A 56,423-nucleotide genomic window follows, 5' to 3' on the forward strand; every position below is an offset into this window, starting at 1 on the left:
GAGTACTACAAGGGCGTCAACACCACCCTCGCCGGCCTCGTCTCCACCGTCGCCAACCCGGACCGGGCGCTGAAGAACGCCTGGGACGCTGCCAAGGGCGACCCGTCGGAGTTCCTCGGCCGCCTCGTCCCGGAACTCCTGGGAACCAAGGGTGCGGGCGTCGTACGCGGAGGTCTGCGCGCCGGGCTGAACGGTGCCAAACACCTGCCCGACGGCGGAGGAAAGCCGGACGGCACCCGCGGGGACCACGAAAGCAACCCGGACAGCAACGCCAAGCGCTGCAGCGAGACGGTGTGCAAGAAGGACCCCGTCGACATTGCGACCGGCCGGATGCTGCTGCCGCAGACGGACATCACGCTTCCGGGCTCCATGCCCTTGGTCTTCCAGCGCACCTTCGACTCCTCCCGGCGCTCCGGCCGCTGGTTCGGGCCCACCTGGTCCTCCACGGTCGACCAGCGACTGGAAATCGACTCGGAAGGCGTCATCTTCAGCTGCGACGAAGGCAGCCTCCTCGCCTATCCCCACCCCGCACCAGGGGTCCCGGTCATGCCCACCCACGGCCGCCGCTGGCCGCTGGACCGGGTCGACGACGGCTACACCATCACAGACCCCGACACAGGACGGGTCTGGCACTTCACCGACCACAGTGACGACCTGGCCCTGCTCGCCCAGATCGACGACCGAAACGGCCTCTGGATCGCCTTCGAGTACGACGACACAGGCGCCCCCACCTCAATCGTCCACCACGGCGGCTACAACCTGAAGCTCACCACCAGCGAAGGCCGGGTGACGGCCCTCCACCTTGCGGGAGCCGCACCGGAAGGATCCGACCAGGAGATCCTCCGCTACGGCTACACCGACGGCCACCTGACCGAGGTCACCAACTCCTCCAGCTGCGCCCTGCGTTTCGGCTGTGACGAGCACGGTCGCATTACGTCGTGGACGGACACCAACGGCAGCCGTTTCGACTACGTCTACGACGACCAGGACCGCTGCACGTACCAGGCAGGCACCAACGGCCACCTCGAATCCCGCTTCACCTGGGACGACACCGACCCGGACACCGGCCTGCGCATGACATCCCTCACGGACGGCCTGGGCAACACCGAACGCTTCCTGATCAACGACCGGTCTCAGGTGGTTGCCGAGATCAACGCCCTGGGCGCGGTCACCCGCTACGAGTACGACCGATACAACCGCCTGCTGTCCCGCACGAACCCACTGGGCCACGTCAGCCGCTCCACCTACGACGAGCACGGCCGCGTGACGGTACTGGAGCGCCCGGACGGACGGCAGGCGCGAGCGGAATACGACGACAACGGGATGCCGATACGCATCATCGGCACCGACGGCAACGTCACGCGCCAGACCTTCGACGAGCGTGGCAACCGCACGTCGGTGACTGACCCCTCCGGCGCGACGACGGAGTTCGCGTACGACGCGGTCGGCCGGCTCACCTCGGTGACGGACCCGCTCGGCGCCACCACCCGGCTGGTCCTCGACCGCCGGGGACTTCTCGTCGAGGTTACCGATCCCCTGGGAGCCACGACCCGTTACGCATATGACTCCTTCGGCCGCATGGTTCGGGTCACTGACGCTCTCGGCGCGGAGACCGTGATGGAGTGGACGGTCGAGGGCCGGCTGTCCCGCCGGACGGCACCCGACGGCATGGTGGAGTCCTGGGCTTACGACGGCGAGGGCAACTGCCTCAGTCATACGGATGTGATGGGCGGCACGACCCGCTTCACGTACACCGATTTCGACTTGCTGACCTCCCGCACCAGCCCGGACGGCGTCCGCTACGAGTTCTCCCACGACACGAACCTGCAGCTGACCCGGGTGACGAACCCGCAGGGCCTCACGTGGGACTATGCCTACGACGCGGCCGGCCGACTGGTCACGGAGACGGACTTCGACGGCCGGGCGCTGAGCTACGACTACGACGTTTCCGGCCGTATGGTCTCCCGGGCGAACGGCCTGGGCCAGCGCATCCACTTCACACACAATGTCCTCGGCCAGGTGATCCGCAAGGAGGTCGAAGGCAACGAGGTCACCACATTCGAGTACGACATCTTCGACGAACTCGCGGCGGCTGCCGGCCCAGACGCCGAACTGGAACGCCTGCGAGATCGCTATGGTCGCCTGAAGTACGAGAAGGTCAACGGTCGAACGCTGACCTTCTCGTACGACGAACTCGGCCGCAGGGTGGGGAGGACGACGCCTGGCGGTGCGGTCAGTGAATGGTCGTACGACGCAGCGGGCCGCAGGAGGAAGCTCACCGCGTCCGGACGCGAGATCGCCTTCTCCTTCGATGCCCTGGGCCGCGAAGTGGAGCGCACGGTATCGGACTTCGTGGCGCTGGCGTCATCGTTCGACGAGATGAGTCGCTTGACGGCCCAGGAGATCACGTCCGGGGGCAGTCGCCTCCAACACCGCGCATACACCTACGGCGTGGGCGGCGGCCTCGTCGGCATCAGCGATGCACTCTCCGGTGCCCGTGGCTTCGACGTGGACTCGGCCGGTCGCGTCACGGCCGTCCATGCGCGGGGCTGGACGGAGCGGTACGCCTACGACGACGCCGGGAACCAGACGGAGGCCTCCTGGCCGACGGCGCACCCGTCCCATTCGGCGACGGGCGCACGCGCGTACGAGGGCACTCGGATCACCAGAGCGGGTGCCGTCCGCTACGAACACGACGGCCAGGGGCGGATCGTCCTGCGCCAGAAGACCCGGCTCTCCCGAAAGCCCGACACCTGGCGCTACGAGTGGGACGCGGAGGACCGTCTCACCGCGGTGACGACACCGGACGGCACGGTCTGGCGGTACGCGTACGATCCCTTGGGCCGCCGAATATCCAAGCAGTCCCCCTTCGAGACGATCCACTTCACCTGGGACGGCACGACCCTCTGCGAGCAGACGACCGCGAACGTCGTCCTGACCTGGGACCACGCAGGCCCGCGCCCCCTGTCCCAGACGGAACGCCGCACGGACACTGACGACGAACGCTTCTTCGCCATCGTCACCGACTTGATCGGCACCCCGACTGAACTCGTCGACGAGTACGGCGACTTGGCTTGGCGAACCCGCACCACCCTTTGGGGCACGACGACGTGGAACCGCGACGCCACGGCATACACCCCGCTCCGCTTCCCGGGCCAGTATTTCGATCCCGAATCGGGCCTCCACTACAACTACTTCCGCTACTACGACCCGGAATCGGCCCGCTACCTCAGCCAGGATCCTCTCGGCCTCGCCCCGGCCCCGAACCCAGCGGCATACGTCCACAACCCCCTGTTGTGGGCCGATCCTCTCGGGCTTACACCCTGCAGGAAGAACGAGCCAGACGACCCTACGTGGGGCGGCAGGGTAGTTTACGGGGAACTGGACAACCTCGGGCGGCCGACGGGAATGCACGCCACACTGGGAGAGGACATGATGGGGAAGAATCCCACGGACCCGCATGGTGATCCCCCCGGTTGGCAGAAGGACAAGGGATACAACCGAGCCCATCTCCTCGGCGCACAGCTCGGCGGCTCAAACTACAATCCGGCAAATTTCGTCACCATGCACTCCTACGCCAATTCCCCCGTCATGCGGCATATTGAAAACCAAATCCGGGCCGCGGTCGAAGCCGGGGAGACCATACAGTACAGCGTCACACCTCGATACGACGGAAGTAACAAAATACCCACCGGGGTATACATCGAGGCTTACGGCTCAGACGGTTTCCAGTTCACTCAACACAGAAGCACTGGAATTACCGAGCCGGGAAACACTGCATTCATACCCAACCAGAAGAGGGGTGGCTGACGAGAGCAGCCGATGAAGCCGACCTCCTTGCAGTCCGGACCCATTGATCCTTCAGAAACAGGAGCCCCGCCATGACCAGCGCCCTTACGCGCCTCTTCGAAATCGCCCCGCCGCCGAGCGAGCCCCGCCAGAAAGATTGGGGTGAGGTCGAGCGCAGCCTCGGGACTGAGCTTCCTGCCGACTACAAGGAGCTCATCCACGTCTACGGGGGAAGTAACTGGGACGACTATCTGTACGTCCTGGAGCCCGGCTGCCCCAACGAGAACTACGACCTCATCGAATGGGCAGAGAACCAGGCCGAAGACCTGGAAGGTCTATGGGAATTCGAGAAGAAGCCGGCGGAACTGGAGGTAGAGGGGTCCCGAGTCATCCCATGGGCGACCACGGACAACGGAGAATGCCTCTACTGGCTTGTTCGGCCAGGCCTTGAACCGGACCAATGGACCGTCATGGTGAACGAGGCACGCGGCGACCGCTGGGAGCATTTCTCCGTATCCTGCACGCGCTTCCTCGCATCTTCCCTTGATGGAGAGCTGCAGTCGAACATCCTCTCGTCCATGTTCCCCCGCGCCACACATGAATTCCGCCAGCTCCGCGCGGTATGACGATGCGGCGCTCTGCCGATCCCAAGGATTTGTCGTGGGGGTGCTCGATGCCCGGGGCCAGCAGGCCATGGGTTCCACGCTCCACGGCAGGGCGGCAGAGCGCGGCCAGTTCGGAAGTCGCCCAGTGCAGGCGCGTCTACGCCGGCACGCAGATCGTCGGGGAAGTCGGTTCCAGCCAGCCCCGTTTGTGGCAGGACGACCTCATGTTGATCAGAAAGGGCGATGCCACATAGGCCCCCCGAAGGCCGTCCACGCTGAGCGATGGCGGCTTCCCAGACATGTTGTAGTTCGGCAACCTTCGAGTCGGACATCAGAACGATCTCAGTCATGAAGCGATCATCTCGTGACCTTGCGCCCCCTTCAGCCGGGATCTTCCAGGCGGCTGCGACAACGCGTCTCCCGAACCGGGTCAGCTTCATGGCCGTGCCGCATTCGGCTCGTTCGATGAGGGGCTGCCCGAAGTCCGCTTCGAGGCGGCGTGCAGACGTCGGCCGTGGTTTGGGTTGCGCGGCTTCCAACGGTCACCGTGCGATGCTTCCGCACGGGCCCTGGCCACTGCCCGTCGGTGGAGGCGTCATCGTGGGCGTAGGTCGCGGGAACCGGGCAAGCTGCTGACCGGTGACGCCCGCTGCTCCCCACACCCGCAGGGATGGTCCCTCCCCCAGTACCTTGGAGCGGTAGTTCGGCTTCTGCTCCCCGCACCCGCGGGGACGGTCCCCCGCCGAACCGCGCCATCCAGTCGGACCAAGACTGTTCCCCCCACCCGCGGAAATTTCCATCGAGACTACTCAGATCACGTACTCCCGCACGCGCGGGGACGGCCCCTCGGCCTGGCACGAACACTTCGAGCAGGAGTGGTGCCCCGCGGCAACGCCTCGATGACCGTGAAGTACCTGGACCTCAGCCCCCGCAAGGCTACGTTCTGACGATCAGGGCCGCCACGTCCGCAGCAGCCCGGCTGTCCGCACGACTGTGCTGTTGGGGGCGTACAGCTCGCTTGCCGGAGCGGATAGTTTTCTCGTGTGGGTGCCACAGGGATGCCGCTGGCTTCGAGGTACATCACGCCCACCGCGCAGGCGACCTTGAGGTTGGAGCACTCCAGCCAGCGCAGTCGGCCCAGCGTGTGGACCAGGGCCGCGGCTCGGGCGTAGGCGCCGCCGTAGACAGGGGTGTCAAGCAGCTCGGCGCGGTGTCGGGCCACAGCGGCGATGGCCACGCCGAGGTCATCAGGGGCAGGGTCGCGGTGGCCGGCGCGCTCAGCTGCTTCGAGGATCCATGAGAGATCCACGTGCAGGGACACGCTCACGCAGCGGCGCCCCGGGGAGCGGAGTGCTGCCTGTCGAGGTCCGCCTCGAGATTGTCGAGGAAGGAACGGTGCTCGTCGAGGAGACGCTGTGCGCTCGCCATGCCGGCTGCGCGGGCACCGGAGGTGTCCTCGGCGATGAGCCGCTCGATGTACCGGTTGAAGTCCAGACCTCGGGCCGCTGCTGCATCTTTTCCGGCGGCGAGGACATCGGGCTCGAGCCGTAGCTGGGTTTGCTTCTTCGTCGAGGCCATGCCGTCGAGGTAGCAGGGCGGTAGCAGAGTGTCGAGCCGGAACAGGTCCCGCCCAGGCTGTGCGGCCGAGGGTCGTACGCGGCCAAGATCATTCGCGCACCGGCAGCGGGAACATCGCGCTGAGCTGCGGCAGCCTTCGGACCACCTCGTCTTCCTGACGCACGTCCCACCGCTGCCCCGCAGGGGCGGGGCGGACGGGTCCTCCGTTCTGCCGGGCGTCAAACGCGTCGTAGAAGGCCTCTCCGTCGTCTTTCACTCCGGTCAGGGCTGCGTACGCCTCCATCGCGACGTAGTCGAGGCTTTCCCACTCGGGCCACTCGTCGCCCCAGCTACGCAGCGGGCGGCCCGCCAAGCGCCGGACCTCCGTAACCCGGGCCAGGGAGTCAGGGCCCGACATCGCCTCCTCGAAGGCCTCCCGGCCGAGCCCGACCAGCCACAGTCGGAAGTAGCAGAACCCGTCGTCGGAGCACCAGCCCTCGAAAATCCGCTCCGCCGCGGCCCACAAGTCCCAGGTGAATGCTTCCTCGATCACCCGATCCAGGTGCAACTGGAACTGCACCGCCTCGCCTGGTCCGCGCCGCGTCAGTTCCTCCCGCAGCCACGCGAGCCGATCGTCCCTGCCGAGAGCTTGCTGCCGGCACTGCTCTATGAGGTCCCAGAAGGAGTCGATGTCCACGGAGGAACTGTGCCAGCCGCCACCGACAGCATGGGGGTGACCCTATGAGCGCAAGCTGGACGAGGATGTGCGGCATGGTGGCTGCGGATGAAGACCTCGGCTGGATGGGCCGCTCAGCGGTGCACTACGGGGCATTGCATGGTGATGCCGCCGGGGTGAGGGCTGCGCTGGAGGGTGGGGCCGATCCGGGCCTTGCGGACCAGAGCGGGATGACCCCGTTTGCACTTCGCCGCCCAGTCCCAGAGTGCTGATGTTGCCGAGATGCTCTTGGAGGCAGGAGCGACTGTCGATGTCGGCGATGGGAACGGCAACACGGCACTGTTCACCGCGGTGTTCCACCATCGAGGTGACCCTGCGACGCTTCGCGCTCTGCTGCCGGCAGGAGCGGCTCCCTGGCGGAAGAATCTGACGGATGTCAGCCCCCGCGGCCTCGCCGAGGTGATCGGCAACTACGACGTCGCGATGCACGTTCGCGGCGTGCGACAGCTGCTTTCCTCGTCCGGGCGAGGGTCAGGGTCATCTCAATGCCTTCGATCCCGCCGAGCCATTCCCTTTCCTCGGCTCGCCTGCGGAGGAGGAGGTCCTTCTCGATCTCGGCGAGCCGGGGCAGCATTTTGGGGTTGACCCGAGGCATTGGGCAACGGATGCAAGCGTGCTCATGCTGGCAGGGTGATCCGTATGGCTGAGCACAGTTGCCGAGTTCGACCTTGCGCTTGTCGAAGGGCTCCTCGAACTCGGCCCATTCCTCCGGCGTGACGTCGACGTATTCGCCCTCGGGCATCCCTGGTGCAGTCGTGGCCCTGCTCTGGTTGAGTCAGGGCAACTCATGTCCTGGCGGTCATGCTGTCGGGTGGTCAGTTGGAGATTTGCGGGCGGCGACGTGGAACTGCCGGGAGTTGACCGCGCAAAATCATGTTTATGTCCTGGCGGCCGCAGTCAGCGCCTGGCCGGGGATGGTGCCAGCCACGGCGAGGCGCCCAAACGCCCGGCACACCCCTGTGGTCTCGGGAGCGCCCCCGGCTGTGCCGGCCTGCTTGATCGTCCAGTGATAGGTGGAAGGACGCCCGACGTGGCCCTTGCCACGGCCGGTGACCCACCTGCTGCGGCGTGGTGATGGCACCGGGGGTGAGGGCAATGATCGCGTTGGCGGCCGGCTCCGTCACCGCGATGGACACAGTGTCGGGTGCCGGCCAACCCCTCGACCTCGTCACGCCATCCCGGCGGGGGCAGACAGTCGTGGAATTGGTCCGGCGCCCCGGACAGAACCCGAGACAGCCACGCGCCACGGCCGACGCCAGCGCCTCCCCACGCAGCCTGTTGAGTTCCTGGAGCGGGCCCCTCGATGACCGCTGTCACGGCGGCCGGGAGCCGGCGTCGTCGTACACAAGAAGGCCGTCGGCACGAAGGCGCACGCCCGGCGTCGGATTGTGCACGTGAGGCGTCCATCGTGCATGAGGTGGTGGACGAGCACGCCGCGGGCCAGGACGGCGAAGTCGGCGATCAGGCGCCGGTGGCATCGCCACCACACCGCCTCGCTGCACATCACCGTGGTGCGCTCCTCACCCGCTTGGCGCACGAGGGCGTCCATGGCCGAGACGAACTCCGGGCTGCGTGTATGAGCGGCGTAACCGCGGAAGGACTCATTGCGCCATACCGTGTCGGGAGAGTCCGGCGGCGGTTTGCGGAAGCCGCCCAAGCGCGGCTCCCACCGATAGGCGATGTGCTCTTCGGGCATCCACTGGGCCAGCCGTTGCCGTGACAGGTCCGGGTCACGGCGACTGCCGGGAGCGGTCCTGACATCCACGACGGCGGTGACGCCGGCTTCTCGGAGGAGTTCTGCCAGCGAGCCCCGGTCCGCGGTGCTGTGGCCGAAGGTGATCAGCTCGAGCCGGGGCATCGTGCACCCGTCTACAGGGTCGGTCCGATCGAGATTCATACAGCCAGTTCAGCAGCTTCCGGCCAGCCCGGCGCCGCCCCGCCCCGCTTGACTGTGGTCAGCGGGGCAAGCCGGTCAGGGCCAGGAACTCACTGCGAGACCGCGCATCGCTGCGCAGCACGCCGAGGAACGTGGAGGCCATCGTCGTCGTCCCGGTGGCCTGGACGCCGCGCAGCGTCATACAGGCGTGTTCGGCCTTGATGACCAGGAAATGCCCTGCTGCGAGTTCGGCGGCCGTCAGATCCACCCCGGCCACGTCGTGGACCACACGCAGCGCAGCAGGCGCCGGAGGCGGCAGCCGCTGTGGGGCAGGGCGTGCAGTTCCAGGTGCGCGAGGTCGCCATCGCCTTCCGGCCGGGCACTCTCGGACGCCGCGAGCGGCAGCCCGGCCACCCCGCAGGGGGTATCCGGCCGGCGGACCGGATGCCGCCCCCTGCGGCGGCTGCCTCAGCGCGACGGGGCCCGCCACTTCAGCAGTCCGGCCACCAGGGCTGCCAGCAGCGACCCCGCCACCGGAGCCAGTACGTAGACCCACAGCAGCCCGGTCGTGCCGGAGACCAGCGCGGGTCCGAACTGGCGCGCCGGGTTGGCGCCGCCGCCCGAGAGCGGCCCGAGAAAGATGATCACGGCGGCGACGCAGGCGCCCACCACCGCGGGAAGGTACGTCAGCAGGTGCGGGCGCGTACCGGCGAAGGCCACGATGAGCATGATCACGGCCATGGCGCCGGCCTCCGCGGCGAACACGGCCCCGGTGCTCCAGTCGGCAGCCGGCATCAGCGCGGCGTCCCCGACCCTGGCGGCCGCGTCACCCCACGCCAGGCGTGCCAGCCCCACACCGGCCACCGAGCCGGCCAACTGCGCGACGACGAACGGCAGAACGGCCTGGACGGGGAAGACCCGCAGCAGCCACAGCCCGATGGTGACGGCCGGGTTCAGGTGCCCGGCGGTCTCACGGCGCATGGACGGCCCGAGCACGAGCACGACGATCACACCGACCAGCAGGCCCATGGCCACGAGCTGGCTGGTCAGCGTCGGAAAGAGGTCCGCGAGGGGCGTGCCGGGTCCCGCCATCCAGCGGACGGCCGTGACCACGGTGAACAGCATGCCGGTGGACAGCGCGAACTCGTAGAGGGCGGTTTCCAGGACGCGGGGCACCCGCCTTCGCACGCGTACGGGAGGTTGTTCGGTCCGTGGACCGGTATCGAGGGAGGTCCCAGTCATGCTCGGAATGTGGGGCCCCGCCCGGGCCCCGGCAACGTCCGGCGCGCCACTTCGTCAGGTGCCGCGAACCTGAAGAAGCCCCGGTCATCTGACGAAGTGGACCGGCGCTCGTGGACCGGTCCATCCGCCGTGCAGCACATTCATGCGAGTCGGCCAGGGACTGGCCCGGCGCTCCCCTTGAACGAGAGGAACCGATCACCTATGTGCGGCCTTGCCGGATGGGTTAGTTTCCAGCGCGATCTGACGGCGCACACCGATACCGCGTCGGCCATGACGGACACCATGGAGTGCCGCGGACCGGACGCGGGTGGGCTATGGACCTCGACCCACGCGATCCTCGGCCACCGCCGCCTGGCGATCATCGACCTCGAGGGCGGAAAGCAGCCCATGGTCGCCGACGTCGACGACGACACGCAGCCGGTGATCACGTACACCGGCGAGGTGTACAACTTCCAGGAGCTGCGCGAGGAGCTGCGCGGTCTGGGCCACGAGTTCCGCACGAGCAGCGACACCGAGGTCGTCCTACGCGCCTACGTCGAGTGGGGCGCCGACTTCGCCGAGCGCCTCAACGGCATCTACGCCTTCGCCATCTGGGACCCGCGGACCGAGGAACTGCTCCTCATCCGCGACCGGATGGGCGTCAAGCCGCTCTACTACTACCCCACCGCCGACGGGGTGCTCTTCGGCTCCGAGCCCAAGGCGATCCTGGCCCACGACGAGGCTGAGGCCGTCGTCGACGCCGAGGGTCTCAAGGAGATCTTCAGCATCGTCAAGACCCCCGGGCACGCCGTCTACAAGGGCATGCACGAGGTCGAGCCGGCCACGATCGTCCGCTTCACCCGCGAAGGCCGCAGCGAGAGCACCTACTGGGAGCTGAAGGCCCAGCCGCACACCGACGACCTCGACACCACGATCAACAACGTGCGCCACCTGCTCGAGGACATCGTCGAGCGCCAGCTCGTCGCCGACGTCACCGTCGGCACCCTGCTCTCGGGCGGACTGGACTCCAGCGCCGTGACCGCGCTCGCCGCCAAGGCCCTCACCAAGCAGGGCGTCGAGCAGCCCATCCGCGCCTTCTCCGTGGACTTCGTGGGCCACGACGAGCGCTTCGAAGCCAACGTCCAGTGGGCCGACCCGGACACCCCGTTCGCCGTCGAGGTCGCCAAGCAGGTCGGCGCTGAGCACATCATCGTCGAGCTCGACAACGAGGACATCCTCGACCCGGAGGTGCGCAGCACCGTCCTGCGGGCGCAGGACCTGCCGGTCTCCACCGGCGACATGGAGTACTCGCTCCTCATCCTGTGCCGCGCGCTCAAGGAGCAGATGACCGTCGCGCTGTCCGGCGAGGCGGCCGACGAACTCTTCGGCGGCTACACCTGGTTCCACGACAAGGAGGCCGTCGAGTCGGACACCTTCCCGTGGCACCACCCCTTCGAGAAGGCCGGCGGTATCGGCGCGCTGAAGACGGTGGGGCTGTGGGACAAGCTCGGCCTCACCGAGTACATCAAGGAGCGCTACGCCGAAGCGCTGGAGCAGGTCCCCCGCCTGGAGGGAGAGAGCGGGCTCGAGGAGCGGATGCGCGAGGTCACGTACCTCAACCTGACCCGCTGGGAGAACTTCCTGCTGGACCGCAAGGACCGGATCAGCATGGCGGTCAGCCTGGAGGTGCGCGTCCCGTTCACCGACCACCGCCTCGTTGAGTACGTCTACAACACTCCCTGGGCGATGAAGACTTTCGACGGCCGCGAGAAGAGCCTGCTGCGTGCCTCCATGCGCGGTCTGCTGCCGGACTCGGTCCTCGACCGCAAGAAGAACCCGTACCCCTCCACCCAGGACCGCAAGTACGAACTGGCTCTGCGCGAGCAGGTCGAGTCCCTCCTGGTCGAGGGCGCCCCGGTGCTGCAGCTCGTCTCCGAGGCCGACATCCGCAAGCTGCTCGACGTGCCCGAGGGCTCCTACGGGGTCGGCGGCCCGTGGAGCGCCCGCGCCGTCCTGGAGCGCCTGATCGAGTTCAACACCTGGGTCACCGAGTACGACGTCCGCGTCGAGCTCTGATCGCCGGCCGCCGGCCGCCGGGCGGCGGCCGGCGCAGCCGCGCCCGTACCTCCGCGCCCAGGAAGCCCGTACTCATGAAGGACGTGAAGAAACGGACATGGTGAACGGCACCGCAGGTCTACGAGCAGTGGCCACGGCCGAGGGCCCGCGGATCCAGGGCAGCCCGTACTTCTTCGCGGCCGGCGGATACGCCTCGCACAACCCCGGCGCCACGTTCACGTGGAGGGGATCCCCCTACGAGGGCGGCCTCCCGCGGCCGGACGACTACAGCACCGCGTGGGCCGATGAACTGCTCGACACGATTCACCGAGATCAGTAGAGAAAGAGGAGCTCGATCCATGTCCGAACGATTTGCTGGAAAGGTCGCCCTGGTCGCGGGAACGGGCGACGGCATCTGCCAGGAGGCGGCAGTCGCGTTCGCCCGCGCGGGCGCGCGCGTCATGGTCGCTGGGCCGGACCCGGAGGAACTGGCGGGCACGCTGAAGCTGATCCGCGATGCGGGAGGGGAGGCCGACAGCGTCGCGGCGGACATCACGAGGGGCGGCTCGGCCGCCGCCGCGGGCATGGTGGCGGCTGCGGTGAAGCGGTTCGGCGCGCTGGACATCGCGTTCAACAACGCGACCGTCACCGGGCCGAACAGCAACGTCGCCGACATCGCCGAGGACGTGTGGGCCGACATCCTCGCCGCCAATCTCACGGGGGTCTTCATGGCGATGAAGCACGAGCTCGCGCACATGGAGTCGCGCGGTCGCGGAGTGATCGTGAACACCGCCTGCAACATGGCGAGCAGCGGGCGGCTGGTGGGCATGAGCGCCTACGCGGCTTCGAAAGCGGCGCTGAGCGCGTTGACCCGTACAGCCGCGCACGAGTACAAGGGCAAGGGCATCCGGATCAACGCCATCAGTCCCGGGCCGGCGCACGAGGAGGGGGCGAACCTCGCCGACGGGGCGACCGCCGCAGAGGTCGCCGAGACGGTGGTGTGGCTGTGTTCCGACGAGGCTTCCTTCGTCATCGGCCACGACATGGTGCTCGACAAGAAGTTCGTGGTCTGAGATTCCCTCGGCGGCGTCCTCCGTCCGCCACGCCCGTCGCTGGGTTCCCGGTCGAGGTCATGATCGGAAACAGTGGGTCGGTCCCGGAGCGCGCCGGTGCCCGGGAGCCCGTCGCCCTCGGCACGATCGCGCGGTCCACGAGCACACGCTGGAAGCCGAGCCGTATCCCCGGTGTCACCCTGTACACCCCTGCCGACGCGGAGCTGTCGGCGGGCAGTGGGCAAAGATTGCCGCCGAAGTCGGCGGGGCAGTCCTTGACGACCGGCCGCAGATGCCGTTCGGCCACGCAATACGGGGTGCTTCAGGGCCGCATGGTCACGGGCCGCCCGATCGTCTGTGGCGTCCCGGTCTGTCTTGTGGATCCGGGCTCGCCGCTGCGGCACCCCGGCGGCGAAGGCGGCGTCCACCTCCTCGACGGAGGACAAGCCCCGGCCGGACGGGACGTCGTCGCGGACGATCAGGACCTGGCGCTCGACCCGGCCCTTGCCGGCGGGGCGGTGGGCGGCCGGCACGTCGATGTCGAAGTCGTCGTGGCTGGCGAAGGCGGCCGGCCACTACCGGGTGCGGCCGGACCGCCTCGCCCGGGGCGACGTGCCGGCACACGACCGGCTTTTCCGGTGCAGACCACCACCCAGTCGAGTCCCCTGGTGACGGAGGAGAAGTTGCCGGTGTTGTGGTCGTTGGGGACGTTGACGTTCCATAGCCGGGTGCCCAAAGCGACGCCGGCCGGCCCGATCCCGCGCCGACGACCCGACGACCCGACGGCCCGGACCTGCCGTTCAGTCCGCTCAGGCCTTCGGCGTGGTCAGGGCGTTCGACACGTTCACCCTGATCAGCGTATTCACGCCACAACGGGTGGCGGTACGCCGCAAGTGGAGGAATCCATAGGCCGGTCTGCCCGGCCGGCAGGCACCCACGGCGTTCCTCGCCCACGATCATGTAAGTGGCGTCACCGTAGCGCTGCTCGTTCAGCAGGGCGGTCACGTCGACGGGACGTCCGGGCAGCGCCAGTTCCGCGGTGTCCAGGGCCCGCCGGTACTGCGAGGAGCACACGTACGGGTCGCGGCCCGCGAGGCCCTCGAGCGCGCTGCGCAGCCACTGGCATTGCCGGAAGCCGCAACCGGCGCCTCCGCCGAACTCGGCGACGCCCGCGCCCTGACCGCTGCCGGCAGCACCTACGACGTCGTCCTCCTGCTGGGCCCGCTCTACCACCTCCTGGACCGCGAAGACCGGCTGAAAGCCCTCGCCGAAGCCGGACGCGTGGTGCGACCCGGCGGACTCGTCGCCGCTGCCACGATCGGCCGGTACGCCTCGCTTGTTCGAACACACCGCCACGACATGGCTCGGCACGAGAGACCGAGTCCGCGACGCCGTCGCAGACATCCTCCGAACGGGCGTTCACGAGTCAGGCCGCAAGGGTTTCACCGGCCTCCTTGGCAACTCACTCACCGTGCGGCCGAGCCATGCACCGCAGACCCGGGAATTAGCCTTCCGCATCCACGCACTGCTGTTTGCCGACACCCGCCGCCAGCTGACCAGCCCGAAGGAACTCCGCCCCTTCTGCAGCCACGCAGCGACGTCGTCCTCCTCACCATGAACGTCAGGGCGCAGGCCGAATCGAAGACGCTCCATTGCCTCCTGCGCAGCAGGGCGTGGACCTGAACATCGCCGTCGTCGGCAACGGCTGCACACCGCATACCATCGGCTAATCCACCACCGGAGCAGCACATCCTCTCCCGCGCCGGCGCCGAGTGGACGAGCGGCTTCGAGCGGGTGGTCTTGTCCACGAGTCTCAACAGCAGTTTTCACTATCTTGGGAGGTGCCCGGTTGGCGCCGAGGTCGATGTTCACGAGAACTGACAGCCCCCTCCGACGGGGTCTTCTGGCGTCAGTGGCGTTCGTAGGCTCGGGCGAGTACCTCGACGGTGGCGGCCATGGCCTGGCGCAGTTCGGCCGGTGCGACGACCTCGACGTCCACACCGAGTCGTAGCAGCTCGCCGCATGCGTGCTCAGTGCCCTCGGTCGGGATGACCGCCTCGACCCATCCGTCGTCGCCGACGGCGGTCGCGGTGGAATCGACCGCCCGCACCACCTCCGGGGGGAGGTTGTCGGGCAGGCGCCGGCGTCCCCGAGGAGACAGACGGATGGTGGCTTTGCCGGTGTAGCGGCGCGCCTGGAAATCGTCAAGGTAGGAGGCCCAGTACGCGCCCAGGTCGAAGCCCTGCGGCTGGTCGAACCGCTCGTCGCCCAGCACCGCGTCGAGGACCTGGGCGACACGGTAGGTCGCGATCCCCTTCTCTGCCGCGGCTACGAGGTACCAGATGCCGGACTTGAGTACCAGGCCATAGGGGCGAAGGCGGCGATGCACCTCCTGCGGCGCGCGCCAACGGCGGTAGCGCACGTCCACCGCACGCCGGGTGAGCACCGCGTCGGCGAAGAGAGGCAGATAGGGCGCCTGTTCGGGCTCTCGGTACCAGCCGGGCGCGTCGAGGTGGAACACCGCCGCGGTCCGCGCGGCCTCTTCGCGCAGTTGCGCCGGCAGCGCGGCCAGCAGCTTCAGCCGCGCCGCCGTCACCTCGGCCGCGAGCCCCAGGTCGGCCGCGGCCTCAGGCAGTCCGGCGAAGAACAGTGCCCGCGCTTCACCTTCGCTCATCCCGGTCAGGCGGGTGCGATAGCCGTCGAGTAGCTGGTAGCCACCTCCGCGGCCCGGATCCGCGTAGACGGGAACCCCTGCGGCCTGCAGGCGCGCCAGGTCACGGTACGCGGTCCGCACGGACACTCCCAGCTCATCAGCGATCACCTGCGCGGACAAGCGCCCACGGGATTGCAGCAACAGCAGTACCGACAGCAGTCGACTGGCAGACACGGATGCATTCTCCTCGAAAACCCTGACAGCACCTGGCACACGGCTCCCCTACCGTCAATCCGCGCCCGGCTCCGACCGAACGAGCCGTGAGCTCATACCCAGGAAGAGCACCGGACAGGAGTCCCACTGTGCCCCCTACCGACCCCGCCGCCGTGATCGAGCTTCGCCGGTACAGGCTGCGTCCCCGTCGGCGCGACGAGCTCATCGAGCTGTTCGACCGGGAGTTGGTTGAATCTCAGGAAGAAACCGGGATGATCGTGCTCGGCCAGTTCCGGGATCTCGACGATCCGGACCACTTTGTCTGGCTGCGAGGATTCCGGGACATGGCGGCGCGCCATCGCGCGCTCACGGCCTTCTATGGCGGCCCCGTCTGGGCCAGGCACGGCCCCCAGGCAAATGACACCATGATCGACTCAGACGATGTCCTCCTCCTGCGCCCCGCTTCGGCGGGGATCGGCTTCGCCGTCTCCTCCTCGAGTAGGCCCCAGATCGGTGCACCGGCGCCAGACCGGTTCGTGGCCACCACCGTGTGGTCCTTCCCTCCCGGACGACACGAGGGCATCGCACTGATCCGGGACGGTCTCCTCCCCGTGCTCCTGGACACGGGACCCGCCCCGCTCGCCCTCCTGATCACCGAGCCCGCGCACAACACATTCCCCAGGCTGCCGGTTCGGACCGGAGAGAACGTCGCCGCGATCTTCACCTCGTACCCCGACGAGAGTGCGCACCAGCGCCACCTCACCGACATACAGGCCCATCCCCTCACACGGGAGGAGATCCTGCCGGGCATCAAGCGAGAACAGACAGCGGCACCCCAGATACTCCGGCTGACGCCCACAGGTCGCTCGCTCATCTCCTGACCTGACTCGTGAGCTGACAATCTCGGCCGGACCTGACCGCTCGTGCGCGGTCAGCCTGGAATGCCTTGCGCATCAGCGCCACGCCGACCAGGGAGTTGTCGAGACCGGAGGCGTCCCTGACGGCAGCCTCGACCGGCACACCCTGATCGCCGGACCGTCCGACTGGGGCGAGTCCGGCACCCTCGGGGGCTCGCCGACGCCCCGACGTCGGCATCCGTGGCAACGACATGAAGCCCGGTTCCGTGGAGCTCGGCCCGTGGGAGCCGCTGATGAAGCGCGTAGTCAAGGGGGCTGCAGAGGCAACCCGACCTCCTCGACTTCATCCGTCCGAATGCGACCACCCCGGCAAATTCTCGCCGACCTGCCCGCGGAAACTACCCCAACCTGTATTCCACCCGCACCGGTGAAGCAGGCCACGCCCCGTTCGTCTTCGGGCAGGGATGCCAGAACCGCGGATGGCGACTCGAAGAGCTCGACCTCCCTGGCAGTTCCTCATCACAACCCTGCCAGATTTCGCCGAACGAAAGGAGTGCCGGGCCGAGTACGTCAGCGAGGCCCACACACCAGGCCGCCCCGCCAGCCCGACCCTGTTGCGGCAGCGTGCCACCAACCCCCCGCCCCGATCCCCTCTACCACCCCAACGAGACCCTCGTTGGCCGAGACGAGCAGCTCGACCTGTACCGCGAATTCCAGCGCCTGGGATCCGCGGGCGAGAACGAATTCACCGAGGACGGCCCCTTCGCCTCCCGCGACACCGTCCGCCGAGCCCTCGCCGTATGGGAGAAGCGCGGCGTCCAGTCCCGCCGCGAAGGCCGCGCCACCCGCTACTACCTGCCGACCACAACTGACCAGAAGGAGAACCGCCCGTGCCCCTGACCTTCCGCAAGAGTTTCCGAATCTTCCCCGGCGTCCGCCTCAACATCAGCCGCCGTTCCTGGTCCGTCACCCTGGGCGCCGGCCGTGGCCCCCGGCACACCATCAGCAGCAACGGGCAGCGCACCACCTCGATGGACCTGCCCGGCCCCTTCGGCTACCGCAGCCGGTCCCGGCGCCGCTGAAACGCACCCCACGACGGTGGCCGCCCGCCCGGCCGGCGGCCACCGCATCATCCACCCACGACCCACCTGAAGGAGCCCCGACCCCGTGAACCGCCTACGGCCTGCTTCGTCAGGGGACCATCCCCGCGCGCGTGGGGAACGCGCCTACCTGCGCAGACGCGGCATCAGATGAGGTACTCAAGAAGGCTCGTGTGGAGGTGATGCAGGTCATGCGCCCCACCTTGGAGCCGAGTACTCCAGTGTGACTTCGCGATCCACGCGTTGGAGGGCGCGGAGAGCCGCTGCCAGGGGTGGGTTGCGATGTGCCGAAGCTTGGTGGCTTCCCCGCCAGTTCGACCAGTGCAGTAGTGTTTTCAGGGATGTGATGGGTGTGCTGAACAGCGCGCCGATCAGGTGGCGGATCTCCGGGACGGTGAGGCCGACCGGATCTCCGCTTCGGGCCGGGCGGTTCGGATCCGCACGTCTGGTCGGTCTCGCGTCATCGGCTGCCGCGGCACGGAACGCGTCGCGTCGGTGCGGCGTTGCTCCGTTGGCTGTTGTGCGTGGCGTCTATGTCACACCAGTGCCGCGCCGCCGTCTATCGCGAGCGTGGTGCCGGTGACGTAGGCGTTGGACAAGACGAAGAGATAGGCCGCCGCGGCTTCCTCGGCAGTTCCGACACGCCGCGTGAGCAGCTCGGACCCGGCACCCTGGAGGAAGGCCTCCGGGTCCGGGACACTGCCGTCCCACAGCTCGGTGCGGATCACCCCGGGCTGGATCACGTTGACGCGCAGAGGGGCGAGTTCGACGGCGAGTGCCCGGGACAGGGCCTCGATGCCGCCGGTGACACCTGCCGCGAGCGCGGTTCCGGACAGGGGGCGGATCGCGAGGACGCCGGAGCTGAAAGTGATCGAGCCGCCGTCGCGCAGTCGCGGTGCAGCGTACTTGGCGGAGAGGAATGCGCCCCAAAACCGGCGCTCGAAGACGGCCTTGGCCTCCTGCGGGGTGGTGTCGGCCAACGGCTTGATCAGCAGAGATTCGCCCGCGGTGTAGATGAGATGGTCGAACTCCCCGACCTGCTCGAAGAACGCGGCGATGGCGTTGCCGTCGGCGACGTCCAGGCGGCGGCCTTCGGCCGGTTCGCCCAACCGCTTCGTGGCAGCGTCCACGCGGTCCTGATTGCTGGAGGCGACCACGACGTCCGCGCCAGCCGCCGCGGCCTGTTGGGCTACCGCGAAGCCGATGCCGGAGGTTCCACCGATGATCACGATCTTCTTGCCAGCCAGAGACATGGGATCCGTTCCTTCGTCGATGCAGTGCCGCGTTCGGCAACCGCCATGGCAAGAACGTACGCCTCCACATCGAGACGATGAATGACTTGAAATCTCGATTCCCTGTCATATCGTCTTGCCGTGCAGGCATTAGAGTGGTGCTATGGACATCCTGAGCGACACCCTCGAAGTCCTGCGCACGGGACGCCCGATGGTGACTCGCACCGACGCGCACGCCCCGTGGGCCCTGAAGTTCCAACCCATCTCAGGAGCCGGATTCCACGTGGTCGTGGAAGGACACTGCCACCTGCTGCCACCGCACGGCCAACCGCTCGCGCTCGGCCCCGGCGACATCGTGTTCCTGCAGCGCGGCAGCGGACACACCCTGTGCGACGTGCCGGGCCGCGATCCGGTGGACTTCGTACCGGAGCGTGTGGACCGTTCCTCGCCGATCGGCCAGGTCACCGTGGACGGACCGGGGCCGCACACGGTGCTGGTGTGCGGCGCGTACGCGATCGACGTTGACCGCCCGCATCCGCTGTTCAGCGATCTACCGGAGGTCATCCACCTCCCCGTGGTTCCGGGCCGCCATCCGGTGCTGCGCTCAGCGGTCGATCAGCTGTGCGCCGAGTTCCACGCGCCGCAGCCGGGCTCGGACGCGGTCGTCACGGCGCTCATCGATCTGCTGCTGCTGTACATCCTCCGGTCGTGGTACGCCGAACTGCCGAAGGAGCGGACCCGGGGTTGGACGGCCGCGCTGACCGACCCGGCAGTCGCCCCGGCCCTGAAAGCGATTCACGACGATCCCGGCCATCCATGGACCGTGGAGTCGCTGGGCAGCCGCGCCGGGCTGTCCCGCGCGGCCTTCGCCCGCCGCTTCGCCTCGGTGGTTGGCGAGCCGCCGTTGACGTACCTGACCAACTGGCGGATGGCCACCGCGGCACGATTGCTGCACCAATCGCCGGCCCCGCTGAGCACAATCGCGCAGCACACGGGGTACACGTCGGAGTTCGCCTTCGCCAAGGCTTTCAAACGACACTTCGGATCGCCGCCGGGGGCCTACCGCAAGCAAGTCAAGACGGCAGGCGACGAACCACGCGGATACAACTGACGGTGAGGGCCAGGACATCACCGCAGCGGTTTGCGAAGCGGTGGTCGCTGCCGGTCCCGGCCCCCGCGGTGGCCCCCGATGTGGTGGAGTGACCGGGCGGATCGTGTCCCAGAACCTGAACAATGCGGTGATTGCGAAAATGCACGAAGTGGCGGATGTTCTGGAGGCGAAGGCCAGGGTGATGACGGCGGGCACTACGACGGCTGATGCGTGTGGCCACCGCGAGATGATCAAGGGTCTGTATGTCTTGAAGATCGCGCGGTGGCCGCGGGGCCGTGACGTAGACCCTGCTCGATGGCAGGCGCATGGCGGCGTTCATGGTGGCCGGCACGCCGGTATCCGACTGCGGTTCAGGCCGAGGTTGGACGCCAACTACCAGGGCATCTGCGCCGTTTCTGGACCCCGTCGGCGCGACCGGAGTGCGGATCAACCAGGGCCGCACGGCGATCCGCGCGGAGGAGCCGCCTTTCGCCTGCCCGCCTCGGCCTGGCACCGGCGGCTGCGTCACGATGACCACGACCGACTCGGCCTCGACTCCGCCCCGCGCTCCGGAGCACGGCCAGGACAAGAGCCGACTGCGCCACTACGTCGTCACCGCGCTCGTGGCGGATGGCTCCGTCAACTACGTCCTGTACACCAGCACCCCGCGCTGCGGGAGACCGCGACGGCCATGGGAGGTCTAGGCACGCCGGCATTGGAGTTCACAGTCGCCGCGGTTCGGAACCGGTGACATGCCCGGCGCCGGGTGTCCCGCGGAGCGGAGGCCCGGGACACCCAGCCGCGGGCGGTACAGGGCCCGCCGGCGCCAGCGGTCGCCGAACGGGTCTGTCCCACGGTGGCGACCTGAGCGGAGCGCCCCCGGCGGGACCGGCCACATCGCGGCGGCAGCGCGTGCGGGAAGCGAGGCAACGCGACAGTACCTCAACTGACGGGACTGGTGTGGGCGTCGGTCACCTGCGCCGGTGGCCGCCGACCCATATGGCCGGCCCTCGGCGTGCATACTGTGACCGGCAGAGAGGCTGTCGTCCGACCGAACGGCGATGGGCGGGGCCGAGAGGCCACGGGCCGGGCCGGACGATCAAGGAGACCAGCGATGGATGTCAAGGAAGGCGTGCGCCGCTACGGGCTTCGCCCCGTCGGCGCGGACCTCGATGAGGTCCGTGCACTCCTCCCGGAGCACGCGGCGCGTGAGCGACGCTCCGAGGGCGACGGCGACACCGAGCTGATGAGGCTCTGCTGCGTCCAGCTGTTCAACAGCGGTGACATCGACGACGTGCTCCTGATCTGGGGTGCGAAGAAGGCCAGCTTCGACGCAGCGTGCTCGATCGACATCGAACTCCCTGCTTGGGCACGGGCTCGACGCGACGAAAACCCACCTCTCGGCCAACCGCGCACCTGCTGCGGCGGCGGCGCTGGATCGACTGCGCGAGCTCGAGGCGGACGGTGAATTCCAGGGCTTCTCAGTGGCGGGGCAGTCCGCCTCCTACGACCGGTACTACGGCGACTGACGAATGTGCGGCGCAGCGCCACTCAGTCGTCCGTGATGAGGCCGGTGCCCGCAAGGCAGCTGTCGACGAAATCCGGGCGGTACTGGATCTGCTTGAGCCTGCGCTTCACGGCCCTGGTGATCTGGCCCAGGTCGGCTGCGGCGAGGTTGCCGATGTCGCGCTTGGCCAGCGACCAGGTGCCCTCCTGCGGGTTCAGGTCCGGCGCGTAGGTGGGCAGCTGGAAGACGGTGAGCCACGCGGGATTCGCGGCGATGAACTCCCGCATTCCGGCGGTCAGTGGAGGCGGACGTTGTCCCAGACCAGCACAATCTGTCCGCCGAGCTGGATGCGGGCACGCACCAAGAGGTCGCGGTAGTCCCGCCAGCCAAAGCCCTTCGGCTCGCCCTTGCGCCCTCGGTACTCGCGGATGGCGTAGATCAGTCGGGACCGCTCGCCCGGCTTGTAGCAGGTCATACCCGCCATCGACACCCGTCCAGAGCCTCGGCCGCGAACCCGGACGACCGGGGTCCGGCCGATCCGCCCCCAGGTTCTAGAGCGCGGCGGCGTCATCGACTGGCCGGTCTCATCCTCGAAGATGATCCAGCCGTTGCACGCCGCCGCATAGCTCTTACCCGCGGCCAGACCTCCTTCTTCCACAGCTCAACCGCCGCATCTTCGCGCTCGATCGCCCGGCGGGTGGGCTGCTGCCACGACCAGCCGTGCCGCTTCTGCAGCCGCCACGTGACCTCCACCGTGTACTAAACAGGGAATTGGTCGACCGATCAGCATCCTGACCCGCGCCAGCGTCCACCGCTGATCGGCCCAGCCGTGGACGAGCGGTCCGCGCTCCAACTCCCGCTCCAGTCTCGCAATCTGAGCCGGGTTGAGCCTGGGGCGTCCTGGCGACCCTCGCCTCGCTCGCGCCAGGCCCGGCGCCACCGCTCCACCGACCGAACTGCATGCAGTTAGCCCGCTGACCTGGCAGGACAGCCAGGGACAGCGCCGACGCGGCTACTGCGGTGGGTGGCCGGAGATCCCCACGTACCAGTCGTCAGCCTCGGTCATCCCGTCCATGCTCGGGAGGTACGGCTTGACGACTTCGTCAGCGTCCTTGAAGTACACCGTGGTGCAAAGCGGATACTGCTCCCCTGTTGGAGCGATGATGGTTTGACGGGGCGCTACCCACGCGAACTTCCCTGCCTGCCCCCAGCGGGCCCGGGCGAAGGTCAAGCTCGGATCCGCGGTTCCTCGCTGCAGCACATCTGACCAGCTCATGTACGTCACGGTTGTCAGGGTAGAGCGCTGTGCCGACTGAGAAGAAGGGGAGTTGACAACGCCCACCGCGTTCCGATACCACCGCGCTTCTGCAGAGTTCGTCGTCTCTCCACCCTGGAGCATGAGATTCGAACTCCGAAACCGGATGCCGCAGGTTCGACCCCTTCCGCCCTGCCGCTGATCAGAGCTCCCAGGTCGGTCGATCACGGGTCCGTCCTGGTCCGCCCTTGCCTACCGACGGTGCGGCGGCCCATGATCCCGCCAGCCTCAGCGGTCAGTGCCGCAGTTGGCTGGCCACCCTTCGTGGGCGATTCGACCCCTCCGTTCACGAGGCCGCGCGGTCCCGCGAGGAGCCAGGGCCGCGCCGGGCAGCGTCGTACAGGTGCTGGTCGACGTCAAAGCCGTACCGCCGCGCGAACGGCCGGCCAGCGGAGGTCATCCCGTTCGCCCGCAGCCGCGGGCGTCGAAGTCTGCCAGTTCCGCGAGGCGCCCACGACCTGGGGTGAATTGCGGGGCAACCCGCCTGGCCATGGGCCGCCCGCCGGTGGCACTATCAGTGGGATGCCACCTTCCATTCAGGTCGGCCCGTACACCGTCATCGCGCTCGCCGACGGCGCGGGCCCCTTCTTCTCCCCCAGGTCGGAGGCGTTCCCTGGCGCCACCACCGAGCAGTGGGCGGCGGCCGACCAGCTCGATCCCGGCGCGCTCGACGCCGACGGACGCTGGCGGCTCCAGTTCCGCGCGTTCGCGATCCGCAGCGACCAGGGCGTGACGGTGGTCGACGCGGGGATCGGCCCGGCCGACAGCCCGGCGGCCTCGTGGGCGCCCGTGCCCGGGGTGCTCCCGGCTTCGCTGGCCGCCGCGGGTATCGAACCATCCGAAGTAGACACCGTGGTGCTCACGCACCTCCACACCGACCACGTGGGATGGGCCGTCGTCGGCGGCGAGCAGACGCGGCCGTTCTTCCCGAACGCCCAATACCTGTTGCAGCAGGCCGAAGTCGACGCGATCGAGGAGGTCAACCCGCAGCTGCGGTCCACTGTGATCGACCCGCTCCGGAAAACCGATCAGCTACGGATGCTCGACGGCGACACCCCGCTGCGCAGCGGCGAGCGCGTGTTCGCCACGCCCGGTCACACGCCCGGGCACCAGAGCGTGCTCGTCGCCTCCGGGCGCGAACTGGTCGCCGTCACCGGTGACGTGCTCGTGCATGCGATCCAGCTGCTCCACCCCGAACTCGCCTACGCCCACGAGATGGACCCTGAGCAGGCAAGGGCCTCAAGGGAACAGGTGCTCCACAGCCGGGCAGCCAGCACCCTCTACCTCGCGACCCCGCACCTGACCGAGCCGTTCATCGCCCGCTGACCCACCCGGCAGGGCCGGTCACGCCGGATCGCAGCGTCTGGCGAATCTGCAGGAGGCGACGGTGCAGCGGGTGCTGGGCGGGAAGTCGGGCCGGCTGCGCGGGAGGGGGCCCGAGGTGTCGACCGGCGTCGGGTGGTGCCGTCCCAGCTGCCGCACAGCGCGGCCGCCCAGCGCCGCTTCCCGACCGACACCCTGGCGCCCCTGGTGCGCTCCGCGCTGCTGTCGCTGGCGGTCGAGCTCGGCAAGCGGCTGCGCACGCGCCGACAGGCAGCAAAGACCCGCGGTGGGAGGTCTGTTGGGCCAGCAGGGCGCACACGCCCTGGACTTGACAGACGAACGGCAGCGCGAATGGTTCATCACCCTCGTCCCGCACACCATCTCCGCAGAGATCTGGGGGCCGACGGGGTCAGGGGTCTCATTCTCCGCGAGTGACACTGGATCGGCGATCGGGTGGCAGTTGCCCGCTGAGCGTTGGGAGAGAGTCCGCGTGCGGCTACGGCACCGAGGCATCGATCCCGACACCGCAACCCAAAGGGCTACCCGAAGCCGCCCCTGACACATACTCACAGTAATCGGAGGCCTGCCTGACCGTGCGGGAGACAGCGTCGAATTTGAGGTGACTCCCGGTTTCCTCGACTACCGGTCTGCCACGTGGAGTGGAAGCGTCAGCCGGTCATGGTCAGCGACGGCCGACATCGTCGCGAATCGGGAACGAGCACCTGGGCCAGGCCGTGTGGATGCCCGGATGGAAGGCCTTACCCAGCCGACGCCGGCACCGACGGTCGACGTCGAAACCGCCGCCCGAGCTCGAGTCGCGCGCATCCGCGTGGATGATGCCGCCCGCCACCACGCGAGGGACTACGAACGACTTGTCCAGCACTCCAAGACGTTGATCACCTGGGCGGCCATCACCCTCATGACCCGGCGTCAGGCCCGCAACAGCGCTACCCCCGGCTGGCCGAGGAAAACGGCGACTGCCGACGGCTGAGCAGGCTGTCCTCGCAAGCCGGAACGGGGCCGGCCGGGACCGGCGGGCGCCGGGTGAGAAGACGATCACTCTCCAGGAAGGACGCACCGACGGACGGAAGGCGCTCAGACTCCGAAGACTGACGGGCCGACCCCGCCACAGATCATGCTGCTGCATCTCGCTCGTTGTTGCAATCTCATCGCAATAGAGGCATAGGCTGTCCCCGGACGATCACTCACCCGGAAAGGGGACGTGCCTGATGGGCACCTACGCGCTTCCCGACCTGCCCTACGACTACGCCGCGCTGGAGCCGGCCATCACCGGGCAGATCCTGGAACTGCACCACGCCAAGCACCACGCCGCCTACGTCAAGGGCGCCAACGACACCCTGGAGCAGATCGCCGAGGCCCGGGACAAGGACCAGATCACGCCGACCTCGCTGGTCGGGCTGGAGAAAACCTTCGCCTTCAACCTCTCCGGCCACGTCCTGCACTCGATCTTCTGGCAGAACCTCTCCCCGGACGGCGGCGACCGCCCCGACGGGGCGCTGGCCGACGCCATCGACGAACACTTCGGCGGCTTCGAGCAGTTCAAGAAGCAGCTCACCGTCGCGACCGCGTCCGTCCAGGGCTCCGGCTGGGGCGTCCTGGCCTGGGAACCGCTCGGCCGCCGCCTGATCGTGGAGCAGGTCTACGACCATCACGGCAACGTCGGCCAGGGCAGCACCCCGCTGCTGGTCTTCGACGCCTGGGAGCACGCCTACTACCTGCAATACAAGAACGTCCGCCCCGACTACGTCACCAAGCTGTGGGACCTCGTCAACTGGGAAGACGTCGCCGCCCGCTACACCGCGGCAACCGGCGCCTGACCCAGCGTCACAACATCACCCGGCGGCCGGGAAGCCACCATGGCCTCCCGGCCTGCCAACTCACTTCGGCGACTGTCCGGCCGGATCAGGAACACGCACTCAGCTTGTTCTTTATCTTCCGGGCTCGAATCGTGTGTCGAACTGGGTCGCTCACCTGGGGATTCGCCGGACGTGGGGGCGGCCCTCGTCTGATCCTGTGCTCCGACCAAGGTGCACGTGACCAAGACGAAGGCCGTGAGGGTGAGTCTGCTGCCTGATGCTGTCCGGAGGGAAGCGTTCGCGGAGGCATCACGCTTCCGGGGCGAGTTCTACGAGTGTCTGACCGCTCGGCGCGATGAGTTGTTCGAGTTGGTGGACGCGGTGCTGTGCGCGGACGGTGCGGTGAAGTCACCGGTGGATCTGACGTTGCTGGCCGAGCACCGGCGTGGGCACGGAGCGATGTACGGCGGCTTGAATCACGGCAGGATCGACGTCGGCCAACTGCGGACAGTGCTGGCAGGGCTGCCGCTGCCGCGTTTCGATGGCGGACGCCTGGTTCTGGCGGTCGATGTGTCGCCGTGGCTGCGTTCGGACGCGCCGTGCTCGGCGGACCGGCTGTTCTGCCACGTTTATGGCCGGGCGAAGACGGCGTCGCAGTTCATTCCGGGCTGGCCCTACTCCTTTGTCGCCGTGCTGGAGCCGGGTGCCACCTCCTGGACCGCGATCCTGGACGCGGTCGCTGGCTCCGGTGGACGACGCGACCGCCGTCACGGCAGACCAGCTGAGAGGTGTCGTCGAGCGGCTCATGGCCGCTGGTCAGTGGCAGGCCGGGGACCCGGCCATCGTGATCGTCAGTGACGCGGGCTACGACGTGACCCGTCTGGCCTGGGTGCTGCGCGACCTGCCGGTTGAGCTGGTCGGCCGGGTCCGACCTGACCGCGTCATGCGTCTACCGAAGCCACCGCGGACGCACGGCGTCAACGGCAGGCCACCCAAGCACGGTCCGGAGTTCCGGTTCACCAGACCGGAGACCTGGCCGGAGCCCGCAATCACCACGATCACGGACACCAGCAACTACGGCAAGGCCGAGACCCAGGCATGGGACCGGGTCCACCCCCGGCGCACTCACCGTTCCTCGTGGCTGGACCATGAGGGCGAACTTCCCCTGGTGGAAGGGACGTTGATTCGGCTGAAGGCTGAGCACTTGTCGAAGGAACGAGATGCTCCGCCGGTGTGGTTGTGGTCCTCGAAGACCGGCGCCACCTCGGACGACGTGGACCGCTTCTGGCAGGCGTTCCTCCGCCGCTTCGACCTGGAGCACACCTTCCGCTTCGCGAAGCAGACCCTGGGCTGGACCACCCCGAAACTCCGCACTCCCCAGGCCGCGGACCGCTGGACCTGGCTCCTGATCGTCGCGCACACCCAGCTCAGACTCGTCCGGACACTCGCTGAGGACCTCCGCCGACCGTGGGAGAAACCCACCACCTCCGGCCGGCTCACCCCGGCCCGTGTCCGCCGGGGGTTCAGGAACATCCGCGCTCACCTCGCCTGTCCGAGCCGTGTTCCCAAACCTCGTGGCACCGGTCCCGGGCGGCCACCCGGCGCCAAGAACAAACGCCGGGCACCCCGCTACGACGTCGGGAAAACCGTCAAACGCCCCGAGACCCTCAAGGCCATCGGCAAGCCCGGAAGATCTTGGTAGATAAAGAACAAGCTCAGCTTGTTGTTTATGGTCCGGCGTCGATCGCGGCCTCCCGTGTGGATGTCAGTCCCACGCGTTGAAGAGCACTCCGCCCAGCGCGGTGATGCCGTAGAAGCGCACCTCACGCCACTCGCCCTGTGAGCACTGGGGTGTCCACGTTGGAGAGCGGTGTGGCGAGTTGTTCACTACTGAGGACCACAAAGCCCGCGTTGGTGAAAGCGTGAGCCCACGGCGGCGGGGCGAGGAACTCCCCTCCGCACCAGTCCCGACGCGTCTGGGCAAAGGCGATCCAGGGGGTGATGAGCGTGCCACAGGACGATGTTCTCGCCTGCGCGTGTGACGATCGTTGCGGTGTGGAAGGTCCGGGGGCATGCCTGTTCCTCCACCTCGCCCACTTCGCCTCCGGCGACGCGGGCAACGGCACACAGAGCGGCACGGAACGCCTGCAGGTCAGTCCTTGGAGCGGGCCGTCCTTCGGCCGGAAGAAGCCTGTCGCCCCCGCGGGCAGCGTGAAGCCGATGTTCCCCTCGTTGACCATGCCGCTCATTTTGCCCGGCGCGAGGCGCATCGGTGGTCGCAGGCGTCCTGAACTGCCGGTTCATACGGCGCGTCGGGTTTGGTGCCCACCTTGTGGTGGGCGGGGCGGGCGTACGCCTCGCCGGTGGCGAGCACTCTGCCGACGTCATGGCGGATGAGCGAGAGCTCCCGCGGCGGTTCGTGACGACCACTACGGAAGCTCCCCCTGAGCCACTTCAGCGGTGAACTCAGCCAATGTCCCACTCACCGTCGCGCCGCTGCCCGGTCACCACGGCGAAGGTCACGGACGGAGTCCGGACCGGTACACAGGCACACACGTGCGCCGTCCAGTTCGGCGAGACGCTGGGTCAGAGGCAGCTCGCGCTCGGACACGTTGGTGGATCCGGAAGGCCAGCGCGAGGGGTCAGCTCGTCGGCCGGCATCCGGGCGGCAAGTGGTGGACCGGGTGGTCCAGAGCTTGCCGGCCGGGCCGAGTTCGACGGCGGTCTTTTGAGAACGTTCCTCAGGGCGCGGCCAGAGCAGGCCGATCACGCATCCCGTATCTGACGGTAATAGCGAAGAAGTTGACCGAATGTGACCACATTGCATGACCCCTATTGTGTGTCTGCATTAACAGATGGAACACTTTCGAGCCAGTGAAGTGCGGTGCGATCACCACGTAGCCTGCATCGGTACGCTCACTCAGCGCGCCGTGATCGTCAGGAAAGGGCATTAATGAGCGTCATTGAGAGATGCACCATGTACAGCCGTTCCCGGGACCTCAAAGAGAGCGGGTTGTACCCCTTCCACCTCGAGTTCACTGGGCGCAGTCCGGGCATGGCCCGACTTTCGAACGGCCGCGAGGTGATCATGTGCGGGTCCAACGACTACCTTGGACTGAGCATCGACCCTCGTATATGCGCCGCCGGGGCCGATGCGACACGCAGGTACGGCGCAGGCTGTACGGGGTCCCGGCTACTGAACGGCAGCCTCGACCTGCATGCCCAGCTGGAGAAGGAGCTCGCTGAGTTTTTCGGCAAGCCAGCTGCACTAGTACTGGGCACTGGGTATCAAACCAACCTGGCGGCTGTTGCAGGCCTTTGCGGGCCACGCGACTATGTACTCATTGACAACCAGGCCCACGCCTCCCTGGTGGATGCTGCTCGGCTAAGCCGTGCAAGGATACGGTGGTTCGCTCACAACAACGCACAGGACTTGGCTCGCAAGCTCGAGCAAGTCCCTGAGGCTGCCGGACGGTTGGTTGTGGTCGACGGTGTCTACAGCATGGAGGGGGACCTTTGCTTGTTACCCGACTTCGTGCGGGTCTGCCAGCGGTACGAAGCCACTCTGCTGGTTGATGACGCTCATGGTGCCGGCGTGTTGGCCAAGGGAATGGGATCGTGCGCCCATTACGGGCTTGTCGAGCACGTGCCGCTCATCACGCTGACCTTCTCCAAGGCTCTTGGATCCTCCGGGGGCGCAATCCTCGGCGACGAGGACGTGATCGAGTATTTGCGCCACAACGCACGTGGTCTGATGTTCTCCGCCAGCTTGAGTCCGGCCGACGCTGCAGCAGCCCTGGAGTCCTTGAGGATCCTCCAGGAGGAGCCATGGCGCTGCGAAGCCGTTCTCTCAAAAGCGGATTTCATGCGTAAAGGGCTTGCGGGGCTCGGTTATCGCACCGGTGACCAAACACCCATAGTACCCATCGACACGGTGAACGAACAGTGCACTCTCACAGCGTGGAACCGCCTGATGCAGCATGGTGTATATGTGAATCCGGTGCTGCCTCCTGCCGCGTCGCCCCGGTTGAGAAGCAGCTATACCGCGGTGCACACGGAGGAACAGTTGGCGCAAGCGCTGGAGGGGTTCGCAGCAATTAGGGAGCACCTGATACTCCCTGACGTCGACACAACCAACTGACGCGATTTCCCACCGCTTTCAACCTTCAACACTGCCCTCTGCGGTCCTCTGCACCAGGGAGAGCGCCGGCGCATCCCCGGTGCAAGACGAGTCCCGACTCTCCGCCATTTGCGTCCCGTGGCAGATGGACCTGTATGCGCCCCTTGCCTGCCGCCTTAGCCCTGTACATCGCGAGGTCCGCGTTGCGCATCAGGCCAGCAGGCGTGATCCCTGGGGTGGCGACAGCGATCCCGATCGAAGCCGAAACGACGGCATCGTTGTTACCCATATGGCAGGGAAATCTCAATGCGGACAGTACCCGCTCGGCCACTTCACATGCCCGGGCCATGCATGCCTCTGCCTCCCCCTCCAGCAGTACGGCGAATTCGTCCCCGCCCAGCCGGGCAACGGTACCGCCCGCCCCTACTGATGCCTGTAGCCGTCGCGCAGCCCGGATGAGGAGTTCATCGCCTGCCGCATGACCGGCCGAGTCATTGATTGCTTTGAATCCATCCAGGTCCAGGAAGAGCACCGCCGGCGGGGCACTGTCGGCCGACCGCTTGTGCAGGGCGTGCTGGACCCTGTCGGCGAACAGGACACGATTGGGCAGGCCGGTCAGCGCGTCGTGGAATGCCAGCTGCTCAAGCTGCGCCTGGAGCGCAACTTGCTCGCTCACATCACGGCAGTTGACGATCAATTTTCTGGCATGGTGGCTGACCGTTGCCTCGATGTGACGCCATTGTCCGTCGGCTGCGCGGATCCGACAGGACACACGTCGTCTGGGGCTCTGGTTGATGAGCTCACCTTCCCATCGCAGCTGTCCGATGGACCTCCGCATGGGCGGCAAGTCGTTGGGGTGGATGAGCAGTGGCAGATGGGTGCCGAGTAGGCTCGCGGGCCGGTAACCGAAGACGTGTTGTACCGCCGGACTGATGTAGAGCAGGACTCCGTTCTCCCCGGCGATGGCAATCACGTCACTTGAGCCGTCGACGAGCGTCCGGTAGTGATCCTCACGTGCGGCAGTCTCCCTGGTGAGCGCCAAGTGGTCCGCGTGCGCGAGACCGTGACGGGCATTCAGTGCCAAGAGAACGGAACCACCGACGCCGAGCAGGACATAGTCGAGGCGGCCACCGGCCATGACGTGCGCCGCCACGGCGGCAACACAGACAACTACGGGTACGAAAGCCGCCACCACTCCCATCACGGGCATCTCTTGCCGGTCGACACTCAAGGCGCTGGCACCGCCGGGCATCCACGGTGCTGTGGCGATGAGGCACATCCCGGTCATCGCGCAGGTCTCCGTGAAGGGAATACCAGACCAGAGAACCGGCTCGGTAGAAAAGATGCGGAGCATGTCGCTCACCGCAAAGAGTGCGAGACCGACTGCCGCAAGAATGACGGCTGTGCGCTCCCCTCGCGGCATGGCGCAGTACATGATCACCAACAGGCCGAGGACAAGGATGTCCGCAACTACGCGACCCAGATCGGACAGCGATCCCAGCACGTCATTACCCAGATCGGCACGATGCAAGAGAAGTACCCAGCTGAGCGTGAACAACGATCCCGCGATCATCCATCCGTCCAGCAGCCGCCGCAGCCACAGCAGTTTCGCAGCGCCGTCGCCGGCTGCGACGACCAGTGCGGCTACCCCCACACCGAGCGCGATGGCGATCCCGGCTACGGCGACCAGTTGAATCGCTGGATCCGGTTCGAGCTGACGTAGTACAAGTTCATGCACACCGGCTGCACCCGTCGACACTCCGAGCAGCAACAGGCGGAGCCGCACCCGCCCCACAGTCGATCGGGCACGTGCCAGGAGCGAGAGAGCCGCCACAGCGTGGGCAGCAGGCACCCCCATATCGGCCACGAGTAGCGCCAGTCGAGCAAACCACTCGCTTCCTACGGCTACAGCGGCCGCGGAGCCGACGCAGACAGCCTGTCCAACTCCTGATACAAACAGCCAACCACTGCGCAGCTTGGCCTGAGGCAAACCGCCATGATCGCCGCATTCCACCACCCCACGCAACTGAAAACCCCCGGATCGCGTCCAACGCAGACAGCCGAGCCTGAACTCCTTGAGGCAAGCAGGACGGTAAGGAAAGTAGCGGGTGCAGTGGCCTTGTCTAAAAATACGCTTCACAGTTCACCCGAAATAACGACGCATGCCTGTACCGCCCAGGTCGGCGAGGTGAAGCCTGGTAGTGATCGCTGGTGCTCACGGCGGCTGCCCTCACCGGCCGGGCAGGCGGGAGTGTCAGGGCCTTGACTGACGTTCGGAGGTGACCATTGAGCCCTTTTTCCACCTCGCCAGAGCCACTGACGCGGTTCGCCCCCCGGCGGAGCCGGGCGGAGGCGCTGGGGAAGGATGATCTCGTGTCCACCACGTGATTGTTGGGATACAGGGTCCCGGCCCGTCCGCCCGTTACCGCCCCCGCAGCAGCAGACCCGTACCACCGCGCAGCGCATCAGCCAGCGACCGGACCGTGGGGCTCGTCGTGGGGCCGGCTGTGGGTGGGGTGCCGGTACTGCCGCTCGGGCTCGGACTCGGTGTGGGGACCGGAGTGGACGGTGCCGTCGGGATGGACGAGGGGCTGGGGCGACCGCTGGGCGGGCGGGGGGCCGGGGCGGGCTTCTCGGACGGCGGAGCGGTGATGGCGGGAGGAGCCAGGGGAGTCGGTGATTCCGGTTGCGTGACCTTCGCGCGTGGGGGGCGGATGACCTCGCTGTCGCGGTCCCGGCCGATTCCTCTGGTGGGGTGCGTGAGCGCACGTTCCGGTGGGCGTGAGGCCCGTCGCGGTGCGCCGGCGTGCCCCTGGGGTGCCTCGGGGGACGGGGACGCCTGCTCCGGGGTCGGTGGTGCGTAAGGGAGGTCCGCGGATTGGGGCCCGGCCGGCGGCTCGCGAAGCACCGCGCCAGCGGCGAGGCCGCCCAGCACGGTGAACGCGGCCGCGGCGAGAGTCCGGGCACCGTACTTCTTCCAGCGCGGCGCGCCGTGACGATGCCGCGCCTCGGGCGCCTCGGCCGGGGAAGTCGGGACCGAGGCGGCCGCGGTCTGGGCAGCCCCTTTCCGGGCAGTGGAGATCGCCGGGGGAGGCTCGGGGGATTCGACGGGGCCCGGTCCGGCGCTGAAGAGGGCCTCCACCGCCGCCGTATCGACCGCCGGAGCGCCGTCACCCGACTCACCCGGCAGTGCCATGCCCATGTCGTACGCCCCGCACTCCGGGCACGTCACGGTGTCGTTGAGAGGGCGGCGGCAAGGAACGCAGTAGTCCATGGAATCGACCATTCAGTGCGCGAGTAGCTGAAAGGGAGGTCGGCCTGCTGGGAGGCGGCCCGCGGCCATGTGGCAGCGCCGGGCGCTGTGCGGAAGGGTGCTGGGCATGTGCGAACCTCGCTCACTTGCCGGCTCAACGGTGGGTCGCCGGTTACCGGGTTCAACGGATCACCGCGCGCCGGTTGCTCAAAGGGCGACTGAAACGTGAGGTACGTGACCCGTCCCAGCCATTCGACGTCACTCTCCACATCGGCGGCCACCACCGAGCTGCCGCCACCTGACGCTGGAGATCGCCGGTCCCAGGCGTCCCGTGCCCGAAAGGTCACTCGGCCAAGGGAAGCCCACCCAGCCCGGGGGTCCTCTTCTCGCCGCCCCACTTGCGTAATCGTCCGGTGCGAGTCCCCAATTGTTCCGCCGTCACGCTGAACGGTGCGGTCCGCACTTCTGGAACGTCAGTCTCGTCCCGTCTTCTATACGGCGGGTCACGCCCGGTCCTACGCCTGTCCACCTCGTGGAGCTCCGGCCAAGGTGGAAGACCAGGCCACGAGTCCGGCACCCGCGGTTCGACACAGGTTGTCCCCGCGTCTCGCATACGCCCGGCCGAGGCGGCCGGCTCCTCCAGGTCCCTCCCCCAGCGCCTGCAACAGCACGGCGTCTTCGGCGACATCGAGGGCGGCCGCCGACGAACGCGGCTGGCCGGTCCTGCCGTTCAGGCCGCTCGGACCTTGGGCCTTGGGCCTGTTCAGGCGTGCGCCATGTTCGCCCTAATCGGGGTATTCATGCCATAACGGGTGGCGAAAGCCGTAAGTGGGGGAATCCATAGGCCGGTCTGTCCGACCGGCAGGCACACATGGCGCTCCTCGCTCACGAAAGGTTCACAGCATGTCACTCATTGGCCGTAACGCCTTCACAGCCTCAGTCGTCCCCCTCGCCGCTCTCGCCCTCACCCTGGGCGCGTCCTCCACCGCCCCGGCCGCGGCCATCGCGTCGCCTGCCTCGGCTTCGGCCCAGCAGCGGGTCGTCACATCACTCGAAGCAGCCATCGCGGCTGACGTGGAAGCCGTTCTCGAGAAGAACCTCGACGTGGACGTCACGGTCGGTGCCATTGCGCGGGCCGGCCTGGGCGGCAGCGTCGACATCCGGCTGGCCGTCGTCACCAACGCGAAGGTAGAGGCCGAGGCCGCACTCGAGGCTGCCATCGCCGCTGAGATCGAATCCAGGATCGAAGCCACGCTCAAGAAGCGCCTCGTCCTCGCGGCGGACCTCGACGTCACCGTCCGCGTCGACGGCGACATCAGCGTGGACATCGCCACCCTCTGAGGCCTCCTGCCGTCACAGCGTTCGTTCGCCTCCGTCAGGGCCCGGTGCTCGTCGACGAAGGATGAAGGCGGCGGCCCGAGTGCCGCATCGGCTGTCGCCCGATGGGCGTTGAAACGACTCGGGCCTGGCGGGCGGCGGACGCTGTCAGTCCCTCCCGGTTGCGCCGCCGCGCCTGCAACAGCACCAGGGGTTCCGCCACATCGAGCGCGACCGCCTGGAGGCGAGAGCCCCGTCCCGCCTCCGGGCCCCCGGGGAGACCTCCGTCAGGCGGAGGTGGCTGCCGGCTGCTCCAGGGTGATCACCCCCCTCCGGAAGGTCGGTGGCGGTCAGGACCCGGCCGCCCCCAGGGTGCACGTCCGCACCGCGATGAATTCGTCCTTGTCCGCGGCCGTCTGCTCGGCCTCGGTGAGGTGGCCGGCGAGCGGGGACTGCTCGATCTCGGGGAGGAACGCGGCCAGCGCCTGCTCGCCCTCCTCGTAGACGGCCTCCAGGTCGTCGAAGTAGCGCATCGACCCGCTGCCGGACGCGCTCACCCGGTTCCCGACGGCGACTCGGGAGTTGTACGAGGGACGAAAGTGATCAGGTGACGGTGGTGACGGGGCCGTGGGCGGGGCCCTGTGGCCACCAGTCGGTGGACGAATTTGTCAGACGCGCCCCAGGGGGTGCTCGCGGGCGAGCATCGGCCACAGCGAGCAAGCCGACGACCTGGTGGGCGCTGTCTGTGCTGACCAGAGGATCAGTCCTATGTCTGAAGAGGAGTGATCTCAGGCACGGACAGGCTGCCCACGGCAGGGCTTTCCCATTGCGTCACCACCTGTTGCCACTGGCGCAGTGAGTCACGATGCCGGGGGTTGTGCGGTGACGCGAGCCCGAGCCCGCTCGATCTCGTTGATATGGGTTTCCGTCCATTGCCGGAGTGCGGTGATCGGCTCGGCGAGGCTGCGGCCGAGCGTCGTCAGGTCGTACTCGACCTTGGGCGGGATGGTCGGGTACACCGTGCGGGTGATGAAGCCGTCGGCCTCAAGGTTGCGCAGCGTCTGGGTGAGCATCTTCTGCGAGACGCCTTCGATACGCCGGCTCAAGTCGGTGTAGCGCAGCGTTCCTTCGAGGAGGGCGTCGACGACCAAGATCGTCCATTTGCCGGCGATGTGGTCGAGGACCTGGCGGGTCGGACACTTTGCGGAGTAGGCGTCGGCCGGCAGGCCGGAGGAATCCACCACAGTCTTCATGCCTGGAGAGTAGCGCACCAATTAGTGCCCTCTTCCCAATAGAGAGTGACTCTCTGATTGTTAGTGGCATGACGAACCACACGCTTTCCGTCGCGGACGCGATCCGCACCCGCCGCACCGTGCGCCACTACCGGCCCGACCCCATCCCCGAGGCCGCCCTCACCTCACTGCTCGAACTCGCGGTCGAGGCACCCACCAGCTGGAACTTGCAAGACCGGTCGATCGTCGTGGTCACCCGCGACGAGGGCCGCGACGGAATGGCCTGGGCCACCGGAGGCCAACCCCAGCCGCGGGAAGCGCCGGTGGTCCTCGTCTTCGTTGCCGAACCGCAGTCCTGGCGTGAGGACCACAGCGACGTCTACGACCAGGCACGCCGCAACGGCGCCTGGAACGAGGAGTTCATCGCCATGTGCTCCGCCGCCTCGACGGCGTTCCAGGAAGACCTCGACCAGCGTGGTCTGCTTCGCGAATACGCGGTGAAGGACGCCATGATCGCAGCCGCCTTCCTGATGCTGGCTGCAACGGAGATGGGCTTGGCAACATCGCCAATGAACGGCTGGGACGAGGCCAAGGTCAAGAAGGTGATCGGGATCGCTGACCGGGACGACCTGGCCATCGCCCTGGTCGTGTCGGTCGGCTACCCGGCGGAAGAACGGCGCCATCCCGGTCGGCGCGCCCTGGAGCGCAATGTCTTCTACGAACGGCACATCGCTCAGGAGGGTGCCGCACGCCGGAAATAGGCACGCCGCGCCGTACGAGCACGGGGCAGGGTGTCCACGGTTGCCCTGGAAACGAGCTGGACACCCTGCTGACCGCCTTGTACGTCGTGATCCACACGACTCGGCGTACCACTCGGCGGCTCGCCGCCGGCGGTCGCACCAAGCAGATCCGCAACACCGCCTGGATCGACCTTGAAGCAGTGGAGTCAACGCTGATCGCAGTCAACTCACGAGCGTCTGGTCGCGGGTGTCGCATCCGCGTTGAGGCCGGGCCATCGTCGGCGACGGTGATGTTCCTGCATGAGCAGCCACTGAAGGCTGGCCAGGCCGACGTCATCCGAGCGGGACCCTCCCTGGGACCAAGTGCCCTGATTCCAGATGAGCTGTTATGCGGGTGATGGTGCGGGCGTTGTCTTCGAACAGATGAGCCTGCATGCCTGCCGCCTGGGCGGCCTCAACGTTGACTGCGACATCGTCGACGAAGAGACAGTTCTCCGGACGTACGTCCAGGCTGGCGCATGCGGCCTCGAAGGCTTGCAGGTCAGGCTTCTCGATGCCGATCTCGTGCGAGTAGACGATCTGCTCGACCAGTTCGTCGAAGTGGTACAGCGCCGTCTCCCGCTCCCGGGCACCGACGAAGCTGTTGCTCAGGATGCCCAGCCTGCACTTTCCCCGCAGCCCTTGCACGTAGGCGATGAGTTCCTCGTTCGGTGTACCCAGGTATTCCGCCCACAGATCAGCCATGAAGGCTTCTGCCTGGGGCGCGTCGAGACCCAAGCGTGCTGCCACTTGGGCCTGCACCTCTCGTTCGCCGATGCTCCCGACGCTTCCAGCACGCCACACGTCCCGCATCCGCTCGTTCACAGTACCCAGCGGCAGTTCCAGCCGCTCTTCCCACCGCTGCACCCATCCCGTGTCTGAAGTGATCTCCAGCACGCCGCCGATGTCGAGAATGACACAGGTCTCGGTCACTCGAACTCCCCACTTCGTGTCCGGAAGCGAGCACTCACACCACCCGCTGTTCGATCCATGGAGACACTCTGGTCCTTCGCTCTGAGGCAAGGTCAAGCGATCTTGGAACCTTGTGACAGCCCTGTCGCGAGCATCAGCCCGGTCCAGTTCCAGCCGCCATCCTCTGGAGAAGCCGTGGGCGGCATCGGGCAGTGACACATTGGAGCGGGACCTTCTCCTCGATCGTTAGGCGGGCCATCACCTGGCGATCGCCCCATGCGTCTCGAAGACGACCGTGCCGTCGATACCGGCCCGGCGGCACGGTCACGGCTTGCGAGCGGCCTGTCGTCGATACGGGGGACCCCAAACCCATCCGGGCTCAGTCGTGTTTGGAGGCCGCTGCGACGTCGGCGGCCCAGCGGCGGCTCCAGGCGGTCAGCGGGCGAAGGGCTTCAACCAGGTCGGCACCCACGGGGGTGAGTCGGTAGCCGTCGTCGTGGGGGGCGAGCAGGCGGGCGTCGACGAGTTCGGCGAGGCGCGTGGTGAGGACGCTGGAGGACATACGCTCGCAACGGCGCTGTAGTTCGCGGAAGCCGGCGGGGGCGAGGCTCAGCTCCCAGAGAATACGCATCGCCCAGCGGCGGCCGAGCAAGTCGAGGGCAGCCATGACGGGGCGGCCCGAGTCGGATCCGCGTACGGGTGCACCTGGTTTGGGGGCTCCGGCCGTCGCCATGCGATCTCCCTTGCGCTTCTGTTCTCGAACCATCATAGTGATTCGGAAATCGAAGCATCGGTGGGATGGTGTACGAGGGAGGACGCATGCCGCGCATCGAGCCGCTAGAACCGCCGTACTCAGACCCAGTCGACCGGGCGCTGCGGCGTTGGATGCCGCCTGGTGTCGCGCACGAGCCGATAGCGCTGTTCCGGGTGCTGCACCGACATCCGGAGCTGGCGTCCCGCATGTTCGCGGTCGGTTCCGGGCTGCTGGGGCATGGACTGCTGTCCGATGCCGACCGCGAGACCGTCATCGCACGAGTGACTGCTCGCGCCGGGTGTGCGTATGAATGGGGCGTACACGCGGCCGTCTTCGCCGAGCCGGCCGGGCTCACGCCGGAGCACATGCGCGCGACCGCGGACGACGATCCCACGGCCAACGCCGCCTGGACGCCGCGGCAGGCGGCACTGTTGCGCGCCGTCGATGAATTGCACGACAGCGCCCGGCTGTCGACCGGCGCATGGGGTGCGGTGCGTGACCACTACGGGGACGCGCAGATACTGGAGTTCCTTGTGCTGACCGGTTGGTACCGGACCATCGGCTACCTGGCCAACGCGCTCCTCCTGGACGACGAACCATGGGCCGCGCCGTTCCCCGGCGATCCCGGTGTCCCCGTGACGGCCTGCGGGACTGCGGGTCACTGCGGGTTCATGCCGACGGTTAACGAGCACGAGAACGGGTGGCGGTGGGGCGAGGTGCGCGCGGACGGGAGCGACGGTGCATTTGACGGTCCCACCACACGCAGGCCGCGCTTGGAGATGGACCGCGGCGCGACCCTCGAAGAGACCGCCGAGCTCGTGACGGGCACGGACGGACGCGGATTCGCAGTACAGGCGAACGATCCGCAAGCAGATCAGGGCAAGGAGCCACTCGACCGCATCGACTGTCAGCGCTCATGAGCGGCCGCGGTAAGCCCGTGACGATCGTCCGCGCGTGTATGCGCGACGGCAGAGGCGGCAGCCCCACCGCAGTGATGGACGAGGCGCCGATGAGCGATCACGAGCGCCGTCGTGTGCCGACTGTCATGGGCACCTCCCACGCAGTCTTCGTATCGATGCACGTCAACCGCCCCGGCCGACCCGCGGCTTCCCTTCGCTTCTTCACCGCCGAGGGAGAACTGCCCGCGTGCGGCCACGGGACCATTGCCGCACTGGCCTACCTCGCCCAGCGCGCCGGACGGGTGCCCTACCGACCCACCCTCCATGCGGCGGGGGGTATCTTCACCGGCTGGGCCATACGCGAGAAGAAGTACATCCACGCTTCCTTCGACCCTGGTCCCGTCGACCTGCGCGAGCCTACAGCGATCGAGCGCGACCTCGTCCTGCCCGCACTCGGCGTCCCCTCCGGCACTCTCGCTCCCGGTGCCCGCGTCGCCTCCCTGGGGCGATCGCGGATGCTGGTCCCCGTGGCTACGCAGTCCGCACTCGCCACCCTCGCCCCGGACCACGAACGGCTCCGTGCCGCCTGCGACCGTCTCAATTTCCTTGGCTGCTACGTCTACTCCATGCCGACACCCGTCGGCCGCCTCGCGGCTCGCATGTTCGCCCCGTCGATCGGCGTCATGGAAGACATCGCCAACGCCAATAGCACTGCCTGTCTCGCAGCCCACCTGGCTGGTCAGAACATCACGCACATCACCGTCGACATGGGTGACGCATTGGGCAGGCCGGCCACGATCACCGCCACCACCCGGCACAGCCCGTCGGGCCCGCTCATCCGCCTGGGCGGAGCCGCGGAAGTCGCCCCCAGCGTCCCCCTGCCATAGCCGGGCTGTAGGCCCCGGGGTGCGCCGCGGTGCCAGCCGGATGACGCCCGCGGGCGGGGTCGGGACGTTGAGGGTCTTCGCGCATGAAACGCGATCGTTGCAGGGCAGGCATCGCGCGCCCGGCTGTTTCACAGGTGCCGTCACCTGGGAAACGCATCGCCCGATTCCCGCAAGCCGCACGGCGTCGCTTCGGCCGGCGTGGCGAGGAGATGTGCAGGAGGCGAAGTGGGCGCCGGCGCCTGGACGGTTTCTAGCCCCAGGTGCGGGAGCACAGGACGAGGCGGTAGCCGTCGGGGTCGACGACGGTGACTCCGTGCTCGTCCCAGTACGGGTTGTGGGCGGGAACCCGGCGTCCTCCGGCGGCGACCAGGCGGTCGGTCAGTGCCTCGTCCACGGGGGTGCCCAGGTAGACCACGAACAGATCGTCGACGGTCGGGGTGGGTTCCAGCGGCTGTTCGGGGTCGTGGGTCAGCTCGAAGTGCCAGGAGGCGCCGGGCGGGCCGACCATCAGCAGATCGTGCTCACCCGGGACCCGCTCGGTGGTCCGCCACAGCACGTCGAGGCCGAGGCCGTCCACGTAGAAACGCTCTGCGGCGGCCAGGTCGCGAGAAGGCCGGGCCACGCGGACGTGGGCCATGGAATCGATCATGCTGAGGACTCCAGGGAGGCGCGCCAGACGGGGCTGTCGACGTAGTGGTTGTCGAAGCGTTCCGAGGACTCGGCGATCTCCTTGGGGTCGGCCTCGCCGCGCATCACCCGGCTCAGCAGGCGCAGGTAGTCGAACCGTCCCATGCCGGGGGTGAACACGAACAGGACGTCCGCCTCGGCGCCGGGGGCCGCGGCGAAGGCGTGCGGAGTGTACGGCGGAACTGCCAGGAAGTCCCCCGCGTTCAGCACGGTGACCTCCTCCCCCACCAGGACCCGGAGGGATCCGCTGATCACGAAGAACAGCTCCGTCGCCGAGGTGTGGAAGTGGGCCGGCGCCCCCGCCGCCCCCTCGGCGAAGGTCGAACGGTAGCTGGTGAAACCACCGCCGGCGCCGCCGGCCGACTCGCCCAGCAGGGTCATCACACTGCTCGGATCGGCGCAGGTCTCGGCTTCCGCACACCGGGTCAGCAGCACCTGGTCGGGCACGGCGGTCATGGATATCCTGGATGTTCCCTCGGTCATGATCAAGACTCTACGGTGCGATATTGCCCGCCGACCAGGCCATTCTGGTCTCGATACCGTGGGCCAATTCCGCACCGGCCACCGCACGGTCTGCGATCGGCCCGCCGCGGCGCAGTGCCGTCGTCCGTCGGCCGGCCATGATCAGGGGAGTTTGACCCATACGGGATCGGCCGGCGGTGTCCGCCGGGCTGCGGGGCGGGGCACGGCTGCGGCCGGCCGGAGGACGAGGCGCTTCCGACCGGGTACTCGCGGGGGCGAGAGGGCCGCGGCGAACGCGACCTGGACCGTGCAGGTGGTCTCGACGCAGTTCGGCACCGGAATGGACGATCCGACCGAGATCACGTGCCGAACCTGGTCAACTACTGGTCCGGGCCGACCACCGCCACCACCGGCAACGGCACCGCCGTGCCCGGCCGGCCCACACGTGCCATACCGGTGGCGCCGGCCATACATCACTCGCCGGCCCTGGTCTCAGCGCGCGCTGCAGCACGTCGTTGAACCGGCCCGGGTGCTGGATGAGTTGCTGCGGGTGGTCCGCCCCGGCAGCCGGGTCGCCTTGGCAGACCCGGACTACGACACCAGGTACTCGACATTGACGACCTGGAGCTCGCCCGCCGGGTGCTGCGCTTCAGGGCCGACGTGGGCCTGCGCAACGGCTCGCTGGCCCACTGGTACGCCGGATTGCTCGCGGCCCGCGGCATCCACGACATCATGATGGAAGCCCGGACTATGGTCGTGCGCGACCCGTCGGCGGCCGACAATGTCATGGGCCTGCGCACCTGGGCACACACAGCCGCAGGCCCGAGGCTACCTCACCCCCGTGGACGCGGACGGTTCGTGGCCCAGTTCGACGATGCCGTGCGCGCAGGTCGCTTTGCCTACGCCGTCACGTTCTTCGTCACTGCGGGCATGCTGCCTTTGTCAGACTGATAGCCAGCAGGTGAGGGTGGCATGCCGCGCATCAGGCCGCGGTGGCGAGGGGACGTCCGTTCCGGCGGATGCCCTTGGGCTCCTCGGCCCAGTTCCCGGTGACGGATGGGCCGCCAGCCCGGAACTGGAGGCAGGCGCGGTAAGTCGTCATCGGGCGGCTCCCTTCTCGTGTCCCTGGGTGTCCGCGTACTCGTCGATGTGCTCAGGCAGGTACAGGTGACCGTGCTCAGCTCGAGGTCCAGTGGAGCGGGGACTTGGAGGATTTCGACATGCCTCGGAGTGCGACAATCTGGTCGTGTCTGAGGAGCTGTCGCGCTGGTATCGGGGCCGCCTGGTCGTGGGGCCGTTCAGGTCGTTCGACGTCGGTGAGCTTGAGCGTCTCGAACGCGAGATCGGCCTGCCACTGCCGTCCTCCTACTGCTTGTTCCTGGAGGCAGCGGGCGGGCAGAGCCTCACGTACTCAGTCCGATTGCCGGCGTGTGACCCGGAGCAGTTCCAGAGTTTCGACGACCTCTACCAGCTTGGCCGTGACGGAGACGGTGAATACGGCTGGGGCACCCTGTTGGGTGAGTATCGCCGCAGCCGTGATGCGTGGCTCGCCCATGAGGTCTCGCCGGCCGGGCTTCTCCCGATCGCTCGCAACGGCGGGAGCGACACCCTGTTCCTGGACCTGAACCCGGCCACACATGGCCAGCTCCATGCCTTCGTGCAAGGCATCCCTCACCTTGGATACCTGTCAAAGGGGGTCTTCACCCAAGTCGCTCACGACTTCGATACCTACCTCGACAGCCTCGTCGTCGATCCGGTCCTCGCTGAAGACACCTGGGCCGATGTCGTCGACAGTGACGCCACCGACCCTTGGCGGCGGACCGTCGAGAGGTGGCTGGACAAAGGACTGCCGGGCTGGCGTGCTGAGTCCTGGGCAGCGGACTGAGCTCCCGGATTGTTCAAGCGGCGTTGGTGTCGTGTTCGATGGCGGCGAGCCGGTTCTTCAGCCGGTGTCGGCGTGCTCCTGTGACTGCTCCACCAAGTACGGAGACACGTGCACCGGCAGGAGGGCTGTGAGCCAGTCATGTCACCCCGCGGGCTTGGCGGTGGCAGGGTGGTGAACCTCCAGGATGACTGCGGTGCCGGCCACGGTTCGGTCCTCGTGCATGGTGATCTGCTGGCCGGGCTGGACGTGCGTCCAATGAGAGGGAGTGAGGGGCATGAGGCGAACCGTGGCTCGGCCGCCGGGCTCGAGAATGGGCATGTTCTCAACCCAGAGCGCGGCGATGCTGACCGCACGTTCACCGGTGGGTGAGAGGTGTCCGATGTCCCACATGGGTCGCAGAACACCGGCGCCGGACATTGGCGTCGTGCGCCGCGCCTCGGCGGCAGGACGGAGCGTCAGATCCGCCCGGATCACGCCGTTGCGGATCTCGGAGCACCGCCAATGGCACCAAGCCGCGCTCCGCTCCAGCCGGAGCTGCTCAGCCGCTTTGGCGAGCTTCTCCCAAAACGCCATGGGGAGCGAGCCAGCGTCCCCAAGTTCCTCCAGCAAGCCCAGGGCGATCTCCCACTCGTCGTGGACGAGGTAGTCCCAGATGTCTCGCACCGTGATGTCGTTCTCGGTGGCGGTCTCTTCCGGGACCAGCAGGGAAGCTGATTCGAGCAGCTCAGGGACGTCCATGCGCTCATTGTCGACCACATGAAGTATCAGGCTGCGTTGTCCTGGCGCCCTGATCCAACATCCCAGGCTCGGAGTCGGGTCGACAGACCTGGCACGCCTCCACGTTCTCGGTGGGCAGCCGGCGTGCCTCGATCGCGGGCACAGGCTTCGTCCACCTCGCGATGCGGCAGTCTCCGACGTGGACCTCGAAGGTCGGTGTCCTGACCGATGCCGTGGGGGATCGCGAAGCCGGGATCCTTCGGCTGCAGCCTTCGCTCGGCCCGGGCAGCGGCCGCAACGCGCCGCTCGTCCTCGGCGATCCACCGGTCGGTCTGCGCCAGCTGCTGCTCCTGGACTCGGCGGAGGAAGCGCAGGAGCTCCAGGCGAGGCACTTTGGGTCGGCAGGAAGACCAGCTCGACTTGGTGGTCGGCCGTCCAGGCGCGGACGCGTGTGTGTTTGGGCGGGGAGAAGTTGTCCGGCACCACATACAGCTTCTCCCCGGTCCAGCGGGCACGCAGAGCCTTGAGGCGGACGAGGAACTCGCGCCAGCGCTTGCGAGGGCGGATGGGGTAGTACAGCTTGCCGGTGGCCAGATCGAGGGCGGCGAGCATATGCCTCACGCCACTTGTGCGGTTGTAGGTAGCCCGCAGTCGGCGCGGACGCCTCACCGGCCCCCACGCCTTGCCCTTGCGGGCATCAGGTTCAGCGGCCCGAACTCATCAACACATATCACCCGCCCGTCGGCGGGCGTAGCGTCGTTCAGGCCAGGACGCGGTGCATCTTGGCGATGAACTCCGGGTCGGTGGACGCCTTCCAGGTAGTGGTGGTCTGCCAGGAGACCTTGCCTTCGCGCAGGATCCGGCGCAGCGTCTCCCGGCTGATGGCCGCGGTCACCCTGTGTTTGATGAGTGGTCGGCGAGCTTGCTGAGGCTCCAGGTGGAGAACGCGGTGATCTTCCAGTCGGAGGGGGACGTCCGGGCGATCAGACAGATGTGCTCGCGCACCTCGTCACTGATCGTCTTGGGGCGTCCCCTGCTCCTTTTTGAGACCGGGACAGAAGCGTGCGTCTCGCCGGTGATCGAAGGGTCCGGATCCACGATGGGGCACGCTTGCAGGGTCTGCCACTCGCCGTCGCGCGCCGACCACAACGGCACACGGTCCGACGCCCGTATCGCCGCCAACTCCGTCAGCGGCCGGCTGGCTCGCGCCACGATGAATGACCGCGAGAACCCCATGACGGGGAACGACAGCCGCGGTCACTGACACCGTTGATTACCCGGCCCAGGCTGTGTGACAAGCCACTAGAGCGGGATCCGGAGGTCGAGCACGGGCCCGCAGGCGTCGACCGGCGTCGCGTCCAGTTTCTCCAGGACATGGAGCATCGGCTTGTTGCTGGCAGCCACCGTGGCGGCCAGCGTGTGGTGTCCCTCGCGGCGGGCAACGGTCGCCGCATGCTCGGCCAGCGCGGTGCCGAGCCCCTTGGCCTGCCACGCGTCCTCGACCAGGATCGCGAGCTCCCCCACCCCTTGCTGATCGGTCCGCATGACGTTGGTCATGGCGATGATGTGGCCCGTACGCTCGGTCGGCGTGGTCACCAACGTGGTGCCGCGCTCAGGGTTGGACAACTGCCGCCATTCGGCAGGCGACAGCCCGGCCTTGCCCGCGTGGTATCGCAGCGCTCGGCTGTTCAGCGAACAACGGCGGTGCAGTTCCTGGACCGGCGCCAGGTCGACCGGGGCCGCTTCCCGGGTCCGGGTGGCGGTGCCGTCGGTCATCGTGATCGAGTGTACGGCGTCTCGACGGCTGGCATCGGGCATCGATGGTCTCCTCACAAGGCGATCTTGACTGCTGGGCCGCGGGTCTGGGACGCAAGCGCGGCCTTGCCTCCGCAGCAGTCTTTTGCCGTCTCCGGGTGAACTCAAGAGGACTTCGCGCCATGTCGGTTGCGTTGCGCTCATGCTAAATTACGGAGAGAGACGAAAATTTGAGGGAGTCGTGGCCGTCGTCGACGCCGATGCTGACCATTGCTCACGTCATCGCTCAAGGATTTTTGCGGAGGGCCGCCGGCCAACTCCAAAAGAACAGGCCGATGAAGGTCCGCACTTTACGTAAGTGGCCCACGTGTCAGGGGGTGGGCACACCACTCAACCCGCTGGTGCACTGGCGTCGCGGATGCCGGCGACCGGGGTCTCGGAGGCAGCCCTGTGCCGGTCGTTGGGGGTCGGGTGGGTTGTTCGGCAGCGGGTAGGGTGGCGGCTCGGGCTCTCGGCAAGATCTGTTTGCGGACGGGTGCCAGGTCTGCTGAAGCTCGGCTCCCAAGGCGGACCTAGCGCAAGTCCGACTGCGACGACTACCGCAGAGCGCCACGCTGTCGAGCGCGGTTCAATCGCCTCAAGAAGCACCGGGCCGTGGTAACTGGGTACGACAAGCTGGCCGTTCGCTCCTGGCTGCCTCGAACTCCGCCTCCAGCACGATCACACGAAACTTCGGGTGATGGCCACGGTGCCGCTGAGGCGACCCATGTCCCAGCCGAGGGGCCTGAAAGCAATCGACACCAAGCACAATCAGGCTCGTGGGCACATGCTGGCCCGAATGCTGGGCGGTACCGGCGACCACCTGGACAACTCGACCGGGCGGTTCGCCGGCGGAGCCGGCGGCGGTGATGGACCGTCTTCCGCAGGTCCTGATCAACGTTCGCGACGTGGACAAGTCGCGGGTGTCCACCTCGGCGGAGCTGCAGACGGCCGTCGCCGAGGGGGACCAGGAGCTCAGTGCCACGGGCCGTGTGCTGCTGCGCCCCTCCGGTACGGAGCCGCGGGCGCGCGTGATGATCGAGGCGGCGGAGGTTGACCAGGCGCGCGCGGTGGCCGGGCTCCTCGCCTGCGCGGTGAAGTCGGGGCTGGGCTGAGGGTCCATGGGCCTGCGGGTCTGATCGACGCATGCCGCGACACCCGCCGTTCGAGGGAACGGCGGGTGTCGCGGCATTGGAGCTGTGGGCGCGGCTCGTACGTTCGGTCGGTATGACGTACGCATCAGGGGATCGCGCATCCGGCCCCACCCGTCGCACCGCACTTGCCGGACTCGTCGCCGGGACCGGGGCCGCGTTGGCCGCCGGCTGCACGCCGTCCGACGCGAGGCCCGCGAACGCGCCCACCCCCAGCCCGACGGCGACGGGCACCGCACCCGCCGGCGGGCCCACGCCGGGCGTGATGACCCTGTTCAAGGACCCGGCGTACAACTTCAGCGGGCTGCTCGCCCTCGGCGCTTCCGGTCAGGGATCCGCCGAGGTGGGCGAGGTGCTCACCGCGGTGAACTCGATCAACAAGGCCGGCCTCTCCGCCCAGACGTACGTCGAGACGTTCAGGAAGCTCGGCGACCGGCTGATGGAGGCGCCCGAGGGCGCCGAGCCCGACGAGCAGACCACGCGCTTGCGTGCGCTGCGCGCCGCGCAGTACTACGCCCAGGCGCTGTTCTTCGTCCTCGGCTCCGACGATCCCGGCAGCGAGGAGCGGCTGTACAAGGCCGGGCGAGGCGCCTGGGACAAGTTCTGCGGCCTCTGCGACCCGGCAGCCGTGAAGGCGAACGTCCCGTACGAGAAGACCCCACTGCCGGTGTGGTTCTTCCGGCCGGACGAGTCCACCGCCCGGCGCCCCACCGTGATCCTCACCAACGGCAGCGACGGCCAGAACGTCGACATGTGGACCTACGGAGTCCAGGCCGCGCTGGAGCGCGGCTGGAACGCGCTCGTCTACGAGGGCCCCGGCCAGGGGCAGCTTCTCTTCGTGGACCGGGTGGTTTTCACACCGACCTGGGAGAAGGTGGTCACGCCGCTCGTCGACTGGCTGGTGGCCCGCCCGGACGTGGACCCCGAACGCATCGCCCTCACCGGCCTGAGCATGGGCGGCGACCTGGCCCCCCGCGCCGCGGCCTTCGAGAGCCGGATCGCCGCACTGGTGGCGATGCCCGGCTGCGTGGCGCCCTGGCTCGGCTTCCCCTCCGAGATGCGGGAGATCCTCCAGCCGAACAAGGAGGAGACCAACAACATCTGGAACAAGGAGGTCGTCCCCGAACTGCCTGCCGACGCTGCGGCGACGTTGAAGAAGCGCTTCGAGCCCTTTTCCGTCCAAGCGATGCTCGGTGCCCGCGAGGGCAAGATGTTCACCGACTTCTACACCCCGGCCAAGCGCGTCGAGGCCCTGACGATCAAGAACGTCGTGGGCCGCATCAAGGCGCCCACGCTGGTCCTCGACTACGACTTCGAGCAGTTCTACCCCGGTCAGCCGCGCGAGTTGTTCGACAACCTGACCTCGCCCAAGGAGTACGTGAAACTCACCGCGGCCACCGGGGCGCAGTTGCACTGCTCCCCGATGGCGCCGCAGCAGCACTGCGAGGTCGTCTTCGACTGGCTCGACCAGACGCTGTCGGTGCGCTGACTCAGCCCGCTGACTTTCTCTCCGTACGCTCCCGCCGGCGCGCTGCGCATTTCTGCCGTGATCCCAACCTGCCCCCTTCCGGCGGGGCTTTCGCCGAATCCTGAGGCACGCAGGGAGCGTGGAGCGGCCTCGGCTCGGGAAGCACGGGTGATCCGAAGGGGGCTTCCTGCGTGCCGACCCGTGGTGAAGTCGCCTCGATCGGCAGGCCGCCCACGGCCCAGGATGTCAAGAATCCTTTACATGCTGTCCGGTCTGCTTTACATTCCTGGTGTGACACACGAAGAGAAGCGCGCGTGGATCATCGCGGTCCTCGCAGTCGCTACGTACGCGGCCTACCTCGCCGTCCTCCTGGTTCGAGCCGCTGACACCCCTGTGGCCGAGGTGCCTTACGCATCGCCGCTGCTGTGGGCCGTGGGCATCTCGATCGCGGCATCGATCGTGCTCAGCGTCACCGTCTCGATCGGCGCGCCCAAGGGCGCGAACAGAAGAGACCAACGCGACCGGGAGATCCACCGGTTCGGTGAGTACACAGGCCAGTCGTTCGTCGTCCTCGGCGGGGTGGCGGCCCTGGTTATGGCGCTGGCCGAGATGGACCAGTTCTGGATCGCCAACGTGCTCTACGCCGGGTTCACCCTCTCGGCGATCCTCGGTTGCGCGGCAAAGATCGCCGCCTACCGCTGGGGTTTTCAGCCTTGGTGAGGGAACCGACCAGGGTCACCAACTCGATCCGGGCACTCCGCTTCGCGCACGGTGAGATGACGCAGGCGGAACTGGCCGACCGGATCGGCGTGACCCGGCAGACCGTCATCGCCATCGAAAAGGGCCGCTACTCGCCCTCTTTGGAGATGGCCTTCCAGATCGCCCGCGTGTTCAAGGTTCCGCTCGACGACGTTTTCCAGTACGTGGACGAAGAAGAAGGAGACAGAGCATGAAGGCAATCGTCCAGGAGGTCTACGGTCCGGCCGACGTCCTGCAACTCAAGGACATCGACAAGCCCGTGGCCGGCGATGACGACGTCCTCGTACGAGTGCGCGCGGCCGGGGTCGATCCGAGCGTCTGGCACCTCATGACGGGCCTGCCGTACCCCATTCGCCTCATGGGCTTCGGGCTGCGCACGCCCAGGCTCCGGGTGCGCGGCTGGGACGTAGCGGGGAACGTCGAGGCGGTCGGCAGGAACGTGACCCGGTTCAAGCCCGGCGACGAGGTCTTCGGCACCTGCGAAGGCTCGTTCGCGGAGTACGCGTGCGCCCCCGAAGACAGATTGGCGGTGAAACCGCCGGGGTCCACTTTCGAGCAGGCTGCGGCCGTGCCCATCTCCGCCTTCACCGCCCTCCACTCGCTTCGTGAGCAAGGGCGGATACAGCGTGGGCAGCGAGTCCTGGTCATCGGCGCGGGCGGAGGCGTGGGGACGTACGCCGTACAGCTGGCCAAGGCTGTGTTCGAAGCGGAGGTCACCGGCGTCTGCAGCACCGGCAAGACCGACATGGTCCGCTCCCTCGGCGCGGACCACGTCATCGACTACACCCGTGACGACTTCGCCGCCGACGGCCGTCGCTACGACCTCATCCTCGACACCGCGGGCAACCGACCGCTGTCCCACCTCCGACGGGCCCTCACTCCTCGAGGAACCCTCGTCATCGTCGGAGGCGAAGGGGGAGGGCGATGGCTCGGCGGCCTGCACCGCGCCCTCGGGGCACTGGCTCTGTCGCCGTTCGTGGGTCAGAACCTGCGCGCACCGTTTGTGAGCGAGCCCAAGGAGGACACCCTCCGGTCCCTGGCCGAGTTCATAGAAGCCGGCAGCATCACACCGGTCATCGACCGGACCTACCCCCTCAGCGCGGCCCCCGACGCCATCCGTCACTGGGAAATGGGCCACACACGCGGCAAAATCGTTCTCACCGTCTGACACGGATCGAGTTCGCTTTTCGCCGGCGCCAGAACGGCCTTCCGCCGGCCCCCCTTCCCGCCCGAGCGCTGGGGAGGTACCCGGCGGCACATTGACCGGTACGCCGACAGCATGCGGGCGTATGCACAGGGCCGGCGAACGCGACGGCTGCGCTGTTCCGGACAGCGCGGCACGCTCCTGACCTGCTCGCTCCCACGCTCGGCTGCTCACTCGCGTCCCGTGCCTGCCGCTGTGGTGGCCGCGCAGGCGCCGAACAGCGGTGTCTGGCGCACACGGGACTACGGGGCCGGCAGGCCTGTCGTCAAGGACTCAGCTCCGCCCATCGCGTAGCGCCCTTTTCGTGCGTGACACTGCCGTGCCGAGTGGCGAGGGCGGCAACGATGTGCATCCCGCGGCCGTGTTCCTCCTGCGGGTCGGTGTGCGACGACCGGTCGGGTTGCGGGCCGCCGTCGGTGACTTCGATGCGAAGGACGCTGCATCGCGTGCACTGGACCCGTAGTGCTGCCGGCGGGAGGGCGTGGACGACGGCGTTGGTGACGAGTTCGGAAATGATGAGCAGCGCGTCCTCGCGTACCGGTGGCGAGACGTGCAGGCGCGCGAGAAAGTCGTGGGCGAGGTGGCGGATCCGGCCGACGTCCTCGGCACCGGCGCTCACCAGGACCAGATGCCTGTCTTCCTTGTCGCCCGTGCCGGGCCGGGGTCCTGGGCGATGGAGCTGACCGGAGACAGGGGCCGTGGCGCCGAGGTCCGCCTCGAGCAGTTGGACCGGCCCGGTCGGCTCAGGGAGTGCTTGGGCAGTCATGGCAACCTCGCGTGTTCCGCGGTGCGCCGAGAAGCTCTTCCCGGCCACTGGTAATAACCAGATATGACCAGATTGACCCTGGGGTGATGAGGTTGTCAATCGGGTCGGAAGGGGAATTTCCGGCCCCCGGGGAGTGCACGCGCGAGGGATCACAGTGTCAGCGGCTGGTCTGCCGGCTCCTCGCCCGGAACGCCCGCTGATGCGACTCCTGGACCTGCTGCAGTGGATCGCCGTCGAGTTCCCAGGGCCAGGCGGTGGCCACTGCGGACATCGCCTCGAAGACCGGCCATGCGTCGGGCAGGCGCCTGGCTTTCGCCAATACGTAGGCCAGGAGGTTGAGGTCGGCGAGTGCTGCTGCGTGGGTGAGGAAGCCGGGCTGCGGCCAGGTCGCGAGGGCTTGGTCGACGAGGGCGCGTTCGTGTGGCTGGTTCCAGTGCCGGTGCGCGGTCAGCGCTTCGATCCCGCCGGCCGTCAGGGCTCTGCGGTACCGGGCCAGGGAGTGGGTGAGACTGAGCGCCGCCACGGGTGAGCCGGCGGGTGCGGCGATGGTGACGGAGTCGAGGAACTGCACGGTCAGGGCGCTGGATCCGCATTCCTCCGGGGAAACGTAGCGCAGCATCTGGCGGTGGGCTTCCCGGTTCCAGCGGTCGCGTTCCCTGACGGCGTCCCAGACGGGCTGGACCGCCGCGGCGGGTGCCCGCTGCATGCGGTGGCAGCTGAGCATGGCGATCCAGGGTGCGGGGTCCGGGGGCGCGAGCGCCGCGGCGTGCCGGCACAGACGCATGGCGGCGTCGATGTGGAGGGCGGTGCCGATGGTGCGGGAGCGGTGGATGTCGGCAAAGACCTGGAGGAGCAGGGCGTCGGCGCCGGCAGGGTCCCGGCTGCGCCACTGGTGGGCGAGGACGGGTGCTTCGGGGATGGTGCTGAGCACGAGCAGGCGGTGCATGCGCCTGTCCCAGTCGTCTCCCGGGTCACGCAGTACCTGCTCGATGGGGTACGTGAGGGCGCCGCGGTCGTTGGATTCCGCAAGGTTGTCGCCCTGGGCAGCAACCTGGGCCTCCAGGTGCGCCAAGGTGCGGGCGAGCCGGCTGTCGTCCAGTTGTGGGCACAGTCGGCGGGGTGGTCTGTGGCGTCGTCCTCGGGGCCATATGGTCACCTGCTTCTTCCTCCGTTGTGTCCGTGCGGCGGTTGCCGGGTGGCCGCCGCCGCACGGGAGCGGTCAGGCTGTGCGAGGTGTCTGCACCTGGGCTGGGGCAATCGGGGAGACGCCTCCGCGGCGTGCGGCAGCGCCCGTGGCGGTCAGGGCGTGCAGGGCCGCTCCGAGGAGCCCGGCGTCCGCTCCGAGGGGAGAGACCTCCACAGCTGGTGCGGTGCGCCAGGCCAGTCCCTGTTGCAGGCTCCGGCGGACCGGGGCCGTGAGGCGGTCTCCGGCCGCTGCCATTCCGCCCGCCAGAACGATGCGTTCGTGGTCGAGCAGGAGGGTCGAGGTGACCAGTGCTCTCCCGAGGGCGTCTGTCGCCTCGGCCCAGATGCGAGCGGCGGCCGGTTCGGTGTCCAGGCGTCGCGTGATGTCGGCGGCGGTGTCCGCGGTGTTGCCGGTGCGGCGGTAGCGGCGGACCAGGGCGCCGGCTGCGGCGTAGGCCTCGACGCATCCGCGCTGGCCGCAGGCGCACAGCTCGCCGTCGGCATGCACGGGGATGTGGCCGAACTCTCCGGCGATGCCGGTCGCGCCGCGTATGAGCCGGCCGTCGCTGACGATGCCTGCTGCCAGTCCGGTGCCGAGTACGACGACGAGCAGGTTGTTCACGCCGGCGCCGAGCCCGAGCTGTCGCTCCGCCAGGCAGGCGGCCCTCACATCGTGCTCGAGGGTGACGGGGAGGTGCACGGCGTCGACGACCGCTGCCGCGAGGGGCGTGTCGCGCAGGCCGAGATTGGCGGCGTAGCGGACGATCCCGGCGTCGGTGTCGATCAGCCCGGGAGCGCAGAGGCCGACGGCCCGGACGCCAGGGCGGACGAGGGCGGTGGCCACGTGCACGACCGCGGCGAGGACGGCGTCCGGCCCTTTCGAGGAGGGTGTGGGCAGCCGCAGGGTTTCCTCAGCGGTCCCGTGGGCGTCGTAACGGGCTGCCTTGATGGTGGTGCCGCCGAGATCGACGGCGACCACATGTGCGGGGCGTGTCATCAGTACCTCTGTCCGGCGGGTTTGTGGCGGGCAATGGAGCGGTAGTACGCCCGTTGTTCCAGCTGGGAGGCGGCGAGTTCGTCCACCACGACGGTGGTGTGGGGGTGCAGCTGCAGGACCGAGGCAGGACAGGAGGCGGTGACAGGGCCTTCGACGGCGGCGGCCACCGCGCGGGCCTTGTGCGGGCCTGCGGCGATCAGCACGAGGTGGGACGCCTCGCCGATCGTTGCGAGCCCTTGAGTGATGACATGGCGGGGCACGTCGTCGATGCTGCCGAAGAAGCGTGCGTTGTCGCGTCGGGTGTCGTCGGTGAGGGTCTTGAGCCGAGTACGCGAGGCGAGGGAGGAACCCGGCTCGTTGAACCCGATGTGGCCGTTGCGCCCGATCCCGAGGATCTGCAGCCCGAGGGGCCCTGAATCGGTGAGGCAGCGCTCGTAGCGGCGTGCTTCCGCGGCAGGGTCGGGCGCCGTGCCGGAGGGCAGGTGGAACCGCGCGGGGTCGAGGTCGACATGGTCAGCCAGCTCGCGCCGAATCACCTGAGCGAAGGACTGCGGATGGGTGGCCGGGAGCCCGACGTACTCGTCGAGCAGGAAGGCGTCGACGCCTCTGAAGCTGAGGCCCTCGTGACGATGGCGGCGTGCCAGGTCCCGGTAGACCCCGAGAGGTGACGAGCCGGTAGCCAGTCCCAGCGTTCTCACGCCCTCGGCCAGCGCGTGGTGGACGATCCCGGCGACCGTGCGGCCGGCGTCGTCCGCGTCAGGGCGGATCACCACCTCCATGTCAGGGCCCCTCACCGTCGGGGACTGCCGCACGGAACGCTTCGCCCATCTCCTGGGCGACGGCACGTGCCGCGGCCTGTTCCGGGGCGTCGATCACGGCGGCCGCGAGGTGGCGGCACTGCGGCAGCGTGAGCTGGGCGAGCGCGTCACGGACGTCGGCGACGGCCGGGGCGGCCATGGACAGGCTGCTCACTCCGAGGCCGGCCAGGACGGGGGCCAGCAGCGGATCGGCGGCCGCCTCACCGCAGACGCCGACGGGCCGCCCGAGAGCCTCGGCAGCGCGGCACACCATGGCGACCAGGGTGAGCAGGGCAGGCTGCCAGGGATCCAGGAGATGGCCGAGGGCAGGGGAGGTCCGGTCGGCGGCCACGGTGTACTGGGCCAGGTCGTTGGTGCCGATGCTGGCGAAGTCGACGTGCTGGAGCAGACGGTCGGCGCTCAGAGCCGCGGAAGGTACTTCGATCATGATTCCGACGCTCTGTACGCCGTGGCTTCGGGCGAGGCCGGCGAAGCGGGCGGCTTCCTCGGCGGTGGCGACCATCGGTGCCATGACCCTCATCTGCGCGCCGGTACGGCACTGTGCCGTGACCAGGGCCTCGAGCTGGGTTTCGAGGATGCCCGGCCGGAGGGCGGCCGTGCGCAGGCCCCGGATCCCGAGAGCGGGGTTGTCCTCGCGGGGCAGCTGCAGGAAGGGCAGGGGTTTGTCGGAGCCGGCGTCCAGGGTGCGCACCGTCACCGCACGCCCCTCGAAGGAGGCGAAAACCTGGGAGTAGGTCTGTGTCTGCTCCTTGAGCGTGGGCGGTTCCCGGCGGTCCATGAAGAGGAACTCGGTACGGAACAGTCCCACGCCTTCGTTGTCGGCCTGCGCGGCGTGGGAGGCGTCCGCGGGGGTGCCGATGTTGGCGAGGAGCGCCACGGGGTGCCGGTCGGCGGTGCGGCCCGGCCCCTTGGTGCGGGGGTGCGTACGGGTACGGGCGGCGTCGAGGGCTTGCTGCCGGCGTTGTGGTGAGGGGTGTGCCTCGACGGTGCCGGCACGGCCGTCGAGGAGGACGGGCGTGCCGTCCGGCAGGGCGACGGCCTGGGAGCATCCGACCACGGCGGGCAAACCCAGGGTGCGGGCGAGGATGGCGGTGTGGCCGGTCGGCCCGCCCTTTTCGGTGAGCAGTCCCACCACGTCACCGCCGGCGAGTTGCGCGGTGTCGGCCGGGGAGAGGTCCTCGGCGGCGAGGATGAACGGGTGTCCGGGCCGGGGTATGCCGGGCATCGGCACATCCAGAAGGAGTGCGACCGCGCGGTTGCGGATGTCGCGCAGGTCGGCAGCGCGTTCGGCCATGCAGCCGCCGGCTTTCTCCAGTTGGGCGCCGTAGGAGTCGGCAGCGAGGGCCAGGCTGTGAGCGGTGGGTACGCCCCGGTCGATGTGGTGGGCGGCGGCCTGGACGAGGGCGGGGTCGCCGGCCATCGCGGCGCCGGCCTCCAGGATGGCGCCCGCCGTTCCGCCTGCCGCGATGGTGGAGAGCCGCGCGGCCACTTCGGCCAGGGCCTGTCGTACGCGCTGGACTTCGTGGGCCGGGTTCGCGCCCGGTGCTTCGTCGGGATCGGTGACGGCCGGCGGCGTCATGCGTGCCAGGGGTGCACACGCCAGACCCGGGCTGACGCCGTAGCCGGTCATCGTGATCGAGGTGGGGCTCACGCGTCGAGTTCCTTGCTCAGCAGGGCCGCCAGTTCCTCCAGGACGGCCGCGGCCTGTTCGCCGTCTGCGGTCAGGGTGACCTGGTCGCCGTAGCCGGCGCCGAGCGTCATGACGCCCAGCATGCTGTCGGCGGCCACCGGGGGCTTGCCGTCGACGGCGATCGTGACCGGCAGGGATGCCTGGGAGGCTGCCTGGACGAAGGTGGCAGCGGGCCTTGCGTGCAGGCCGCTGCGAGAGCCGATGGAGACGACGCGCTGCGCCATGGACGGTTTCCTTTCGAAGGGACGGTGAGGAGCGTGTGGCTGTGTCAGGCCGCGGGCTGGGGGCGGCGTTCCTGATCGGCCTCCGGGTTGTCCTCCTCGCGGCCGGGGGTGCGCAGGTTCCAGCGGCGGATGACGAAGCGGAACAGGACGTAGTAGAGGGCGGCGTAACCCAGGCCTATGGGAATCAGCAGCAGCGGGCTGGTGGCCTTGCCCCAGTTGAGGACGTAGTCGATGAGTCCGGAGGAGAAGGTGAACCCGTGGTGGACGTCGAGTGCGTTGACCAGGGCGAGAGAGGTTCCGGTCAGCACGGCGTGCACGAGGTACAGGGGCCAGGCGACGAAGAGGAAGGAGAACTCGATCGGCTCGGTGATGCCGGTGAGGAAGCTGGTGAGTCCGGCGGAGAGCATGATCCCGCCGACGGCCTTGCGGTGTTCGGGGCGGGCTTCGCGCCAGATGGCCAGGGCT

The 56,423-nt window shown here is 68.2% G+C and carries 53 protein-coding genes and 7 pseudogenes (1 of these 60 running past the window's edge); 29 read left to right on the plus strand and 31 right to left on the minus strand.

Going from position 1 to position 56,423, the window contains the following annotated elements:
* Both AB0K02_RS22720 and AB0K02_RS22725 read left to right on the plus strand, forming a co-directional pair.
* Positions 1-3,810 (plus strand): DNA/RNA non-specific endonuclease (locus AB0K02_RS22720; RefSeq protein WP_365994325.1); only part of this gene is annotated, 3,810 nt, incomplete at its 5' end.
* 71 nt (positions 3,811-3,881) lie between these two features.
* The gene (locus tag AB0K02_RS22725; protein ID WP_365994326.1) at positions 3,882-4,415 is read left to right on the plus strand and encodes an SMI1/KNR4 family protein; all 534 of its coding nucleotides are present in this window, start codon (positions 3,882-3,884) and stop codon (positions 4,413-4,415) included.
* A 929-nt stretch (positions 4,416-5,344) separates the two neighbouring features.
* On the opposite strand, the pseudogene AB0K02_RS22730 reads toward AB0K02_RS22725, so the two are convergent.
* The 3 genes and pseudogenes from AB0K02_RS22730 to AB0K02_RS22740 form a co-directional block, all read right to left on the minus strand.
* Positions 5,345-5,715, minus strand: a pseudogene (locus AB0K02_RS22730) (fic family toxin-antitoxin system, toxin component).
* A 2-nt stretch (positions 5,716-5,717) separates the two neighbouring features.
* Positions 5,718-5,972, minus strand: a complete 255-nt coding sequence (locus AB0K02_RS22735; RefSeq protein ID WP_365994327.1) for a hypothetical protein — start codon at positions 5,970-5,972, stop codon at positions 5,718-5,720.
* An 88-nt stretch (positions 5,973-6,060) separates the two neighbouring features.
* Positions 6,061-6,648: a DUF4240 domain-containing protein gene (locus tag AB0K02_RS22740; protein WP_365994328.1), complete on the minus strand. Its 588-nt coding sequence runs from the start codon at positions 6,646-6,648 to the stop codon at positions 6,061-6,063.
* A gap of 219 nt (positions 6,649-6,867) precedes the next feature.
* Between AB0K02_RS22740 and AB0K02_RS22745 the strand changes: the two genes are divergently transcribed.
* Positions 6,868-7,272, plus strand: a complete 405-nt coding sequence (locus tag AB0K02_RS22745) for an ankyrin repeat domain-containing protein (RefSeq protein ID WP_365994329.1) — start codon at positions 6,868-6,870, stop codon at positions 7,270-7,272.
* 728 nt (positions 7,273-8,000) lie between these two features.
* Here AB0K02_RS22745 and AB0K02_RS22750 read toward each other — a convergent pair.
* The 3 genes and pseudogenes from AB0K02_RS22750 to AB0K02_RS22760 all read right to left on the minus strand — a co-directional run bounded on the left by AB0K02_RS22750 (position 8,001) and on the right by AB0K02_RS22760 (position 9,805).
* Positions 8,001-8,545 (minus strand): annotated as a pseudogene (locus AB0K02_RS22750) (DUF488 domain-containing protein).
* 97 nt (positions 8,546-8,642) lie between these two features.
* Positions 8,643-8,813 (minus strand): annotated as a pseudogene (locus AB0K02_RS22755) (GTP cyclohydrolase I); the annotation flags it as partial.
* Between the two features lie 218 nt (positions 8,814-9,031).
* Positions 9,032-9,805, minus strand: a complete 774-nt coding sequence (locus AB0K02_RS22760; protein ID WP_365994330.1) for an aquaporin — start codon at positions 9,803-9,805, stop codon at positions 9,032-9,034.
* Positions 9,806-10,006: 201 nt separating this feature from the next.
* On the opposite strand from AB0K02_RS22760, the gene asnB reads away from it, so the two are divergent.
* The 4 genes from asnB to AB0K02_RS22780 all read left to right on the plus strand — a co-directional run bounded on the left by asnB (position 10,007) and on the right by AB0K02_RS22780 (position 14,574).
* Entirely contained in the window at positions 10,007-11,860 is a 1,854-nt protein-coding gene (asnB, locus tag AB0K02_RS22765) for an asparagine synthase (glutamine-hydrolyzing) (RefSeq protein WP_365994331.1), read from the plus strand.
* Between the two features lie 97 nt (positions 11,861-11,957).
* A complete protein-coding gene (locus AB0K02_RS22770) occupies positions 11,958-12,179 on the plus strand; it encodes a hypothetical protein (RefSeq protein ID WP_365994332.1) in 222 nt (73 codons plus the stop codon).
* A gap of 19 nt (positions 12,180-12,198) precedes the next feature.
* Positions 12,199-12,912, plus strand: coding sequence for an SDR family NAD(P)-dependent oxidoreductase (locus AB0K02_RS22775; RefSeq protein WP_365994333.1), 714 nt, complete (start codon positions 12,199-12,201; stop codon positions 12,910-12,912).
* Positions 12,913-14,016: 1,104 nt separating this feature from the next.
* Positions 14,017-14,574 (plus strand): class I SAM-dependent methyltransferase, encoded by a 558-nt coding sequence (locus AB0K02_RS22780; RefSeq protein ID WP_365994334.1) that lies wholly within the window; start codon positions 14,017-14,019, stop codon positions 14,572-14,574.
* Positions 14,575-14,800: 226 nt separating this feature from the next.
* On the opposite strand, the gene AB0K02_RS22785 is transcribed toward AB0K02_RS22780, so the two are convergent.
* Complete coding sequence (locus tag AB0K02_RS22785; RefSeq protein ID WP_365994335.1) at positions 14,801-15,778, minus strand: WYL domain-containing protein; 978 nt, start codon at positions 15,776-15,778, stop codon at positions 14,801-14,803.
* Positions 15,779-15,906: 128 nt separating this feature from the next.
* On the opposite strand from AB0K02_RS22785, the gene AB0K02_RS22790 reads away from it, so the two are divergent.
* The 3 genes from AB0K02_RS22790 (at position 15,907) to AB0K02_RS22800 (ending at position 17,696) form a co-directional block, all read left to right on the plus strand.
* A complete protein-coding gene (locus AB0K02_RS22790; protein ID WP_365994336.1) occupies positions 15,907-16,638 on the plus strand; it encodes an NIPSNAP family protein in 732 nt (243 codons plus the stop codon).
* Between the two features lie 600 nt (positions 16,639-17,238).
* Positions 17,239-17,514, plus strand: a complete 276-nt coding sequence (locus tag AB0K02_RS22795; protein WP_365994337.1) for a hypothetical protein — start codon at positions 17,239-17,241, stop codon at positions 17,512-17,514.
* Positions 17,505-17,696: a DUF4236 domain-containing protein gene (locus AB0K02_RS22800; RefSeq protein WP_365994338.1), complete on the plus strand. Its 192-nt coding sequence runs from the start codon at positions 17,505-17,507 to the stop codon at positions 17,694-17,696. The genes AB0K02_RS22795 and AB0K02_RS22800 overlap by 10 nt, the downstream gene beginning before the upstream one ends.
* 554 nt (positions 17,697-18,250) lie before the next feature.
* Here AB0K02_RS22800 and AB0K02_RS22805 read toward each other — a convergent pair.
* Entirely contained in the window at positions 18,251-18,967 is a 717-nt protein-coding gene (locus AB0K02_RS22805) for an SDR family oxidoreductase (RefSeq protein ID WP_365994339.1), read from the minus strand.
* Positions 18,968-19,157: 190 nt separating this feature from the next.
* On the opposite strand from AB0K02_RS22805, the gene AB0K02_RS22810 reads away from it, so the two are divergent.
* From AB0K02_RS22810 to AB0K02_RS22820, 3 genes are all read left to right on the plus strand, one after another.
* Entirely contained in the window at positions 19,158-20,057 is a 900-nt protein-coding gene (locus tag AB0K02_RS22810; RefSeq protein ID WP_365994437.1) for an AraC family transcriptional regulator, read from the plus strand.
* A gap of 509 nt (positions 20,058-20,566) precedes the next feature.
* Positions 20,567-20,740 (plus strand): hypothetical protein, encoded by a 174-nt coding sequence (locus AB0K02_RS22815; RefSeq protein ID WP_365994340.1) that lies wholly within the window; start codon positions 20,567-20,569, stop codon positions 20,738-20,740.
* 410 nt (positions 20,741-21,150) lie between these two features.
* Entirely contained in the window at positions 21,151-21,504 is a 354-nt protein-coding gene (locus AB0K02_RS22820) for a hypothetical protein (RefSeq protein ID WP_365994341.1), read from the plus strand.
* Between the two features lie 83 nt (positions 21,505-21,587).
* Here AB0K02_RS22820 and AB0K02_RS22825 read toward each other — a convergent pair whose 3' ends face one another.
* From AB0K02_RS22825 to AB0K02_RS22840, 4 genes are all read right to left on the minus strand, one after another.
* Positions 21,588-21,830 (minus strand): transposase, encoded by a 243-nt coding sequence (locus tag AB0K02_RS22825; RefSeq protein WP_365994342.1) that lies wholly within the window; start codon positions 21,828-21,830, stop codon positions 21,588-21,590.
* An 8-nt stretch (positions 21,831-21,838) separates the two neighbouring features.
* A complete protein-coding gene (locus AB0K02_RS22830) occupies positions 21,839-22,027 on the minus strand; it encodes a hypothetical protein (protein ID WP_365994343.1) in 189 nt (62 codons plus the stop codon).
* A gap of 83 nt (positions 22,028-22,110) precedes the next feature.
* The gene (locus tag AB0K02_RS22835; protein ID WP_365994344.1) at positions 22,111-22,296 is read right to left on the minus strand and encodes a winged helix-turn-helix domain-containing protein; all 186 of its coding nucleotides are present in this window, start codon (positions 22,294-22,296) and stop codon (positions 22,111-22,113) included.
* Positions 22,297-22,555: 259 nt separating this feature from the next.
* Complete coding sequence (locus tag AB0K02_RS22840; protein WP_365994438.1) at positions 22,556-22,819, minus strand: hypothetical protein; 264 nt, start codon at positions 22,817-22,819, stop codon at positions 22,556-22,558.
* Between the two features lie 561 nt (positions 22,820-23,380).
* On the opposite strand from AB0K02_RS22840, the gene AB0K02_RS22845 reads away from it, so the two are divergent.
* The 5 genes and pseudogenes from AB0K02_RS22845 to AB0K02_RS22865 all read left to right on the plus strand — a co-directional run bounded on the left by AB0K02_RS22845 (position 23,381) and on the right by AB0K02_RS22865 (position 30,139).
* Entirely contained in the window at positions 23,381-24,184 is an 804-nt protein-coding gene (locus tag AB0K02_RS22845) for an MBL fold metallo-hydrolase (RefSeq protein WP_365994345.1), read from the plus strand.
* 815 nt (positions 24,185-24,999) lie between these two features.
* Positions 25,000-25,166, plus strand: a pseudogene (locus AB0K02_RS22850) (IS5/IS1182 family transposase); the annotation flags it as partial.
* 244 nt (positions 25,167-25,410) lie between these two features.
* The gene (locus AB0K02_RS22855) at positions 25,411-26,019 is read left to right on the plus strand and encodes a superoxide dismutase (RefSeq protein ID WP_365994346.1); all 609 of its coding nucleotides are present in this window, start codon (positions 25,411-25,413) and stop codon (positions 26,017-26,019) included.
* Between the two features lie 240 nt (positions 26,020-26,259).
* A pseudogene (locus AB0K02_RS22860) lies at positions 26,260-27,700 on the plus strand (NF041680 family putative transposase).
* A gap of 1,251 nt (positions 27,701-28,951) precedes the next feature.
* The gene (locus AB0K02_RS22865) at positions 28,952-30,139 is read left to right on the plus strand and encodes a pyridoxal phosphate-dependent aminotransferase family protein (protein WP_365994347.1); all 1,188 of its coding nucleotides are present in this window, start codon (positions 28,952-28,954) and stop codon (positions 30,137-30,139) included.
* A 25-nt stretch (positions 30,140-30,164) separates the two neighbouring features.
* On the opposite strand, the gene AB0K02_RS22870 is transcribed toward AB0K02_RS22865, so the two are convergent.
* Complete coding sequence (locus AB0K02_RS22870; RefSeq protein ID WP_365994348.1) at positions 30,165-31,904, minus strand: diguanylate cyclase; 1,740 nt, start codon at positions 31,902-31,904, stop codon at positions 30,165-30,167.
* A gap of 2,370 nt (positions 31,905-34,274) precedes the next feature.
* On the opposite strand from AB0K02_RS22870, the gene AB0K02_RS22875 reads away from it, so the two are divergent.
* A complete protein-coding gene (locus tag AB0K02_RS22875; protein WP_365994349.1) occupies positions 34,275-34,712 on the plus strand; it encodes a hypothetical protein in 438 nt (145 codons plus the stop codon).
* Positions 34,713-35,038: 326 nt separating this feature from the next.
* Here AB0K02_RS22875 and AB0K02_RS22880 read toward each other — a convergent pair whose 3' ends face one another.
* Together AB0K02_RS22880 and AB0K02_RS22885 are read right to left on the minus strand one after the other, a co-directional pair.
* Positions 35,039-35,245 (minus strand): hypothetical protein, encoded by a 207-nt coding sequence (locus tag AB0K02_RS22880; RefSeq protein ID WP_365994350.1) that lies wholly within the window; start codon positions 35,243-35,245, stop codon positions 35,039-35,041.
* Positions 35,246-35,548: 303 nt separating this feature from the next.
* A complete protein-coding gene (locus tag AB0K02_RS22885; RefSeq protein WP_365994351.1) occupies positions 35,549-35,941 on the minus strand; it encodes a helix-turn-helix domain-containing protein in 393 nt (130 codons plus the stop codon).
* A gap of 68 nt (positions 35,942-36,009) precedes the next feature.
* Here AB0K02_RS22885 and AB0K02_RS22890 point away from each other — a divergent pair, with 68 nt between their 5' ends.
* Positions 36,010-36,681, plus strand: a complete 672-nt coding sequence (locus tag AB0K02_RS22890) for a nitroreductase family protein (RefSeq protein ID WP_365994352.1) — start codon at positions 36,010-36,012, stop codon at positions 36,679-36,681.
* A 312-nt stretch (positions 36,682-36,993) separates the two neighbouring features.
* Here the strand turns inward: AB0K02_RS22890 and AB0K02_RS22895 are convergent, their stop codons facing one another.
* Positions 36,994-37,632 carry an HAD family phosphatase gene (locus tag AB0K02_RS22895; protein WP_365994353.1) on the minus strand — a complete coding sequence of 213 codons (639 nt, stop codon included), beginning with the start codon at positions 37,630-37,632 and terminating at the stop codon, positions 36,994-36,996.
* A 358-nt stretch (positions 37,633-37,990) separates the two neighbouring features.
* Positions 37,991-38,344 (minus strand): helix-turn-helix domain-containing protein, encoded by a 354-nt coding sequence (locus AB0K02_RS22900; RefSeq protein WP_365994354.1) that lies wholly within the window; start codon positions 38,342-38,344, stop codon positions 37,991-37,993.
* Positions 38,345-38,430: 86 nt separating this feature from the next.
* On the opposite strand from AB0K02_RS22900, the pseudogene AB0K02_RS22905 reads away from it, so the two are divergent.
* Positions 38,431-38,982 (plus strand): annotated as a pseudogene (locus AB0K02_RS22905) (carboxymuconolactone decarboxylase family protein); the annotation flags it as partial.
* Positions 38,983-39,323: 341 nt separating this feature from the next.
* Positions 39,324-40,151, plus strand: a complete 828-nt coding sequence (locus AB0K02_RS22910; protein ID WP_365994355.1) for a PhzF family phenazine biosynthesis isomerase — start codon at positions 39,324-39,326, stop codon at positions 40,149-40,151.
* Positions 40,152-40,401: 250 nt separating this feature from the next.
* On the opposite strand, the gene AB0K02_RS22915 is transcribed toward AB0K02_RS22910, so the two are convergent.
* Together AB0K02_RS22915 and AB0K02_RS22920 are read right to left on the minus strand one after the other, a co-directional pair.
* On the minus strand, positions 40,402-40,800 hold the full coding sequence (locus tag AB0K02_RS22915; protein ID WP_365994356.1) for a VOC family protein: 399 nt from the start codon (positions 40,798-40,800) through the stop codon (positions 40,402-40,404).
* Complete coding sequence (locus AB0K02_RS22920) at positions 40,797-41,321, minus strand: cupin domain-containing protein (RefSeq protein ID WP_365994357.1); 525 nt, start codon at positions 41,319-41,321, stop codon at positions 40,797-40,799. Before AB0K02_RS22920 ends, AB0K02_RS22915 begins: the two co-directional genes overlap by 4 nt.
* Before the next feature lie 618 nt (positions 41,322-41,939).
* On the opposite strand from AB0K02_RS22920, the gene AB0K02_RS22925 reads away from it, so the two are divergent.
* Complete coding sequence (locus AB0K02_RS22925; RefSeq protein WP_365994358.1) at positions 41,940-42,251, plus strand: hypothetical protein; 312 nt, start codon at positions 41,940-41,942, stop codon at positions 42,249-42,251.
* Positions 42,252-42,546: 295 nt separating this feature from the next.
* Positions 42,547-43,185, plus strand: coding sequence for an SMI1/KNR4 family protein (locus tag AB0K02_RS22930; protein WP_365994359.1), 639 nt, complete (start codon positions 42,547-42,549; stop codon positions 43,183-43,185).
* Positions 43,186-43,326: 141 nt separating this feature from the next.
* Here the strand turns inward: AB0K02_RS22930 and AB0K02_RS22935 are convergent, their stop codons facing one another.
* From AB0K02_RS22935 to AB0K02_RS22955, 5 genes are all read right to left on the minus strand, one after another.
* Positions 43,327-43,923 carry a hypothetical protein gene (locus tag AB0K02_RS22935; RefSeq protein ID WP_365994360.1) on the minus strand — a complete coding sequence of 199 codons (597 nt, stop codon included), beginning with the start codon at positions 43,921-43,923 and terminating at the stop codon, positions 43,327-43,329.
* Positions 43,924-43,927: 4 nt separating this feature from the next.
* Positions 43,928-44,581 (minus strand): DUF6233 domain-containing protein, encoded by a 654-nt coding sequence (locus tag AB0K02_RS22940; protein ID WP_365994361.1) that lies wholly within the window; start codon positions 44,579-44,581, stop codon positions 43,928-43,930.
* 81 nt (positions 44,582-44,662) lie between these two features.
* Entirely contained in the window at positions 44,663-44,797 is a 135-nt protein-coding gene (locus AB0K02_RS22945) for a hypothetical protein (RefSeq protein WP_365994362.1), read from the minus strand.
* A complete protein-coding gene (locus AB0K02_RS22950) occupies positions 44,794-45,114 on the minus strand; it encodes a helix-turn-helix domain-containing protein (RefSeq protein ID WP_365994363.1) in 321 nt (106 codons plus the stop codon). The genes AB0K02_RS22945 and AB0K02_RS22950 overlap by 4 nt, the downstream gene beginning before the upstream one ends.
* Positions 45,115-45,204: 90 nt before the next feature.
* Positions 45,205-45,678: a GNAT family N-acetyltransferase gene (locus tag AB0K02_RS22955; RefSeq protein WP_365994364.1), complete on the minus strand. Its 474-nt coding sequence runs from the start codon at positions 45,676-45,678 to the stop codon at positions 45,205-45,207.
* An 872-nt stretch (positions 45,679-46,550) separates the two neighbouring features.
* Here AB0K02_RS22955 and AB0K02_RS22960 point away from each other — a divergent pair.
* The 5 genes and pseudogenes from AB0K02_RS22960 to AB0K02_RS22980 all read left to right on the plus strand — a co-directional run.
* A pseudogene (locus tag AB0K02_RS22960) lies at positions 46,551-46,811 on the plus strand (phosphoglucosamine mutase); the annotation flags it as partial.
* Between the two features lie 112 nt (positions 46,812-46,923).
* Complete coding sequence (locus tag AB0K02_RS22965) at positions 46,924-48,336, plus strand: acyl-CoA thioester hydrolase/BAAT C-terminal domain-containing protein (protein WP_365994365.1); 1,413 nt, start codon at positions 46,924-46,926, stop codon at positions 48,334-48,336.
* 240 nt (positions 48,337-48,576) lie between these two features.
* A complete protein-coding gene (locus AB0K02_RS22970; protein WP_365994366.1) occupies positions 48,577-49,035 on the plus strand; it encodes a hypothetical protein in 459 nt (152 codons plus the stop codon).
* A gap of 26 nt (positions 49,036-49,061) precedes the next feature.
* The gene (locus AB0K02_RS22975; RefSeq protein WP_365994439.1) at positions 49,062-49,268 is read left to right on the plus strand and encodes a helix-turn-helix transcriptional regulator; all 207 of its coding nucleotides are present in this window, start codon (positions 49,062-49,064) and stop codon (positions 49,266-49,268) included.
* The gene (locus AB0K02_RS22980; protein ID WP_365994367.1) at positions 49,265-50,242 is read left to right on the plus strand and encodes an NAD(P)-dependent alcohol dehydrogenase; all 978 of its coding nucleotides are present in this window, start codon (positions 49,265-49,267) and stop codon (positions 50,240-50,242) included. Before AB0K02_RS22975 ends, AB0K02_RS22980 begins: the two co-directional genes overlap by 4 nt.
* A 301-nt stretch (positions 50,243-50,543) precedes the next feature.
* Here the strand turns inward: AB0K02_RS22980 and AB0K02_RS22985 are convergent, their stop codons facing one another.
* The 7 genes from AB0K02_RS22985 to AB0K02_RS23015 all read right to left on the minus strand — a co-directional run.
* On the minus strand, positions 50,544-51,044 hold the full coding sequence (locus AB0K02_RS22985; RefSeq protein WP_365994368.1) for an ATP-binding protein: 501 nt from the start codon (positions 51,042-51,044) through the stop codon (positions 50,544-50,546).
* A gap of 157 nt (positions 51,045-51,201) precedes the next feature.
* Positions 51,202-52,200 carry a hypothetical protein gene (locus AB0K02_RS22990; RefSeq protein WP_365994369.1) on the minus strand — a complete coding sequence of 333 codons (999 nt, stop codon included), beginning with the start codon at positions 52,198-52,200 and terminating at the stop codon, positions 51,202-51,204.
* A 63-nt stretch (positions 52,201-52,263) separates the two neighbouring features.
* Positions 52,264-53,226 carry an ROK family protein gene (locus AB0K02_RS22995; RefSeq protein WP_365994370.1) on the minus strand — a complete coding sequence of 321 codons (963 nt, stop codon included), beginning with the start codon at positions 53,224-53,226 and terminating at the stop codon, positions 52,264-52,266.
* Positions 53,226-54,005: a glucosamine-6-phosphate deaminase gene (gene nagB, locus AB0K02_RS23000; RefSeq protein ID WP_365994371.1), complete on the minus strand. Its 780-nt coding sequence runs from the start codon at positions 54,003-54,005 to the stop codon at positions 53,226-53,228. The genes AB0K02_RS22995 and nagB overlap by 1 nt, the downstream gene beginning before the upstream one ends.
* Before the next feature lies 1 nt (position 54,006).
* On the minus strand, positions 54,007-55,695 hold the full coding sequence (ptsP, locus tag AB0K02_RS23005) for a phosphoenolpyruvate--protein phosphotransferase (RefSeq protein WP_365994372.1): 1,689 nt from the start codon (positions 55,693-55,695) through the stop codon (positions 54,007-54,009).
* Complete coding sequence (locus AB0K02_RS23010; protein ID WP_365994373.1) at positions 55,692-55,958, minus strand: HPr family phosphocarrier protein; 267 nt, start codon at positions 55,956-55,958, stop codon at positions 55,692-55,694. The genes ptsP and AB0K02_RS23010 overlap by 4 nt, the downstream gene beginning before the upstream one ends.
* 44 nt (positions 55,959-56,002) lie before the next feature.
* Positions 56,003-56,423, minus strand: the 3' end of a protein-coding gene (locus tag AB0K02_RS23015) for a PTS transporter subunit EIIC (RefSeq protein ID WP_365994374.1). The gene runs 815 nt beyond the window's last position; the window shows 421 of its 1,236 coding nt (coding positions 816-1,236); the start codon falls outside the window, past its right edge; it ends in the stop codon at positions 56,003-56,005.

The organism is Streptomyces sp. NPDC049597, from assembly GCF_040675505.1.
GTDB lineage: Bacteria > Actinomycetota > Actinomycetes > Streptomycetales > Streptomycetaceae > Streptomyces.

What these genes read in the sequence shown, in the direction of transcription:
- AB0K02_RS22970 (WP_365994366.1), top strand. Translation starts at nt 48,577, where the DNA reads ATGCTGTCCGGTCTGCTTTACATTCCTGGTGTGACACACGAAGAGAAG.
- AB0K02_RS22865 (WP_365994347.1), top strand. Translation starts at nt 28,952, where the DNA reads ATGAGCGTCATTGAGAGATGCACCATGTACAGCCGTTCCCGGGACCTC.
- AB0K02_RS22890 (WP_365994352.1), top strand. Translation starts at nt 36,010, where the DNA reads ATGACGAACCACACGCTTTCCGTCGCGGACGCGATCCGCACCCGCCGC.
- nagB (WP_365994371.1), bottom strand. Translation starts at nt 54,005, where the DNA reads ATGGAGGTGGTGATCCGCCCTGACGCGGACGACGCCGGCCGCACGGTC.
- AB0K02_RS22760 (WP_365994330.1), bottom strand. Translation starts at nt 9,805, where the DNA reads ATGACTGGGACCTCCCTCGATACCGGTCCACGGACCGAACAACCTCCC.
- AB0K02_RS22900 (WP_365994354.1), bottom strand. Translation starts at nt 38,344, where the DNA reads ATGGCGACGGCCGGAGCCCCCAAACCAGGTGCACCCGTACGCGGATCC.
- AB0K02_RS22820 (WP_365994341.1), top strand. Translation starts at nt 21,151, where the DNA reads ATGGATGTCAAGGAAGGCGTGCGCCGCTACGGGCTTCGCCCCGTCGGC.
- AB0K02_RS22830 (WP_365994343.1), bottom strand. Translation starts at nt 22,027, where the DNA reads ATGGCGGGTATGACCTGCTACAAGCCGGGCGAGCGGTCCCGACTGATC.
- asnB (WP_365994331.1), top strand. Translation starts at nt 10,007, where the DNA reads ATGTGCGGCCTTGCCGGATGGGTTAGTTTCCAGCGCGATCTGACGGCG.
- AB0K02_RS22770 (WP_365994332.1), top strand. Translation starts at nt 11,958, where the DNA reads ATGGTGAACGGCACCGCAGGTCTACGAGCAGTGGCCACGGCCGAGGGC.
- AB0K02_RS22775 (WP_365994333.1), top strand. Translation starts at nt 12,199, where the DNA reads ATGTCCGAACGATTTGCTGGAAAGGTCGCCCTGGTCGCGGGAACGGGC.
- AB0K02_RS22935 (WP_365994360.1), bottom strand. Translation starts at nt 43,923, where the DNA reads ATGGACGTCCCTGAGCTGCTCGAATCAGCTTCCCTGCTGGTCCCGGAA.
- AB0K02_RS22985 (WP_365994368.1), bottom strand. Translation starts at nt 51,044, where the DNA reads ATGACTGCCCAAGCACTCCCTGAGCCGACCGGGCCGGTCCAACTGCTC.
- AB0K02_RS22840 (WP_365994438.1), bottom strand. Translation starts at nt 22,819, where the DNA reads ATGAGCTGGTCAGATGTGCTGCAGCGAGGAACCGCGGATCCGAGCTTG.
- AB0K02_RS22915 (WP_365994356.1), bottom strand. Translation starts at nt 40,800, where the DNA reads ATGATCGATTCCATGGCCCACGTCCGCGTGGCCCGGCCTTCTCGCGAC.
- AB0K02_RS22855 (WP_365994346.1), top strand. Translation starts at nt 25,411, where the DNA reads ATGGGCACCTACGCGCTTCCCGACCTGCCCTACGACTACGCCGCGCTG.
- AB0K02_RS22735 (WP_365994327.1), bottom strand. Translation starts at nt 5,972, where the DNA reads ATGGCCTCGACGAAGAAGCAAACCCAGCTACGGCTCGAGCCCGATGTC.
- AB0K02_RS22845 (WP_365994345.1), top strand. Translation starts at nt 23,381, where the DNA reads ATGCCACCTTCCATTCAGGTCGGCCCGTACACCGTCATCGCGCTCGCC.
- AB0K02_RS22995 (WP_365994370.1), bottom strand. Translation starts at nt 53,226, where the DNA reads ATGACACGCCCCGCACATGTGGTCGCCGTCGATCTCGGCGGCACCACC.
- AB0K02_RS22910 (WP_365994355.1), top strand. Translation starts at nt 39,324, where the DNA reads ATGCGCGACGGCAGAGGCGGCAGCCCCACCGCAGTGATGGACGAGGCG.
- AB0K02_RS22805 (WP_365994339.1), bottom strand. Translation starts at nt 18,967, where the DNA reads ATGTCTCTGGCTGGCAAGAAGATCGTGATCATCGGTGGAACCTCCGGC.
- AB0K02_RS22980 (WP_365994367.1), top strand. Translation starts at nt 49,265, where the DNA reads ATGAAGGCAATCGTCCAGGAGGTCTACGGTCCGGCCGACGTCCTGCAA.
- AB0K02_RS22955 (WP_365994364.1), bottom strand. Translation starts at nt 45,678, where the DNA reads ATGACCGACGGCACCGCCACCCGGACCCGGGAAGCGGCCCCGGTCGAC.
- AB0K02_RS22875 (WP_365994349.1), top strand. Translation starts at nt 34,275, where the DNA reads ATGTCACTCATTGGCCGTAACGCCTTCACAGCCTCAGTCGTCCCCCTC.
- AB0K02_RS22920 (WP_365994357.1), bottom strand. Translation starts at nt 41,321, where the DNA reads ATGACCGAGGGAACATCCAGGATATCCATGACCGCCGTGCCCGACCAG.
- AB0K02_RS22815 (WP_365994340.1), top strand. Translation starts at nt 20,567, where the DNA reads ATGACCACGACCGACTCGGCCTCGACTCCGCCCCGCGCTCCGGAGCAC.
- AB0K02_RS22725 (WP_365994326.1), top strand. Translation starts at nt 3,882, where the DNA reads ATGACCAGCGCCCTTACGCGCCTCTTCGAAATCGCCCCGCCGCCGAGC.
- AB0K02_RS22965 (WP_365994365.1), top strand. Translation starts at nt 46,924, where the DNA reads ATGACGTACGCATCAGGGGATCGCGCATCCGGCCCCACCCGTCGCACC.
- AB0K02_RS22825 (WP_365994342.1), bottom strand. Translation starts at nt 21,830, where the DNA reads ATGCGGGAGTTCATCGCCGCGAATCCCGCGTGGCTCACCGTCTTCCAG.
- AB0K02_RS22885 (WP_365994351.1), bottom strand. Translation starts at nt 35,941, where the DNA reads ATGAAGACTGTGGTGGATTCCTCCGGCCTGCCGGCCGACGCCTACTCC.
- AB0K02_RS23010 (WP_365994373.1), bottom strand. Translation starts at nt 55,958, where the DNA reads ATGGCGCAGCGCGTCGTCTCCATCGGCTCTCGCAGCGGCCTGCACGCA.
- AB0K02_RS22810 (WP_365994437.1), top strand. Translation starts at nt 19,158, where the DNA reads ATGGTGACTCGCACCGACGCGCACGCCCCGTGGGCCCTGAAGTTCCAA.